Annotated in this window: 45 protein-coding genes and 2 pseudogenes (1 of these 47 only partly in view); 29 read left to right on the forward strand and 18 right to left on the reverse strand. The window is 73.0% G+C overall.

Going from position 1 to position 48,310, the window contains the following annotated elements:
* The 4 genes from ACTJK8_RS11550 to ACTJK8_RS11565 form a co-directional block, all read right to left on the reverse strand.
* A protein-coding gene (locus tag ACTJK8_RS11550; RefSeq protein ID WP_012321213.1) for an ATP phosphoribosyltransferase regulatory subunit crosses the window boundary here: on the reverse strand, nucleotides 1–623 show its 5' portion. The gene continues 520 nt to the left of window position 1, outside the view; the window shows 623 of its 1,143 coding nt (coding positions 1–623); the start codon lies at nucleotides 621–623; its stop codon lies beyond the left edge, outside the window.
* A 188-nt stretch (nucleotides 624–811) separates the two neighbouring features.
* Nucleotides 812–1,054 (reverse strand): hypothetical protein, encoded by a 243-nt coding sequence (locus tag ACTJK8_RS11555; protein ID WP_029361241.1) that lies wholly within the window; start codon nucleotides 1,052–1,054, stop codon nucleotides 812–814.
* Between the two features lie 92 nt (nucleotides 1,055–1,146).
* Nucleotides 1,147–2,694, reverse strand: coding sequence for a histidine--tRNA ligase (hisS, locus tag ACTJK8_RS11560; protein WP_012321211.1), 1,548 nt, complete (start codon nucleotides 2,692–2,694; stop codon nucleotides 1,147–1,149).
* 345 nt (nucleotides 2,695–3,039) lie between these two features.
* A complete protein-coding gene (locus ACTJK8_RS11565; RefSeq protein ID WP_012321210.1) occupies nucleotides 3,040–3,543 on the reverse strand; it encodes a DUF3429 domain-containing protein in 504 nt (167 codons plus the stop codon).
* Between the two features lie 424 nt (nucleotides 3,544–3,967).
* Here ACTJK8_RS11565 and rho point away from each other — a divergent pair, with 424 nt between their 5' ends.
* The 12 genes from rho (at nucleotide 3,968) to ACTJK8_RS11625 (ending at nucleotide 14,909) form a co-directional block, all read left to right on the forward strand.
* The gene (gene rho / locus ACTJK8_RS11570; RefSeq protein WP_024828867.1) at nucleotides 3,968–5,332 is read left to right on the forward strand and encodes a transcription termination factor Rho; all 1,365 of its coding nucleotides are present in this window, start codon (nucleotides 3,968–3,970) and stop codon (nucleotides 5,330–5,332) included.
* A gap of 413 nt (nucleotides 5,333–5,745) precedes the next feature.
* Entirely contained in the window at nucleotides 5,746–6,357 is a 612-nt protein-coding gene (locus ACTJK8_RS11575; RefSeq protein ID WP_440761944.1) for a Maf family protein, read from the forward strand.
* A gap of 11 nt (nucleotides 6,358–6,368) precedes the next feature.
* A complete protein-coding gene (locus ACTJK8_RS11580) occupies nucleotides 6,369–7,370 on the forward strand; it encodes a cation diffusion facilitator family transporter (protein ID WP_024828868.1) in 1,002 nt (333 codons plus the stop codon).
* Nucleotides 7,367–8,215 (forward strand): shikimate dehydrogenase, encoded by an 849-nt coding sequence (locus ACTJK8_RS11585; RefSeq protein ID WP_058606572.1) that lies wholly within the window; start codon nucleotides 7,367–7,369, stop codon nucleotides 8,213–8,215. Before ACTJK8_RS11580 ends, ACTJK8_RS11585 begins: the two co-directional genes overlap by 4 nt.
* Nucleotides 8,212–8,850, forward strand: coding sequence for a dephospho-CoA kinase (gene coaE, locus ACTJK8_RS11590; protein WP_012321205.1), 639 nt, complete (start codon nucleotides 8,212–8,214; stop codon nucleotides 8,848–8,850). Before ACTJK8_RS11585 ends, coaE begins: the two co-directional genes overlap by 4 nt.
* Nucleotides 8,851–8,907: 57 nt before the next feature.
* Complete coding sequence (locus ACTJK8_RS11595; RefSeq protein ID WP_440761945.1) at nucleotides 8,908–9,132, forward strand: hypothetical protein; 225 nt, start codon at nucleotides 8,908–8,910, stop codon at nucleotides 9,130–9,132.
* Nucleotides 9,133–9,238: 106 nt separating this feature from the next.
* A complete protein-coding gene (gene dnaQ / locus ACTJK8_RS11600) occupies nucleotides 9,239–9,961 on the forward strand; it encodes a DNA polymerase III subunit epsilon (protein WP_012321203.1) in 723 nt (240 codons plus the stop codon).
* A gap of 189 nt (nucleotides 9,962–10,150) precedes the next feature.
* Nucleotides 10,151–11,362 carry an extracellular catalytic domain type 1 short-chain-length polyhydroxyalkanoate depolymerase gene (locus tag ACTJK8_RS11605; protein ID WP_012321202.1) on the forward strand — a complete coding sequence of 404 codons (1,212 nt, stop codon included), beginning with the start codon at nucleotides 10,151–10,153 and terminating at the stop codon, nucleotides 11,360–11,362.
* Between the two features lie 115 nt (nucleotides 11,363–11,477).
* Nucleotides 11,478–12,368, forward strand: coding sequence for a TIGR01459 family HAD-type hydrolase (locus ACTJK8_RS11610; protein ID WP_024828871.1), 891 nt, complete (start codon nucleotides 11,478–11,480; stop codon nucleotides 12,366–12,368).
* A gap of 234 nt (nucleotides 12,369–12,602) precedes the next feature.
* Nucleotides 12,603–13,001 (forward strand): DUF350 domain-containing protein, encoded by a 399-nt coding sequence (locus ACTJK8_RS11615; RefSeq protein ID WP_012321200.1) that lies wholly within the window; start codon nucleotides 12,603–12,605, stop codon nucleotides 12,999–13,001.
* A gap of 7 nt (nucleotides 13,002–13,008) precedes the next feature.
* Complete coding sequence (locus ACTJK8_RS11620) at nucleotides 13,009–13,749, forward strand: DUF1190 domain-containing protein (protein ID WP_029360288.1); 741 nt, start codon at nucleotides 13,009–13,011, stop codon at nucleotides 13,747–13,749.
* On the forward strand, nucleotides 13,749–14,909 hold the full coding sequence (locus ACTJK8_RS11625) for a glutathionylspermidine synthase family protein (protein ID WP_234740888.1): 1,161 nt from the start codon (nucleotides 13,749–13,751) through the stop codon (nucleotides 14,907–14,909). Before ACTJK8_RS11620 ends, ACTJK8_RS11625 begins: the two co-directional genes overlap by 1 nt.
* A gap of 31 nt (nucleotides 14,910–14,940) precedes the next feature.
* On the opposite strand, the gene ACTJK8_RS11630 is transcribed toward ACTJK8_RS11625, so the two are convergent.
* Nucleotides 14,941–15,537 carry an HD domain-containing protein gene (locus ACTJK8_RS11630; RefSeq protein ID WP_012321197.1) on the reverse strand — a complete coding sequence of 199 codons (597 nt, stop codon included), beginning with the start codon at nucleotides 15,535–15,537 and terminating at the stop codon, nucleotides 14,941–14,943.
* A gap of 357 nt (nucleotides 15,538–15,894) precedes the next feature.
* Here ACTJK8_RS11630 and ACTJK8_RS11635 point away from each other — a divergent pair, with 357 nt between their 5' ends.
* Complete coding sequence (locus ACTJK8_RS11635; RefSeq protein WP_182178186.1) at nucleotides 15,895–16,848, forward strand: YiiG family protein; 954 nt, start codon at nucleotides 15,895–15,897, stop codon at nucleotides 16,846–16,848.
* A 28-nt stretch (nucleotides 16,849–16,876) separates the two neighbouring features.
* On the opposite strand, the gene ACTJK8_RS11640 is transcribed toward ACTJK8_RS11635, so the two are convergent.
* The 3 genes from ACTJK8_RS11640 to ACTJK8_RS11650 all read right to left on the reverse strand — a co-directional run bounded on the left by ACTJK8_RS11640 (nucleotide 16,877) and on the right by ACTJK8_RS11650 (nucleotide 19,406).
* Nucleotides 16,877–17,659 (reverse strand): hypothetical protein, encoded by a 783-nt coding sequence (locus tag ACTJK8_RS11640; RefSeq protein WP_165851017.1) that lies wholly within the window; start codon nucleotides 17,657–17,659, stop codon nucleotides 16,877–16,879.
* Nucleotides 17,660–17,724: 65 nt separating this feature from the next.
* Nucleotides 17,725–18,192 carry a hypothetical protein gene (locus ACTJK8_RS11645; protein WP_024828875.1) on the reverse strand — a complete coding sequence of 156 codons (468 nt, stop codon included), beginning with the start codon at nucleotides 18,190–18,192 and terminating at the stop codon, nucleotides 17,725–17,727.
* A 143-nt stretch (nucleotides 18,193–18,335) separates the two neighbouring features.
* A complete protein-coding gene (locus ACTJK8_RS11650) occupies nucleotides 18,336–19,406 on the reverse strand; it encodes a DUF4424 domain-containing protein (RefSeq protein WP_051252397.1) in 1,071 nt (356 codons plus the stop codon).
* A gap of 643 nt (nucleotides 19,407–20,049) precedes the next feature.
* On the opposite strand from ACTJK8_RS11650, the gene ACTJK8_RS11655 reads away from it, so the two are divergent.
* The 9 genes and pseudogenes from ACTJK8_RS11655 to ACTJK8_RS11695 all read left to right on the forward strand — a co-directional run bounded on the left by ACTJK8_RS11655 (nucleotide 20,050) and on the right by ACTJK8_RS11695 (nucleotide 32,903).
* Complete coding sequence (locus tag ACTJK8_RS11655) at nucleotides 20,050–20,628, forward strand: peroxidase-related enzyme (protein ID WP_012321192.1); 579 nt, start codon at nucleotides 20,050–20,052, stop codon at nucleotides 20,626–20,628.
* Between the two features lie 321 nt (nucleotides 20,629–20,949).
* Nucleotides 20,950–23,205 (forward strand): ATP-binding protein, encoded by a 2,256-nt coding sequence (locus ACTJK8_RS11660; RefSeq protein WP_440761946.1) that lies wholly within the window; start codon nucleotides 20,950–20,952, stop codon nucleotides 23,203–23,205.
* Nucleotides 23,205–23,666 carry a response regulator gene (locus ACTJK8_RS11665; protein WP_012321190.1) on the forward strand — a complete coding sequence of 154 codons (462 nt, stop codon included), beginning with the start codon at nucleotides 23,205–23,207 and terminating at the stop codon, nucleotides 23,664–23,666. Before ACTJK8_RS11660 ends, ACTJK8_RS11665 begins: the two co-directional genes overlap by 1 nt.
* The gene (locus tag ACTJK8_RS11670; RefSeq protein ID WP_440761947.1) at nucleotides 23,663–25,390 is read left to right on the forward strand and encodes a response regulator; all 1,728 of its coding nucleotides are present in this window, start codon (nucleotides 23,663–23,665) and stop codon (nucleotides 25,388–25,390) included. The genes ACTJK8_RS11665 and ACTJK8_RS11670 overlap by 4 nt, the downstream gene beginning before the upstream one ends.
* 384 nt (nucleotides 25,391–25,774) lie before the next feature.
* Nucleotides 25,775–26,221: pseudogene (locus tag ACTJK8_RS11675) on the forward strand (PAS domain-containing protein); the annotation flags it as partial.
* A 136-nt stretch (nucleotides 26,222–26,357) separates the two neighbouring features.
* Nucleotides 26,358–28,820 carry a PAS domain-containing protein gene (locus tag ACTJK8_RS11680; RefSeq protein WP_440761948.1) on the forward strand — a complete coding sequence of 821 codons (2,463 nt, stop codon included), beginning with the start codon at nucleotides 26,358–26,360 and terminating at the stop codon, nucleotides 28,818–28,820.
* 131 nt (nucleotides 28,821–28,951) lie between these two features.
* The gene (locus ACTJK8_RS11685; RefSeq protein WP_063111781.1) at nucleotides 28,952–29,569 is read left to right on the forward strand and encodes an SOUL family heme-binding protein; all 618 of its coding nucleotides are present in this window, start codon (nucleotides 28,952–28,954) and stop codon (nucleotides 29,567–29,569) included.
* 288 nt (nucleotides 29,570–29,857) lie between these two features.
* The gene (locus ACTJK8_RS11690) at nucleotides 29,858–32,464 is read left to right on the forward strand and encodes a TonB-dependent receptor (RefSeq protein ID WP_440761949.1); all 2,607 of its coding nucleotides are present in this window, start codon (nucleotides 29,858–29,860) and stop codon (nucleotides 32,462–32,464) included.
* Between the two features lie 208 nt (nucleotides 32,465–32,672).
* Nucleotides 32,673–32,903: a DUF6894 family protein gene (locus ACTJK8_RS11695; RefSeq protein ID WP_440761950.1), complete on the forward strand. Its 231-nt coding sequence runs from the start codon at nucleotides 32,673–32,675 to the stop codon at nucleotides 32,901–32,903.
* Nucleotides 32,904–32,935: 32 nt separating this feature from the next.
* Here the strand turns inward: ACTJK8_RS11695 and paoC are convergent, their stop codons facing one another.
* The 6 genes from paoC to ACTJK8_RS11725 all read right to left on the reverse strand — a co-directional run bounded on the left by paoC (nucleotide 32,936) and on the right by ACTJK8_RS11725 (nucleotide 40,412).
* Nucleotides 32,936–35,155, reverse strand: a complete 2,220-nt coding sequence (gene paoC, locus ACTJK8_RS11700) for an aldehyde oxidoreductase molybdenum-binding subunit PaoC (RefSeq protein ID WP_012321184.1) — start codon at nucleotides 35,153–35,155, stop codon at nucleotides 32,936–32,938.
* Nucleotides 35,156–35,158: 3 nt separating this feature from the next.
* Nucleotides 35,159–36,109 (reverse strand): FAD binding domain-containing protein, encoded by a 951-nt coding sequence (locus tag ACTJK8_RS11705; protein ID WP_012321183.1) that lies wholly within the window; start codon nucleotides 36,107–36,109, stop codon nucleotides 35,159–35,161.
* Nucleotides 36,106–36,681 carry an aldehyde dehydrogenase iron-sulfur subunit PaoA gene (gene paoA, locus ACTJK8_RS11710; protein ID WP_012321182.1) on the reverse strand — a complete coding sequence of 192 codons (576 nt, stop codon included), beginning with the start codon at nucleotides 36,679–36,681 and terminating at the stop codon, nucleotides 36,106–36,108. Before paoA ends, ACTJK8_RS11705 begins: the two co-directional genes overlap by 4 nt.
* A 268-nt stretch (nucleotides 36,682–36,949) precedes the next feature.
* Complete coding sequence (locus ACTJK8_RS11715) at nucleotides 36,950–37,147, reverse strand: hypothetical protein (protein WP_012321181.1); 198 nt, start codon at nucleotides 37,145–37,147, stop codon at nucleotides 36,950–36,952.
* Nucleotides 37,148–37,288: 141 nt separating this feature from the next.
* Complete coding sequence (locus tag ACTJK8_RS11720) at nucleotides 37,289–39,757, reverse strand: bifunctional diguanylate cyclase/phosphodiesterase (RefSeq protein WP_440761951.1); 2,469 nt, start codon at nucleotides 39,755–39,757, stop codon at nucleotides 37,289–37,291.
* Nucleotides 39,758–39,944: 187 nt separating this feature from the next.
* Nucleotides 39,945–40,412 carry an NUDIX hydrolase gene (locus ACTJK8_RS11725; protein ID WP_024828885.1) on the reverse strand — a complete coding sequence of 156 codons (468 nt, stop codon included), beginning with the start codon at nucleotides 40,410–40,412 and terminating at the stop codon, nucleotides 39,945–39,947.
* Nucleotides 40,413–40,657: 245 nt separating this feature from the next.
* Between ACTJK8_RS11725 and ACTJK8_RS11730 the strand changes: the two genes are divergently transcribed.
* Complete coding sequence (locus ACTJK8_RS11730) at nucleotides 40,658–41,131, forward strand: CYTH domain-containing protein (protein ID WP_024828886.1); 474 nt, start codon at nucleotides 40,658–40,660, stop codon at nucleotides 41,129–41,131.
* A 64-nt stretch (nucleotides 41,132–41,195) separates the two neighbouring features.
* On the forward strand, nucleotides 41,196–41,444 hold the full coding sequence (locus tag ACTJK8_RS11735) for a hypothetical protein (protein WP_012321177.1): 249 nt from the start codon (nucleotides 41,196–41,198) through the stop codon (nucleotides 41,442–41,444).
* A 42-nt stretch (nucleotides 41,445–41,486) separates the two neighbouring features.
* Here ACTJK8_RS11735 and ACTJK8_RS11740 read toward each other — a convergent pair whose 3' ends face one another.
* The 3 genes from ACTJK8_RS11740 to ACTJK8_RS11750 form a co-directional block, all read right to left on the reverse strand.
* Nucleotides 41,487–42,107, reverse strand: a complete 621-nt coding sequence (locus ACTJK8_RS11740; RefSeq protein ID WP_440761952.1) for a hypothetical protein — start codon at nucleotides 42,105–42,107, stop codon at nucleotides 41,487–41,489.
* 245 nt (nucleotides 42,108–42,352) lie between these two features.
* Nucleotides 42,353–42,598 carry a hypothetical protein gene (locus tag ACTJK8_RS11745; RefSeq protein WP_012321175.1) on the reverse strand — a complete coding sequence of 82 codons (246 nt, stop codon included), beginning with the start codon at nucleotides 42,596–42,598 and terminating at the stop codon, nucleotides 42,353–42,355.
* A gap of 240 nt (nucleotides 42,599–42,838) precedes the next feature.
* Nucleotides 42,839–43,447 (reverse strand): PAS domain-containing protein, encoded by a 609-nt coding sequence (locus ACTJK8_RS11750; protein WP_440761953.1) that lies wholly within the window; start codon nucleotides 43,445–43,447, stop codon nucleotides 42,839–42,841.
* Nucleotides 43,448–43,617: 170 nt separating this feature from the next.
* On the opposite strand from ACTJK8_RS11750, the gene ACTJK8_RS11755 reads away from it, so the two are divergent.
* The 5 genes from ACTJK8_RS11755 to ACTJK8_RS11775 all read left to right on the forward strand — a co-directional run bounded on the left by ACTJK8_RS11755 (nucleotide 43,618) and on the right by ACTJK8_RS11775 (nucleotide 48,060).
* Nucleotides 43,618–43,923, forward strand: coding sequence for a hypothetical protein (locus ACTJK8_RS11755; RefSeq protein WP_053622617.1), 306 nt, complete (start codon nucleotides 43,618–43,620; stop codon nucleotides 43,921–43,923).
* 95 nt (nucleotides 43,924–44,018) lie between these two features.
* A complete protein-coding gene (locus ACTJK8_RS11760; RefSeq protein WP_440761954.1) occupies nucleotides 44,019–45,590 on the forward strand; it encodes an ABC transporter substrate-binding protein in 1,572 nt (523 codons plus the stop codon).
* 398 nt (nucleotides 45,591–45,988) lie between these two features.
* A complete protein-coding gene (locus tag ACTJK8_RS11765; protein WP_012321171.1) occupies nucleotides 45,989–47,311 on the forward strand; it encodes an MFS transporter in 1,323 nt (440 codons plus the stop codon).
* A 131-nt stretch (nucleotides 47,312–47,442) separates the two neighbouring features.
* Nucleotides 47,443–47,622: a hypothetical protein gene (locus ACTJK8_RS11770; RefSeq protein ID WP_440761955.1), complete on the forward strand. Its 180-nt coding sequence runs from the start codon at nucleotides 47,443–47,445 to the stop codon at nucleotides 47,620–47,622.
* Between the two features lie 24 nt (nucleotides 47,623–47,646).
* Entirely contained in the window at nucleotides 47,647–48,060 is a 414-nt protein-coding gene (locus ACTJK8_RS11775; RefSeq protein WP_012321169.1) for a VOC family protein, read from the forward strand.
* Nucleotides 48,061–48,179: 119 nt separating this feature from the next.
* On the opposite strand, the pseudogene ACTJK8_RS11780 reads toward ACTJK8_RS11775, so the two are convergent.
* Nucleotides 48,180–48,310: pseudogene (locus ACTJK8_RS11780) on the reverse strand (porin family protein); the annotation flags it as partial.

The following is a 48,310-nucleotide window of genomic DNA, read 5'->3' on the forward strand; positions in this document are numbered from 1 at the left end:
GGGTCCTGGCCCTGGATCGCCGCCAGCAGGCCGGCGTGGGGATCCTCCGGACGGGTGCCCTCGGCGCCGTTGGTCACGGCGTCCAGCGAGCGCCCGGCGGCGAGCGCCCGGAGCGTCCGGCGCTTGGCGGCGGGCGGGACCGCGAGCCCGTCGAGGAGCGCCACGGTCAGGCCCATGTCGCCGAGCCGCACCGCCGGGTCGGTCCGGCCGAACAGCGCGAGGCCCTCCAGGGCGAGGCCCAGCACCTCGGCGTCGGCCGCCGGCGTGTCGGTCCGCCCGATCGACTCGATGCCGGCCTGGAAGAACTCGTCGGGCTCGTCGGCGGCGAGCCGGAAGACCGGGCCGCAATAGCTGTAATCGGCCGCCTGCCCGTCGGCTTCCGCCCGGTGCAGGCGGCAGACCGGAATGGTGAACTCGGGCCGCAGGCACAGCTCGGCGCCGCCCGCGTCCTGGGTGACGAAGATCCGCCGGCGGATATCCTCGCCCGACAGTTCGAGGAACGGCTCCAGCGGTTGCAGCACCGGCGGCGTCACCGGCCGGTAGCCCGCCGCCGCCAGATGCGCGGAGAGCCGCGCGCGCGCCGCGTCCCCCGCCCCCGTCTCGCCCGCCTCCGGTCGTGTCATCGCGATCCACCTCGCGGGGCAATCCACCTCGCGGGCGCTCTGTAGCAACCGCGACCGGACTTGGCGACACTCGGCGCGGCGAGACGTGCCGCGGCGCCGCGCCGGCGCGCCGCGCAGGACTGCGCAGTCCCGCGCCGGGACCCGCTATCCGCTACGGAATCAAGGACGTGACCGGCCTCAGAGCGGCCTCAGAGCGGCCGGAGGCTGCCGAGGCGCGCGCCGCGCGGGCGCCGGGTCGGCTTGCGGCGGGCGAGCACGGTCAGGGCGGGCGCCCCCGCGATCCCGGCGCTCAGGATCGGCGCGCTGCCGGTCCCGGGCGTGGCCTGCGCGACGGCGCTGGGCAGCCGGCCGAGGACCGGCCGCGCGGCCCAGACGGGTCCCGCGCCGGCGCAGATCAGGCCGGCCGACAGGACGAGGATCTTCGCGCGCATCCCGACATCTCCGCGGCACCGACCGACGACAACGCCGCCGGAGCCCCTGCGTTCGACGCGCGGTTCGGGGCGCGGTTCGAGGCGCGCGTGTCTCAGATCTCGGTTGACGGAAAATGCCGGCTCAGCACGGCGCGGACCTGCGCCACCAAGTCGGCCTCGGGACACGAGACCTGCGCGGGCCGCGCCGCCTTCCACTCGGCGTTGCTGGCGATGGACTCGGCCGCCTGGGCGCCCGCGATCAGGTCCTTGATCTGGACCTCGCCGGCCAGGCGCTCGTTCGAGCCCTGGATCACCGCCACGGGCGCGCGGCGGCGGTCGGCGTACTTCATCTGCGCCTTCATGCCGGCGGCACCGAGGTAGAGCTCGGCCCGGATGCCGTCGGCGCGCAGGAGCGCGACGAGCCGCTGGTAATCGGCCATGTTCTCCCGGTCGAGGACCAGCACCACCACCGGCCCGGGGGCCTCGGCACCGGCGATCAGGGGGCTGCCCACGAGCTGGAGCGCCGAGAACAGCCGCGAGACGCCGATCGAGAAGCCGGTGGCCGGCACCGGCTCGGCCCGGAACCGCCCGACGAGGCCGTCGTAGCGCCCGCCGCCCGCGACCGAGCCGAAGCGCACGGTCTGGCCGTCCTCGTTGGTGACGGGAAACGTCAGCTCGGCCTCGTAGACCGGCCCGGTGTAGTATTCGAGCCCGCGCACCACGCTCGGATCGGCCCGGATCACGTCGTGGCCGTAGCCGGCGGCGGCGCAGAGGCGCATGATCGCGTGCAGCTCGGCGATGCCTTCCCGGCCAGTCTCCGAGTCGCCGACCGCGTCGTGCCAGCCGGCGAAGAACTTCTCCCAGAACGCCACCTTGTCGGCGCCGTCGCCGGCATCCGCCTGGAACGACACGTAGGCGAGGATCCGGCCGATCGCCGCCGCGTCGAGGCCCGCGCCCTTGGTGAAGTCGCCGCTCTCGTCCTTGCGGCCGGACCCGAGCAGGTCGCGCACCCCGTCGACGCCGAGCCGGTCGAGCTTGTCGATCGCCCGCAGCACGGTGAGGCGCTGGCCGGCCTTGTCGGGACCGGCGAGCCCGATCGCCTCCATGACGCCGTCGAGCACCTTCCGGTTGTTGACCTTGACCACGTACTGACCGCCGAGCCCGAGCCGGTTCAGCGTGTCGGCCATCAGCATGCAGGTCTCGGCATCGGCCGCGACGCTGCCGGCGCCGACGATGTCGGCGTCGAACTGCATGAACTGGCGGAAGCGGCCCGGCCCCGGCTTCTCGTTGCGGAAGACGTAGCCGGCCCGGTAGCTCCGATAGGGCTTGGGCAGAGCGTCGTAGTTCTCGGCCACGAACCGGGCCAGTGGCGCCGTCAGGTCGTAGCGGAGCGACAGCCACGCCTCGTCGTCGTCCTGGAACGAGAACACGCCGGCGTTCGGGCGGTCGAGGTCGGGCAGGAACTTGCCCAGGGCCTCGGTGTACTCGACGAAGGGCGTCTCCAGGGCCTCGAACCCGTAGAGCTCGAAGCTCTTGCGGATCGTCTCCAGCATCCGGCCCTGCGCGGCGATCTCGCCGGCGCGGCGGTCGACGAAGCCGCGCGGCAGGCGGGGCTTCAGGGTGTCGGCCTTCTCGGCCTTCGGGGTGTCGGGCTTGGACATGGGTGCATTCGCTTCTCGCGGACCCGGAATCCGGGTCCCGCATCGAATCTTCGATCGTCTCCGGCGGGCGGAGATCCTGCGGCCGGGCTCTAGAGCATGCCGGGCGAAAGGGGAATTCGGTTTGCGGGCTCGCCCGGCACCCGACCATCCCGGGCAGGACGGCGCCGTCGCCCTCGCGAGCGGAGCCATCCAGGACCGCGCCGCGCCGGTCGAGGTCGCGCGGCCCCGGCTCACCTCGCTGCGCCGGTGGCGACGTGTGGGGCGCGTCAGCCGACGCGTCGATGCGGGAGCCGTGTCGGACGCGCGCCGCGCACCGGACCGGGGCGCGGTTCGCTCGGCGAGAACTCAGTACGGCGCGGTCAGCTTGAGCCAGAGCAGGGCCGCGAGACTCACCACGGCGATCGGCATCTGCAGCGGGCGCAGGCGGGCATGCGACAGGGGCACCTCGCCGGCGCGCGCCGCGATCGGATCGAGGATCCCGATGGCGGCGTAGCCGAGGATCAGCATCGCGAGCGCCGGCACCGCCTTGCCCATCACCGCCGCGAACAGGCTGCCCAGCCCGAGGCCGTAGAGGACCAGCATGGTGACGATCTGCGACACCTGCGGCCCGCCCTCGGTCCGGAAGCTGACGCCGCGGCGCACGCCGGCCAGGAACAGCAGGATCGAGGCGGCGTAGAGCAGGGTGAACAGCGCCACGAGGTAGTCGAGGGGCTTGCCGTTCAGCCACCACGCCACGGCGGTGCCGACGGCGATCGGCAGCATCGGGCCGAAGCCGAAGACGATCTCGAGCCAGGGAATCCGGCGCGGCTCGTGCGTGGTGAGGGTGCGTCCGGTGGCGTCGTCGCGCATGGCGGTCTGGGGGAACTCTCGATTCGGCGGTCTGCTGCGCCGCAGCACCGGGACAGGGAACGGCCGCGCGTCGGCCCGGTTCCGAGAGACGGCCCGAGCTCGGCGCGACACGTCCTGTGTAGCGCCGGCACGGCCCTCCCGCGAGGCCCTGCCGGTCGCCCGGCCCGTCGCCGCGCCGTCGGGATCCCGGTCCACCACCCCGGGCCCTTGAGTGCGGGCGAAAAAGGCGTTATCTGTGTGGGGCCCTCATCACAAGGTCTGCGCCGCAGCGCGCCCGTGAGCCGCGAGGGTCCTGCCTCATCGGTTTCGCCAACCTGACCCCGGGCCCCTCGCCGCAGCGCGGCCCGCTCTCCGGTGCCCATCCCCCGGGCACCTGGCACTGAACCGGCCCTCCCACCTACTCCGTCGGTCTCAAGATACCCCCATGACGCCAAATCCCGACGCCCTCGCCGACGACATCGAGACCGCGGAGTCGGCCGATGTGTCCGCCGATCGCCCCACCATGCCGGCCGCCCTCGAGGGCGTCCGCGAGGTCAAGCTCCAGGACCTCAAATCGAAGACGCCGACCGACCTGACGGCCTTCGCCGAGGAGGTCGAGGTCGAGAACGCCTCGACCATGCGCAAGCAGGAGCTGATGTTCGCCATCCTGAAGCAGCTCGCTGCCAAGGAGGTCGAGATCATCGGGTCGGGCACCGTCGAGGTGCTGCAGGACGGCTTCGGCTTCCTGCGCTCCTCCGACTCGAACTACCTGCCCGGCCCGGACGACATCTACATCTCGCCGACCCAGATCCGCCGCTTCGGCCTGCGGACCGGCGACACCGTCGAGGGCCCGATCCGCGGCCCCAAGGACGGCGAGCGCTACTTCGCGCTGCTCAAGGTCAACACGATCAACTTCGAGAACCCGGAGAAGATCAAGCACAAGGTCCACTTCGACAACCTGACGCCGCTCTTCCCGACGAAGCGGTTCAAGCTCGAGCTGGACAACCCGACCAAGAAGGACTTCTCGCCGCGGATCATCGACATCGTGGCGCCGATCGGCAAGGGCCAGCGCGCCCTGATCGTGGCGCCGCCGCGCACGGGTAAGACCGTGCTGATGCAGAACATCGCCCAGTCGATCACCCTCAACCACCCCGAGTGCTACCTGATCGTGCTGCTCATCGACGAGCGGCCCGAGGAGGTCACCGACATGCAGCGCTCGGTGAAGGGCGAGGTCATCGCCTCGACCTTCGACGAGCCGGCCACCCGCCACGTGCAGGTCGCCGAGATGGTGATCGAGAAGGCCAAGCGCCTCGTGGAGCACGGGCGCGACGTGGTGATCCTCTTGGACTCCATCACCCGCCTCGGACGCGCCTACAACACCGTGGTGCCGTCCTCCGGCAAGGTGCTGACCGGCGGTGTCGACGCCAACGCCCTGCAGCGGCCCAAGCGCTTCTTCGGCGCGGCCCGCAACATCGAGGAGGGCGGCTCGCTCTCGATCATCGCCACGGCGCTGATCGACACCGGCTCGCGCATGGACGAGGTGATCTTCGAGGAGTTCAAGGGCACCGGCAACTCCGAGATCATCCTGGACCGCAAGGTCTCCGACAAGCGCATCTTCCCGGCGATCGACATCACCCGCTCGGGCACCCGCAAGGAGGAGCTGCTGGTCCCGCCGGACTCGCTCAAGAAGACCTACGTGCTGCGCCGCATCCTCAACCCGATGGGCGTCACCGACGCGATCGAGTTCCTGCTCGACAAGCTGCGCCAGACCAAGAGCAACAGCGACTTCTTCGACTCGATGAACACCTGAGGCCATCCCCGGTCGCGGGCATCACCGCCGTCCCCGCGAGCGGAGCGAAGCGATCCAGGCAGCGCCACGGTGGTGAGCCGCGCGCGGCCCCGGGTCACGTCGCTGCGCTCGCCATGACGACGCGGGCGGCCTCCGCCGCGCTCCGGCACCTGAGGATTGAGGAGAGGCTTGGACGTCGGTTGCGCCCGCCGCGCGGAACGCCGCGACGCCTGTCCCGCAGCGGCACGAAACGCGATTCCGGCCCGATCGGGCCGTTGACCTTCCCCTAACCGGTCCCTGCCAGGATCATCACCGGGCGCCAGGTTGCGTATCGGCGCCGCGACAGCCCCGCCGCCCGGTCGATCCCGGCGGCGGGGCTCGTCGCAGCCCAGCGCGCGTCTTGCACAGATCCCCGGATCCGTGACACTGGCGCGATGCCCCGCTCGCCCTGGACCGGTCCGCAACCGCTCCTCCTCGCCTCGACCAGCCCGACCCGGCGCCTCCTGCTGGAGAGCGCCGCCCTGCCGGTCGAGACCGCGTCGCCCGACGTCGACGAGCGCGCCCTGGAAGCGGCGCGCCCCGGCCTGTCCCCGCCCGACCTCGCCCTTGCGCTCGCGCGCGCCAAGGCCGAGGCGGTGGCGGCACGCTTCCCGGGGCGGATCGTGCTCGGCGCGGACCAAGTGCTCGATTGCGACGGCACGGTGTTCCACAAGCCGGCCGATGCCGAGGCCGCCCGGGCGCAGCTCGCCCGTCTGTCCGGCCGGACCCACGCCCTGCATTCCGCCGTGGCGCTGGCGGGGGCGGTCGCGGACGCCTTCGTGGAGACCGCCCGGCTGACCCTGCGCCCTCTCGATGAACGGGCGATCGCGGCCTATGTGGACTGCGCTGGCGCGGAGCGCGTGCGGTCGAGCGTCGGCGGCTACCAGCTCGAAGGGCCGGGGATCCACCTGTTCGAATCGGTGGCCGGGGACCACAGCACCGTGCTGGGCCTGCCGCTGCTGACGCTCCTCGCGCGGCTCCGCGCCGCCGGCTACTTGGCCTTCTGAGGGAAAAGCTCTTGGCCGGACACGATCATTCGCACGGCGGCCACGGGCACGGGAGCCATGCCCACGGAAGTCATGCCCACGGGGGCCACGCCCATGGCGGCCTCGGCGGCCACGCGCACGCGCCGAAGGATTTCGGCACGGCCTTCGCCATCGGCATCGTGCTCAACACCGCCTTCGTGGTGATCGAGGCGGTCTACGGCTATCTCAGCAACTCGATGTCGCTGGTGGCCGATGCCGGCCACAACCTGTCGGACGTTCTGGGCCTCGCGGCCGCCTGGATCGCCGCGATCCTGGTGCGCCGCCGCGCGAGCGCGCGCTTCACCTACGGCTACCGCGGCTCCTCGATCCTGGCGGCCCTGTTCAACGCCGTGTTCCTGCTCATCGCCATGGGAGCGGTGATCTGGGAGGCGCTGGTCCGGCTGGTCCACCCGGAGCCCGTCGCGGGCACGACCGTGATGGTGGTGGCCGCGGTGGGGATCCTGGTCAACGGCCTCACCGCGTGGCTCTTCGCCAGCGGCGCCAAGGGCGACATCAACGTCCGCGGGGCGTTCCTCCACATGGTGGCCGACGCCGCCGTCTCGGCCGGGGTCGTGGTGGCGGGCCTCGTGATCCAGCTCACCGGCCTCGCCTGGCTCGACCCGGCGGTCAGCCTCGTCATCGCCGCCCTGGTGGTCTGGGCGACCTGGGGCCTGCTGCGCGACAGCGTGGCCATGTCCCTCGACGCCGTGCCGCCGGAGATCTCCCCGGACGCGGTGACCGGCTTCCTCCTCGAACGGCCGGGCGTCGCCGGCCTCCACGACCTGCATATCTGGCCCATGAGCACCACCAGCGTCGCCCTCACGGTCCATCTCGTGATGCAGGAGGGTCATCAGGCCCACCGCCTGCCCGGCAACGGCTTCCTCACCGACACCGCCGAGGGCCTGCGCGCCCGGTTCGGCATCGGCCACGCCACCCTCCAGGTCGAGGAGGCCGGCGGTCCGGCCTGCCGCCTCGCGCAGGATTGCGCGGCGTGAGCGTCGCGACCCCCCGCGCCTTCGTGGTCGGCCACCCGATCGCCCACTCGCGCTCGCCGCTGATCCACGGCCACTGGCTCGCCGTGCACGGGATCCCGGGCTCCTACGAGCGGCTCGACGTGCCGCCGGCGGCGTTCCCGGACTTCGTCCGGGGCCTGCCGGATTCGGGCTTCCGGGGCGGCAACGTCACGATCCCCCACAAGGAGGCGGCCTTCGCGCTGGCCGACACCCTGACGCCGCGGGCCCGGGCGATCGGCGCGGTCAACACCCTGGTGGTCGGGCCGGACGGCCGGATCCGCGGCGACAACACCGACGCGCCGGGCTTCTGCGCCCATCTCGACCACAGCCTGGGCGCGGCCTGGCCGGAACGCGCGGGCGGCACCGCCCTGGTGCTCGGCGCCGGCGGCGCGGCGCGGGCGGTCGTGGTCGGGCTCGCCGAGCGCGGCCTGCGGCGCGTCTGGGTCGCCAACCGCACCGCGGCCCGGGCCGAGGCGGTGGCGGCGCTCGCGCCGGGCGTCGGCGCGGCGCTCGCCTGGGACGACCTGCCGGCGGCGCTTCCCGGGACCGGCCTCCTCGTCAACACCACGTCCCTGGGCATGAAGGGCCAGCCGCCCCTCGCCGTCGACCTGTCGCCCCTCCCGGCGGACGCGGCCGTGGCCGACATCGTCTACGCGCCCCTGGAGACGGCGCTCCTGGCGGCGGCGCGCCGGCGGGGGCTCGCCGCCGTGGACGGGCTCGGCATGCTGCTGCACCAGGCGGTGCCGGGTTTCGAGGCGTGGTTCGGCCCGCGCCCCGCCGTCACCCCGGAGCTGCGCGACCGGATCGTGGCGGACCTCGCCGGATGATGCCGACGGCCGGATCCGGACCCGTCATCCTCGGGCTCACGGGCTCGATCGGCATGGGCAAGTCAGCCACGGCCCGGATGTTCGCGGAGCGCGGCGTCCCGGTCCACGACGCCGACGCCGCCGTCCACGCCCTCTACGGGCCGGGCGGCGCGGCCGCGGCGGCGATCGGCGCGGCCTTTCCCGGCGTGCTCGGCGCGGACGGCGGCGTCGACCGGGCGCGGCTGCGCGCCGCGGTGCTCGGTTCGCCGGACCGGATGGCGGCGCTGGAGGCCATCGTGCATCCCCTGGTCCGGGCGGCCAGCGCGGAATTCCTGGCGCGGCACGCGGCGGCGGCGCTGGTCGTCCTCGACGTCCCGCTCCTCTACGAGACCGGCGGCGAGGACCGCTGCGACGCGGTCGCGGTGGTGAGCGCCCCGCCCGAGATCCAGCGCGAACGGGTGCTCGCCCGACCCGGCATGACCGAGGCGGCCCTCGCGGCGATCCTCGCCAAGCAGATGCCCGACGCCGAGAAGCGCGCCCGGGCGGATTTCGTCATCGACACGGGCCGGGGTTTCCCCGCCGCCGAGGCCGAGGTGGCGCGGATCGTCGAGCGCCTGACAACGCCCCGTGCGAAGCCGCACGCCGGCAACGGATGACGCGCTGGGCGGATTGAATATCTGCGGTTGCGTTCCGGGGGGAACACGAACTGCGGGATGGACGTGATGGCGCGGCGCTGGGGCAGGATCGATCGCGTTCGGTCAGGCGGCATCCGGGCCGCAACCCTCCTCGCGCTGCTGGCGGCCGTGCCCGCGCAGGCCCAGTACGCCGCCCGCTGCCCGCCGCCGAAGAAGTTCGCGGCCGGTGCCTGCGTCACCGCCTGCCCGGGCGGCTACGAGGACCGGGGGCCGGTCTGCGTCTACCGCAACACCTCCCGCTAGGCGGGGCGGCCGACGGGCGATGGACGGGGACGGCCGTGCAGGGCGGGTTAACCGTCCGGGCTTATCCGGCTAGGGTCCGCCCCCATCCCCGCGAGCCGCGAGACCCATGCTGCGCGAGATCGTCCTCGACACCGAGACCACCGGCACGGAGGCGAAGGGAGGCGACCGGCTGATCGAGATCGGCGCGGTGGAGCTCCTCAACCACATCCCCACCGGCCGGACCTTCCACCGCTACTGCAACCCGCAGCGCCCGGTCTCCGAGGGCGCGTTCAACGTCCACGGCCTGTCCGACGCGTTCCTCGCCGACAAGCCGGTCTTCGCCGAGATCGTCGGCGAGTTGCTGGCGTTCCTGGCCGACGGGCGGCTCGTCATCCACAACGCGCCCTTTGACGTCGGCTTCCTCAACATGGAATACGCCCGGCTCGGCGCGAACGCCCCGCCGCCGATCCAGCTGGAGGACGTGGTCGACACCCTGCCGATGGCCCGGCGCAAGCACCCGGGCGCGGCCAACAACCTCGACGCCCTCTGCGCCCGCTACGGCATCGACAACACCCGGCGGACCAAGCACGGGGCGCTCCTCGACGCGCAGATCCTGGCCGAGGTCTACGTCGAGCTGCTCGGCGGCAAGCAGACCAGCCTCGGGCTCCTGGAGGCCGAGAAGGCTGCCCCGGCGGCCGGATCGACCGCCCTGGCGGCGGCCCCGGCGGCACCCCGTCCCTACCGCAGCCGCCTTACGGATGCGGAGCGCGCCCGCCACGACAGCTTCCGCGCGAGCCTCGGTCCCGCCGCGATCTGGGCCGACTACATCGGCGCGGACGATCCGGTCTGATCCGCCCGCCAGAGCCCCCGCTCCGTGCGCGGCACCGGCTGTTGCCGCATCGCACAGGGGCGTTTAGTGCAATGCACAAAACGCCGTCGGCGCACCATCTCTCGGGATGGCGGGGGCTGGTCCACGCGGTGGCACGGGCGTGCCGGGTCCGGCCGTGACGGAGATGCTGAGGCAGTGAGGCGCGCACGCATGACCGAGGATTTCGGCAGTCGCGACGGACAGCGCGACGACAGGACCGGCCCGTCACCCTTCGCCGACATGATCGAGGCCACCCGCCTGACCGGCCTGGGCCGGCTCGAGGAGGCGACCGCCCTCATCCAGCGCAGCCTCGGGGGTCAGAAGCCCCCGCCCGCCGATCCGTCGGCCGCGCCGCAGCCTGCCGCCGAGACGCGGAATCCCGCGGCGGAGTCCGGGACGCGGATGCGCGAGGTGGTGGGGCAGGTCGTGCGCGGGCTCGCGCCGGTGCTGAAGGGCCTGGGCAACCCGCTGCGGCCGCCGGCCCCGCCGCCCGCCGACCGGGCGGGCGGGACCGGGGGCCGCTTCGTGGCGCTGACCCACGCCGAGCCCGCCGGCACCCGCGAGTACAAGCTGTTCATCCCGAGCCACCCCGACCGGCCGGCGCCGCTGATCGTGATGCTGCACGGCTGCACGCAGAATCCGGACGATTTCGCCGCCGGCACCGGCATGAACACCCTCGCCGAGCGCGCCGGCGTGTTCGTGGCCTACCCGGCCCAGAGCCGCCAGGCCCACGCCCAGCGCTGCTGGAACTGGTACGAGCCCCGGGACCAGGGCCGCGGCGCGGGCGAGCCGGCCATCATCGCGGGCCTCACCCGCGCGATCATGGCGGAGCACGCGATCGACCCGGCCCGGGTCTACATCGCCGGCCTGTCGGCGGGGGGCGCCGCCGCCCTCAACATCGCCCGCGCCTACCCGGATCTCTACGCCGCCGTCGGCGTGCATTCGGGCCTCGCGGCCGGCTGCGCCCGGGATCTCGGCTCGGCGCTGATGGCCATGCAGGTCGGTGCACCGGGCCTCGGCGCTCCGACCGCCTTCGGCACCCCCGCGCCCGCCGCCCGCGTCCCGACGATCATCTTCCACGGCGAGGACGACGGCACGGTGAGCGTGCGCAACGCCGACCAGGTGCTCGCCCAGGCCAAGGTCGCCGGGCTGACGCCCCGGTCGGAGACGTTCGAGGGCCGCGGCCATCCCTTCACCCGCACCCGCTACCGGGACGAGGCGGGCCGGGTCGTGGTCGAGGATTGGCGGGTGCGCGGCGCCGGCCACGCCTGGTCGGGCGGCCGCCCCGACGGCAGCTACACGGATCCCGAGGGGCCCGACGCGTCCCGGGCGATGCTCGACTTCTTCGCCGAGCACCGGCTGGGACCGGCGCGGCGCCCGTGAGGGATTTCCGGCTGCCGCGCGCCCCGGCGGGTTGTCAGGGCGCGGCCCTGATGTATCGCAGGGCTCTGCCCTGCCCCCACAAAAGGTCCCGGACCTTTTGAATCCAGGACCGTCCATGACCAGCACCCCCGCACCGATCCCGACCCTCCAGGGTCTCGCCGAGGTCGCCGACCGGTACGACCTGATCCTCTGCGACGTCTGGGGCGTGCTGCACGACGGCCAGACGGCCCACGGGGCCGCCGGCGAGGCGCTGATCCGGTTCCGCGGCCTCCCGGGCGCGCGGCCGCGCCGGGTCGTCCTCGTCTCGAACGCGCCCCGGCCCGGCGACGGCGTCGGCCGCATCCTCGACCGGTTCGGCGTGCCGCGGGAGGCCTACGACGCGATCCTGACCTCGGGCGACCTCACCCACGACCTGATCGCCGCGCGCCCGGGCGCGCGGATCCGGCATCTCGGTCCGGAGCGCGACCTCGGCATCTTCCAGGGGCTCGACCTCAGCCTCGTCCCGGAGACGGAGGCCGACCTCGTCGTCTGCACCGGCCTGTTCGACGACCGCAGCGAGACCCCGGACGATTACCGGCCGGAGCTGGAGCGCCTGGCCGCCCGCGGGCTGACGATGATCTGCGCCAATCCCGATCTCGTCGTGGAGAGCGGCAACCGCCTGATCCCCTGCGCGGGCCTGCTCGCGGCGGCCTACGCGGAGATCGGCGGCCCCGTGGTGTACGCCGGCAAGCCGCACCGCCCGGTCTACGAGGCGGCGCTCGCCAAGGGGGCGGCGCTCACCGGGGCCGCGGTGGATCCGGCACGGGTCCTGGCGATCGGCGACGCGATCCGCACCGACATCGCCGGCGCCCGCGGCTTCGGCCTCGCGAGCCTGCTGGTGGCCCGCGGCATCCACGCGGAGGAACTCGGCGTCACGGCCGCGCATCACCGGCTGGGCGACGTGGCGGAATGGCTCGGCCGGCAGGCGGTGCATCCGGACGCGGTGATCGAGCGGCTGGTCTGGTAGCGCCCGACCCGCCGACGCGGGCCGGCCTCGCGCGTATTGCCGCCAGTCTAACCCTCTGAAATCCGCGACAAGCTTGACACCGCGCGGGAAATTGCGTGCATTCGCGCGTGTGAATCGGTCCCGCGCGCAGCAATCAGCCCCGACATCCGCTTCGCGTGCCGGGCGATTCGACCGGAAGACCTGTCCGGTCGCGGCGCGCGCGACGATCGGGGCCGGCGAGACGGCGGGTCTTGCGTGACCCTGGTCTCCGGACTGCCCGACTTCCTGCTCTATCTCGGCACCGCGGCCGGGCTGATCGGCCTCTACCTGCTGATCTACACCCTCGCCACCGCGCACAACGAGCTCGCGCTGATCCGCCGGGACGTGACGGCGGCCGCCGTCGCGCTGGGCGGGAGCCTGGTCGGCTTCACCCTGCCGCTGGCGGTGGCGATCTACAACGCGGCGTCCCTGCTCGACTGCCTGGTCTGGGGGCTGATCGCCCTCGTGATCCAGATCGCGATCTACTGGCTCGTGCGCCTCGCGGTGCCGGACCTGTCGCGGCGCATCGAGGAGGACCGCGCCGCCGCCGCGATCCTCCTCGGCGCGGCCTCGCTGGCGGGGGGCGTCGTGAACGCCGCCTCGATGACCTATTGAGGGGCCGGTGACGGAGACCGCGCCAGCTCCCGACGCGGCCCCCGATGCTGCCGGCCGCGCCGCCGGCGGGTCCGCGACCGGCTTCGCCGCCGCCCGCCGCTCCAAGCGCTCGGCCGCCGTGTCTCTGGTCCTGGTCGCGGGCGCCGGCGCGGCCGCCCTGACGCTCGGCGGCCTCGACCCGTCCCAGCGGGAGGAGGAGGCGCTCGTCTACGGGACGCTCGGCGCCTGCATCGCCCAGCAGCTGCGCGGCGCCGAGGCCTGCATCGCCGCCTACACGAGCGCGCAGGAGACCTACGCGGCGACGGCGCCGCGCTACGAGACCGAGGCCGATTGCCAGCGCCACCACGGGACCGGCGGCTGCACGCCGGGCGCGCAGGTCACGGAGGCCGCGCGCGGCCGCTACCTGCCGGTGATGGCCGCCTTCATGATGGGGCGGACGGACGCGCAGGACCTGCCGGTCCAGCCGCTCTACCCGCACGCGCCCGAGGAGGAGCGCGACGAGGCCGGGACCGCGACGGCCGGGCACGGGGGCGGCTACTGCACCGGTGCGGGCGGCCGGGTCGCCTACGCGGGCGGCGCCTCGCGGGTCCACGTCCCCGCCTCGGTCGCCCGCACCGCGAGCACGACGAGCACGACGACGAGCACGACCCCGCGCACGGTCAGCCGCGGCGGCTTCGGCGGCACCGGGCGGGCGACGGCGTTCTCCGGAGGCTCGGGCGGCCGCGCGGGCGGGTTCGGCGGCGGCTGATGCGCCGCGTGCCGATCCCGGAGCGGCCCGACTGGCGGCTCCACGCCGCGCGCGCCGGCTTCACCTTCCACACGTTCGACGGCGCCCCCTACTGGGACGAGAGCGCCTACTACGCCTTCAGCCTCGCGGAGATCGAGGACGCCATCGAGGCGCCGAGCGCCGCGCTGCACGACCTCTGCCTCGCCTTCGTGGACCGGGCGGTCCGGGACGCGGCGATCCTCCGCTCGCTGCGGATCCCGGAGCACGCCTGGGACGCGATCCGGGCGAGCTGGGCGCGGCGCGATCCCAGCCTGTACGGGCGCTTCGACTTCAGCTACGGCGGCGACGGGCCGGCCAAGCTCCTAGAGTACAACGCCGACACGCCCACCGCCCTCTACGAGAGCGCGGTTTTCCAGTGGCTGTGGCTGGAGGACGGGCTGGCGCGGGGACGCCTCCCCGCCGGCGCCGATCAGTTCAACACCCTGCACGAGGCGCTGGTGGCGCGCCTCGCCGCCGTGGCGCCCCCGGAGGGCGTCGCCTTCGCGGGCTTCCCCGACGCGCCGGAGGATCGCGGCACGCTGTCCTATCTCCAGGACTGCGCGCTGCAGGCCGGCCGCCCCGCCCCCTTCCTGCCGGTCGAGGCGATCGGGCTCGCGGAGGACGGGCGCTTCGTGGACGCGGCCGGCATCCCGATCGGCTGCCTGTTCAAGCTCTACCCGTGGGAGTGGATGTTCGCCGACCCGTTCGGCCGGGCGGTCGGCGCGGCGGCGACCCGCTTCCTGGAGCCGCCCTGGAAGGCGGTGCTCTCCAACAAGGGGCTGCTGGCCCATCTCTGGGCGATGGCGCCGGGCCATCCCAACCTGCTGCCGGCCTTCTTCGAGGAGGACCCGGCCAAGGCCGCGCTGGGCCGGAGCTTCGTGAGGAAGCCCCTCTACGGCCGCGAGGGCGCCAACGTGCTGATCGTGCGCGACGGCGCCGTCGCGGCGCGCGACGAGGGTCCCTACGGCGGCGAGGGCTACGTGCGGCAGGCCCTGGCCGCGCTGCCCGATTTCGACGGCCGCCGCGCGCTGGTCGGCAGCTGGATGGTCGGCGACCGGCCCGCCGGCCTGTGCCTGCGCGAGTCGGACGGCCTCATCACGACCGACCGGGCCCGGTTCGTGCCGCACCTCATCGCGCCGTGACCGGGTGCGGGTCGCGGGTCCGGGTCGCCTGTCACCGGTCCAGCGCCGCGAGCTCCCGCCGCATATTCGATCGCGCGGGCCCCTCCAGCTCGGCCCGGGCCCGGTCGGTGACGAACAGCGGCCGGCCGGACTCGAGGGTCCCCCGCAGGAAGGCCGCGCGCCCCCGCCGGTAGGCGGCCGCGCCCACGAACGGGACGAATTCCCGCGCCACGCCGGCGGCGTAGCCGTCGTAGGCGGCCGGCGCCGCCCCCAGGATCGCCATGTCCATGTCGAGGAAGACCGCGACGTCCGCGGCGAGCGCGGCCGGCAGGCCGTCCGGGACGGCGTGCCGCTCGGTCGCCAGGATCATCGTCTCGGCCGCCGCCAGCGCGGGCGCCGGGACCGCGCCGTCCAGCAGCGCCCGCAGGAGCGCGGCGCTGCGGCGCTCGTTGTCCGGGGCGCCCGGCCGGTAGACGGCGTCGTGGAACCAGATCGCCAGTTCCACCGCGTCGGGATCCCGGACCGTCCCGCGGCGGGCGCGGAACGCCTCCAGGAGCGCGTCGATATGCGCTTGGCCGTGATAGACGCGATGCGGCTCGGCCAGCCGGGCGCGCAGGTCAGCCAGGATGCGGGGATGGCCGTCGAGCATCGGCCGATCCTCTACCCGATCCGCCTCCGCGGGACGAGGCGGGATCGCGCCGCCGGTGCGGGGCGTCGCGGGCGCGCCGGGACGACCGGACGATGCGGCCCAGCGGCTGCCCCGGCCCGGTCCCCGGGGGCGGGCTTCCGGACGCCGCGATAGACGTTCCCGGCCTCGACCTCCGACATCGCGCGAGATCATCGTCCCGGTGGCGATGATCGGGGATGTGATCGTCGATCTCTCCGATAGACGGTCGCTGTCGATCCCGTGAGATCTATTGGGCGCGATCGACCCGATCCCGCGTCTGGTCTTCGCGCAGATCGCCGGCTACACGGGAACAACCCATCCGGAGGATCCCCCGCGCCCATGAGAGCGACGACCCTGAGAACGACGACTTGGTTGATGCTGGCGGCGCTGCTCGCGGCCGCCCCGGCCCGCGCGCAGGCCCCCGCCCCGTCGCCGGCGGGGCCGACGACCAAGCCCGAGAGCGACCCCGCGCAGGAGACGATCCGCAAGCTCAACGCCTATGTCGGCCTCCTCAACCGGACCCTGCGGGCGCAGGAATCGCTCAGCCGCTATCAGAGCTGGGTCAACATGAAGACCGGCCCGACCGGCCGCGAGCGGACCATCTACGGCCTCTACGGGCTCTACGACGTGCGCGGCGAGATCGCGAAGGCGGAGGCCGCGACGGCGCAGCCGCCCGCGATGCCGGACCTCGACGGCGCCGTGAAGAGCTACATCGCCGCCTATCAGGCGCTCGCCCCGACGGTCACCGAGGCGGAGGGCTACTACGAGCGGCAGGATTACCGCGCGGACAAGATGGAGCAGGGCAAGGCGCTCCACGCCAAGCTCGCCGTCGCGGGGCCGGCCTTCCTGGCGGCGCGCGCCAGGGTCGAGGCCGCGCTGCGGGTCGAGAAGGAGAAGAGCGACGCGCTGGAACTCGCCGCCCTCGAGGCGCGGGAGGGTCGCAAGGCGCGCTGGCACGTCGCGAACGTGATGACCGCGTGCCGCAAGGTCATGGACCTGCTGCCCACCGACGCCGAGCCGGTCGTCGAGATGGCGGCCTTCGAGGCCGCGCTCGGGCGCTACGCCGCCGCCGTGAAGGACATGGACGGGTACAGCGCCGCCAACCCGAACTCCTTCCACGTGTTCGAGAGCCGGCCGCGCGCGCTCCTGGGCAAGCTGCGCGAGTTCGACGCCAAGCTCGCCAAGGCCAAGGGCGACGCCCGGCGCGGCGCCGGGCGCGACGTGACCTGGATCGTGAACGACTACAACATAATGGTGTCGACCGCGCAGACGGCCACGACCTTCTCGCGGTGACCGGAGGCGCCCGGGACCCGGGGCGCCGTCAGCGGGTGCTCCGGGCCGGTTCCGTCGGGCGCAGCGAGGTCGCGGCCGCCGTGACGGCCGCCCGCCACCGCGCCTGCTCGGCCGCGGGGTAGCGGACGCGCAGGGTGACGAAGGCGCCGCCGCGCCCGCCCGCAAGGAGGGTCTTCCGGTACAGGATTCCGGCCGCCGTCGTGCAGGAGAACACGATCCAGCCGGGCTTGCGCGCCGCGTATTCGGGCGGCTGCCGCAGGCAGGTCTGCCGATCCGCGGCCACGACGGCGTCGAGATCCTGGTCGCGCGCGGCGTTCAGGCCCGACACCGTCAGCTGCAGGTGGCCGTCGGCCGAGTGGAAGGCCTGCCCGTCGCCGTTGTCCGGCGGCGGCTCCGCGACGAGGTCGGCGGGCACGTCGACGGAGAAGCCGAAACGGGCGTTGACCACGTGCCGCAGCGCGGGCGTGTCCGACAAGGCCCGGCTCCAGTCGCGCCGGACCCGCGCGATCCGCGCGGTGTAGGCGCGCGTCAGGCAGGCCGTGTCCGGGCAGGCGTCGCGGACCCGCGCGCGCCAGCGCGCGTGGTCCTCGCCGAAGGTGTCGATCGCCTGGCCGGTCTCCCCGTCGACCCCGCGTGTCTCGCCCACGATCCTGTCGAACAGGCGCCTGAGTTCGTCGTCCAGCCGCGTCAGGGCGGGGTCGGCACAGATCAGCGTCTCGACCCTGCCCCGATTCCCGGCGCAATCCGGGGCCGCCCGGGCGGAGGGGACGCCCGCGCCCGCGCCGAGGCCGAGCGCCAGCACGCGCAGCACGGCCGGCCATCGAGGCGGCCGCGCGGTCGCGCGATGCGCGCGCGGGGTGCTCGGCACGGCCGCGCTCACAGGCTGTCATCCTCGATCCTGACGAGCGTCCAGCAGGCCGCCCGGCGAAACGTGTAGGTGATCTGCAGGCCCGTATCGGGCTTGAACAGCTTGACGCGCATCGCGTCGGCCCCCGCGGCGCTCAGCGCCTGTTTCAGGCCGTCGGTCTTCTGCGTCCGGAGGCTCGGCATCAGCGGGAAGCGCAGCGCGTCGGCGCCGAGCATCGTCGTCACCGGCTTCGGTTCGGGCTCGGCCTCGGGATCGATCGTGTCGCTGCGCAGGGGCACGGCGACGAACGCCTTCTGGACCGCGACGTCGTCGGCGAAGGCGGCCAGGAAACCCGGGAAGTCCCGCGCGGGACAGGCCGGCGCCGCCTGGGCGCCCACGGTGCCGAGCGCGGCGAGCGCGCCGACGAGGCCCGGTCGGAGGATCGATCGGACGCCTGATCGCGCGCTCGGGCGCGCCGGACGAGCTTGGATACGCACGGAATCCCTCCTGTGGCGGTCTGGACGTGATCGGCAGTACAATCTCGGCCGGCACGGGCCGTCGGGTCTGCGCGGCGCGGGATCCGGGTCGTCGCGGCCGGCCGCCGGGCCCGCCGGATCCGGGCAGCGTGGCGCGCCGCCGCTCATCGGCCCGCCGTGGTCTTGAGCAGCAGGACGTCGATGTCGCGCCGGGGCACGTAATCCGTCGCGACGCTCTCGAAGGTCGTCGGGCCCGTCTTGCGGACGCCGGTGCCGCAGAACGACACGAGCGTCGCGGGATCGCCCTTGTCCACGGTCAGCTTGAACGTGCCGATCGGCCCGGCCCAGTTGCCGCCGGAGGTGATCACGTAGGACAGGTACTGCTCGAAGGCCTGGATTCCCCGCCCGCCCGCCGCCTCGACTCTGCGGGCGAGCGCCTGGGCCGCCTTCAGGAAGGCCGCGTCCGTGCAGTATTTCCGCGCGTACTCGGCCCTCTCGTCGGCGCCCTCGGTCGCGGTACCGAACGACAGGCTGGACAGGCCGCCGAGGCCCGGAACGTAGCTCTGCCGGACGACGACGTCGCGTCCCGCCGGGAAGACCTGCCGGCGCCAGAACTTCGACCGCAGGGTCCAGACCGGGAACAGGCTCGTCGTGCCGTTGCCCATCTCCTGGGCCTCCAGGAGGCCGTCGGCCACGAGGCGGCGGCGCTGATCCTCGCCCAGGGCCGCCAGAGCGGCCTCGGTGGCCTCGACCGTCGGGACGAGGGGGATGCCGAGGCTCCTCAGCCGCCCGGTCACCTCGACCTCCGGCTTGCCGGCCGGCGTGACGAAGGCGCGCTGCTCGACCTGCGAGTCGACCGGCCGGCCGTCGACCTCGGTGGTGAAGCGGAGGAAGTTGTCGTGCTTCGGGTCGGCGATGTTGAGCATCGCGTCGGGACCGCCGGATATGTCGGGCATCGGGAACGCGATCGTCGTCTCGACGTCCCGGTCGGTCAGGTTGTGGAAGCGGTAGGCGATCCGCACCGCCTTCTCGGACAGGAAGAGGTCCTCGGAGACGAGGGCGATCCGGTCCGTCTTCTCCAGGACGAGGCCGCCGGCCGCGAGGGCCGCGACGCTGTCGTCGGCCCGGACCGGACGCGGCAGGGCCGTCGACAGGATCGCCGACAGGAGCGCCGGCAGGAGCGCCGGCAGCAGCAGGGCGAGGCGCGGGGTGCGGGGCGTGGCTGGGGTTCGCACGGCTGTCGGGCTCGCTGGTTGGATCCGTCGGTGCGGGGGCGGCGCGGGCTTCGGAAGGTCCGGAGGCCTACGCGGCCCAGGGTGGGGCCCGGCGCGGACACCGCTCACCCGGGAGCGACACGGGCTTCGATCCGCCGCCCCGCGGCAGCGACAGCTTCGTCCAGACCGTCTTCCGTCGCGGCACACCGTCCTCCCCGCGGCGCGCCGTCGCGCGCCATCGAATCCCGGCCGGACCGGACGGAAGCTTTCGGGCAGAGTTGAGGCCGATCGCGAGGACCGTGTCAGGTCGAGGCCGCGAGAAAGCACCGCCGTCAGCGAGACGCGTGGATCCCTATGCTCCGCGTCGCGGGCTTCGTCCCCGCCGTGACGGGGCGATACAGGCCCGCGCGGCGCCACGAGCGGCAACGGTTACTCTCGAAGATCGTCGTTCATGAGCGATCGAAGGTATTCACGTCCCGGTTCTGCTGCTGAAATAGACCGGCGCCTCGCGCTGTTCCGGTCGGAAGCGCGCGGTCCGGTCCGCGGTCCGGCCCGCGGCCCCGCTCGATTGCGTCGGCGGGACCGTTCGGTCTATCGGCTGACCGGGACGGCCGGCGGCCTCGGGCGCCGGCTCGATCTGCGACGATCTGCGAGGAGCGCGCCCGTGTCAGCCGAAGACGCCCCGATCGGCCGCTTCCCGATCCCCCGCCTGGAGACCTTGCCGGACGACATCCGCGCGCGGATCGAGGCGGTGCAGGAGAAGTCCGGCTTCGTCCCGAACGTGTTCCTGGTGCTCGCCCACCGCCCGGACGAGTTCCGGGCCTTCTTCGCCTACCACGACGCCCTCATGGACAGGCCGGGCAACCTGACCAAGGCCGAGCGCGAGATGATCGTCGTGGCGACCTCGGCCATCAACCAGTGCCAGTACTGCGTGATCGCCCACGGGGCGATCCTCCGGATCCGCGCCAAGGATCCGCTGATCGCCGATCAGGTGGCGATCAACTACCGCAAGGCCGATATCACCGACCGGCAGAAGGCGATGCTCGACTTCGCCATGCTGGTCAGCCAGTCCGCGCACCAGGTCGGGGAGGCCGCGTTCGCGGCGCTCAGGGCTCACGGATTCGACGACGCGGATGCCTGGGACATCGCCGCCATCGCGGCCTTCTTCGGCCTGTCGAACCGGCTGGCGAACGTCACCAGCCTGCGCCCCAACCCGGAATTCTACGCGCTGGGGCGCGGCTGACGGCGCGGCGTCCCCGGCCGCCGGCGAGCCGAGCGCGGGTCCCGATCGTCCGCGCGGCCCGGATCTCGCGATCCAGACCCCAGGGGTGCCGCTCCCCGCAGGCTCGGCGCCCTGCGGCATCGCCGGAGCCCCGCCGTGCGACCTGGCGTCGCGCGCGCGAGGCGGATGAGACGGCTCCCGCCTTCTGGGCCCGGCCCGGACGACGCGCGCGGACGGGGCGGGCCGTCCCGACCCGTGCTTTAAGCCTATAGGAGCGGCCCGGTTCGGCTGTTAACACGCGTTAAACTCTGCGACTGACCCGGTGAGGAGGCGAATCCCGGCTTGAACCTTCGAAGCGGCGCGGCCCCGCGTCTCGACCTGAGCGCGTGCGATCGCGAGCCCATCCACATCGTCGGCAGCGTCCAGCCGCACGGGTTCCTGCTCGGCCTCGAGGCCCGGTCCCTCACCATCGTCCAGGCGAGCGCCAACGCCCCCGCGGCGGCTACGGTCGGAACCGTGCTCGACGCGGCCCTGCCCGACCTCGCGGCCGTCGTCCGCCACCATCTCACGGCGGCCGAGCCCCAGGACGGCGCCCTCTATCTCCGGACCGTGACGCTGGAGACCGGCGGCGGCCGTCAGGCCTACGAGGTCGCGGCTCACCGGGTCGACGATCTCGTCGTGCTGGAACTGGAGGAGATCGACGCGGCCGCGGCCGAGATCGGCGTCGACGTGCTCACCCCGCGCCTGCGGGCCTTCGTCGAGCGCCTGCAGACCGCCCGCACCGTCGAGGACCTCTGCCGGTTCGTCGCCGAGGACATCCGCCAGATCACCGGCCTCGACCGCGCCCTGGTCTACCGGTTCGACCGCGACTGGCACGGCACGGTGCTGGCGGAGGCCGGCAACGGCGTCCTGCCCTCCTACCTCGACCTGCGCTTCCCCGCCTCCGACATCCCCGTCCAGGCGCGCGAGCTCTACCGCCGGAACCGCCTGCGCATCATCCCCGATGCCGGCTACGTCCCCGTGCCGATCCGGCCGGCCACCACGCCCTCCGGCAAGCCGCTGGACCTCAGCCAGTCGGTGCTGCGCTCGGTCTCGCCGGTCCATGTCGAGTACATGCGCAACATGGGCACGATGGCGTCCATGTCGGTGTCGATCCTCGTGGACGGCGGCCTCTGGGGCCTGATCTCCTGCCACAACCGCACGCCCAAGCGCGTGCCCCTGCAGGCGCGCAACGCCTGCGACGTGCTCACCCAGATCTTCGCCCTGCAGCTCTCGGCCCGCGAGCGCGGCGCCCAGTCCGAGAAGCGGCTGGCGCTCGGCGCCGTGCAGGCGCGCCTCCTGGCGTTCATGGCCGAGGAGGACAGCTTCGTCGACGGCCTGCTCAACCACCCCGACGACGTCCTGGCCCTGGTGGACGCGACCGGCGCCGCGGTGGTGACGGCGGACCGCTGCCGGCTGCTCGGGGCGACGCCGGCGGAGCGGGAGGTCCGCGCCCTCTACCGGTGGCTGTCCGAGCGCGACGACGCCGAGGAGGTCTTCGTCTCCGAGGCCCTGTCGGAGGCGTTCCCGGCCGCCGCCGCCTTCGCCGAGCGGGCGAGCGGCCTCCTGGCGATCTCGGTCTCGAAGAAGTACGCGAGCTACATCCTCTGGTTCAGGCCCGAGGTCGTGCGGACGGTGAAGTGGGGCGGCAATCCCGTGAAGGCCGTCCGGCCCGATCCGGAGGGCGGACCGGACCGGCTGCACCCGCGCAAGTCGTTCGAGATCTGGAAGGAGACCGTGCAGGGCCGCTCCCTGCCCTGGTCCGACCCGGAGGTGGAGGCCGCCAAGGACCTGCGCGCCTCGGTGCTCGGCATCGTGCTCCGCCGGGCCGAGGAGCTCGCCGCCATGAGCGAGGAGCTGCAGCGCTCGAACAAGGAGCTGGAGGCGTTCTCGTACTCGGTCAGCCACGACCTGCGCGCGCCGTTCCGCCACATCGTCGGCTACGCGAACCTGCTCAAGACCCGCGAGGGCGCCCAGCTCTCCGACAAGGGCCGGCACTACGTGGAGACGATCATCGAGGCGGCCTTCTCGGCCGGCACCCTGGTCGACAGCCTCCTGAGCTTCTCGCAGATGGGCCGGCACGCCCTCAACAAGGTCTGGGGCGACATGAACGCCCTGGTCGAGGAGGTCCGCCGGAAGGTTCTGCGCGACGTCACCCCCGACCGGACCCTCCGCTGGGAGATCGCGCCGCTGGGCCGCGCCTATGCCGACCCCGTCATGCTGCGGCTCGTCATCGAGAACCTGCTGTCGAACGCCGTGAAGTACACCCGCGGCACCCCGGAGGCGGTGATCGCGATGGGCAGCCTCCCGCCCCGGGAGGGCGAGGCGGTCTACTTCGTGCGCGACAACGGCGCCGGGTTCGACATGGCCTACGTCGACAAGCTGTTCGGCGTCTTCCAGCGGCTGCACCGGGTCGAGGAGTTCGAGGGCACCGGCATCGGCCTCGCCAATGTCCGGCGCATCGTCGAGCGCCACGGCGGGCGGACCTGGGCCGAGGGCAAGCTCGGCGAGGGCGCCACCTTCTACTTCACCCTGCCCATCCGGGAGGAGGCGCACTGATGGCGGGACTGAAGCCCATCCTCCTGGTCGAGGACAATCCGAACGACATCGAGCTGACGCTGGCGGCGCTCGAATCGAGCCAGCTCGCCAACGAGATCGTCATCTGCCGCGACGGCGCCGAGGCCCTCGACTTCATCTACCGGCGGGGCGTGCACGAGAAGCGGCAGGCCCAGGATCCCGCGGTGGTCCTGCTCGACCTCAAGCTGCCGAAGGTCGACGGCCTGGAGGTGCTCGCCAAGATCAAGGGAGACCCGGTCACCCGCCAGGTGCCGGTGGTGATGCTGACCTCGTCCCGCGAGGAGACCGACCTGGTGCGCTCCTACGATCTCGGGGTGAACGCCTTCGTGGTGAAGCCGGTCGCCTTCGAGGAGTTCTTCGCGGCGATCAAGGAGATCGGCGTCTTCTGGGCCCTCCTCAACGAGCCGCCGCCGTACCGGGGAGGCTGGCCATCGAACGCGTGATCGGACCTTCCGCGGGGCCGCTGCGCATCCTCCACCTGGAGGACAGCGACCTCGACGCCGAGCTGATCGAGGCCGAGCTGGAGAGCCTCGGGCACCCGGTCGCGATCGAGCGGGTGATGACCCGCGACGCCTTCGCCCGCGCGGCGGTCGCCGGCCGGCACGACCTCATCCTGGCGGACTACGTCCTGCCGACCTTCGACGGCGTGAGTGCCCTCGGCATCGCCCGGGCGCAGTGCCCCGACACGCCGTTCATCTTCTGCTCGGGCACGCTCGGCGAGGATGTCGCGGTCGAGGCCCTGAAGAACGGCGCCACCGACTACGTCGTCAAGCAGCGCCTCGACCGCATGCCGCGCACGATCGTCCGCGCGCTCGCCGAGGCGCGGGCGCGCGCCGACAAGCGCGAGGCCGAGGCCGCCCTGCAGGCGCTCAACGAGACGCTGGAGGTGCGCATCGCCGAGCGGACCCGGGAACTCGCCGCGGCGAACGAGGCCCTCCAGGCCCAGATCGTCGAGCGGGAGCGGGCTGAGGACGCCCTGCGGCTCGCCCAGCGCCTGGACGCGGTCGGCCAGCTCACGAGCGGCGTCGCGCACGACTTCAACAACCTGCTGACGGTGATCGCCGGCAACATCGAGTTCCTGGAGAAGGCCGTCTCCGACGCGCGCTCGAAGCGCCGCCTCGCCATGATGCGCGGGGCCGCCGAGCGCGGCGCCCGGCTCACCGCGCAGCTCCTCGCCTTCTCCCGCCGCCAGCGCCTGGAGCCGACGCCGGTCAGCCTCAACCAGACGGTCGCGTCGATGCGCGACCTGCTGCAGAGCTCGATCGGCGGCGCGGTCCGCATCGAGACGACCCTTCAGCCCGACCTGTGGCCGGCCCTGGTCGACGCCACCCAGATCGAGCTCGTGATCCTGAACCTCGCCATCAACGCCCGCGACGCGATGGCGGTGGGCGGCCGGCTCGCCATCGAGACCGCCAATGTCAGCGTCACCGGGGCGCCGACGCGGCCCGAGCAGCCGGCGCCCGGCGCCTACGTCATGGTCGCGGTGAGCGACACCGGCACCGGGATGACGCCGGACGTGCTGGCGCGGGTGTTCGAGCCGTTCTTCACCACCAAGGAGGTCGGCAAGGGGTCGGGTCTCGGGCTCGCCCAGGTCTACGGCTTCGTCAAGCAGTCCGGCGGCGGCATCCGCATCGACACGGTCGCGGGCGAGGGCACCTCGATCAAGGTCTACCTGCCCCGGGCCGCGGAGCCCGAGGGCGCCGTGCCCCGCCTGCCGGTCGCGGCCGAGGCCGCGCGGGCGCACTCGCCCGGAGGCGGCCCCCGGCTCCTGGTGGTCGACGACGACGCCGAGGTGCGCGAGGTGACGACGACCCGCCTGATCGAGGCCGGCTACGCGGTGCGCGAGGCGGCCTCCGGCCTCCAGGCGCTGGCCGCCCTGGAGGCGGATCCGGGCGTCGACCTCGTCGTGATGGACTTCGCCATGCCGGGAATGAACGGGGCCGAGACGGCCCTGGAGGTCCGGAAGCGCTGGCCGGCGCTGCCGGTCCTGTTCGTCACCGGCTTCGCCGACACCAGCGCCCTGACCAAGGCCGGCGCCGTCGGCACCGACGCGATCGTGCTGAAGCCGTTCCGCGTCGGGGAACTTGAGGGCAAGGTCGCCGCCGCCCTGGCGGCCCGCCCACCGGCGCAGCTCCGGCTGATCTCGGGCCGCGACAAGAGCGCCTGAGGCGTCCTGAGGGCGTCCTCCACACGGGTCGCGGCGTTCGACGGGCCCGACTTGATCGATGCAGTTGCACAGGCCCGCGCGCTGGGGCACCGATGGCACTGCGGGCACCGTACGGCCCCTCCGCGCCGGCGCGAGGCCGCCCTGTCAGCCGGGCCCCGCGGCCGGAACGGTGGCGCCAGGCGGAGCGATGCCCATCGCGGAGCCTGTCCCTGTCCCATGTCCGAGACCGTCAGGACCGCGGATCTGCCCTTCCTCGCGGAGGGCGGCGCGATGGGCGCGCGGATGCGCGCCCACGACTGGTCCGGCTCGCCGCTCGGGCGGCCGGAGCGCTGGGCGCCGTGCCTGCGGGCGACGCTGAGCCTGATCCTGGGCTCGCGCTTCCCGATGTTCGTGGCGTTCGGGCCCGACCTCGTCTTCCTCTACAACGACGCCTACGCGGAGATCCTGGGCGACAAGCATCCCGCGGCGCTCGGCGCGCGCTTCCGCGACGTCTGGCCGGAGATCTGGCCCGAGATCGGGCCCCTGATCGACCGGGCGCTCGCCGGCGCGGCGACCTGGTCCGAGAACATGCCCCTCACCATGAACCGGCACGGCTACGACGAGCCGACCTGGTTCACCTTCTCGTACGCGCCGGTGCGCGACGAGGCCGGCCGGGTCGCCGGCCTGTACTGCGCCTGCACGGAGACGACCGGCCGCGTCCTGGCCGAGGCGCGGCTGCGGGAGACGGAGGCGCGGATCCGCGCGCTCGCCGACCACCTCCCGGGCGGCTACGTCTACCAGCTCGCCATGGCCCCCGACGGCGCGGACCGGCGCTTCCTCTACGTGTCGCAGGGGTTCGAGCGCATGACCGGCGTGGCGGCCGAGGCGGTCCTCGCCGACCCGGCCGTCGCCTACGACCTGATCCTGCCGGAGTACCGNCGAGGCCGGCGCGATCCGCGACCTCGCGCATTTCGACGTCGAGGCGCCGATGCGCCGGCCGGACGGCACCCGCGTCTGGACGCGCATCATCTCGGCGCCCCGCCGCGTCGGCGACGGCCTGGTCTGGGACGGGCTGCACCTCGACGACACGGTGCGCCACCGGACCGAGGAGCAGCTGCGGGAGAGCGAGCGGCGCCTGCGGCTCGCGACCGAGTCGGCCGAGATCGGCCTCTGGGACGTCGACGTCGTCGCCGACACCCTGTTCTGGCCGGCGCGGGTCAAGGCGATGTTCGGGATCTCGGCCGACGTGCCGGTCACGATGGCCGATTACTACGCCGGCCTGCATCCCGAGGACCGGGAGGCCACGAGCGCGGCCTTCGCCTCCGCCCTCGATCCCGACCGGCGCGCCCTCTACGACGTCGAGTACCGCACCGTCGGCAAGGAGGACGGCGTCGTGCGCTGGGTCGCCGCCAAGGGGCGCGGGATCTTCGAGGGCGGGCGCTGCGTGCGGGTGATCGGCACGGCGATCGACGTCACCGCCCGCAAGCAGGCCGAGGAGGCCCTGCGCGCCAGCGAGGCGCAGTTCCGCGTCCTGTCGCAGGTGCTGCCGAACTTCGTCTGGGCGACCGACGCCGGCGGGGCGGCGGACTGGTTCAACGAGCGCGTCTACGCCTACGCGGGCCGGGAGCCCGGCACCCTCGACGGGGCGGGCTGGCGGGGGATCATCCACCCCGACGACCGGGACCGGGTCGACGAGGAATGGCGGGCGGCCGTCCGGTCGCGGGCCGACTACCAGTCCGAGTACCGCCTGCGCCGCGCCGACGGCGCTTATCGCTGGTTCCTGGCCCGGGCGCAGCCGGTCCGGGCGGCCGACGGCGCGGTCACCCGCTGGGTCGGCACCAGCACCGACATCGACGACCAGAAGCGGCTCATGGCCGAGCTCGTGCGCTTCAACGTGACCCTCGAGCAGCGCGTGGCCGAGCGCACCGCCGAGCACGACCGGGTCTGGCGCAACTCGCGCGACCTCCTGGTCGTGGTCGGGGCCGACGGCATCTTCCGCGCGGTCAACCCGGCCTGGCAGACGATCCTGGGGCACGAGCCGGCCGAGGTGGTGGGCCGCAGCTTCCTGGACTTCGTCTGGCCGGAGGATGCGGGCCCGACCCGGGAGGCCCTCGACGCCGCCGCGGCCGCGCGCGACCTGACCGATTTCGAGAACCGCTACCGGCACAAAGACGGCACCCCGCGGCTGATCTCGTGGCGCACCTCCGTCGAGGGCGCGCACGTCTACGCCTACGGCCGCGACGTCACCGCCGAGAAGGCCCAGGCCGAGGCGCTCCGGCACGCCGAGGAGGCCCTGCGGCAGTCGCAGAAGCTGGAGGCGGTGGGGCAGCTCACCGGCGGCGTCGCCCACGACTTCAACAACCTCCTGACGATCATCCGCTCGTCGGTGGACTTCCTGCGCCGTCCCGATCTGGCGGAGGAGCGCCGGTCCCGCTACCTCAACGCCGTCTCGGAGACGGTCGACCGGGCGGCCAAGCTCACCGGCCAGCTCCTCGCCTTCGCGCGGCGGCAGGCGCTGAAGCCCGAGATCCTCGACGTCGGCGCGCGGCTGCGCGGCGTGGCCGACCTGCTCGACACGGTCACGGGCGCCCGCATCGCGGTCGTGACCGAGCTGCCGGACCAGCCCTGCTTCATCCGGGTCGACCTCAGCCAGTTCGAGACCGCGCTGGTCAACATGGCGGTGAACGCCCGGGACGCCATGGACGGCGCCGGCACGCTGACCCTGCGCCTGCATTGCGGCGCGGCGCTGCCGCCGATCCGTGGCCATGCCGGCGCCCCCGGCCCGTTCGCGGCGATCGCCCTCACCGACACCGGCACCGGCATCGCGCCGGACGTCCTGGCACGGGTGTTCGAGCCGTTCTTCACCACCAAGGAGGTCGGGAAGGGCACGGGCCTCGGCCTGTCCCAGGTCTTCGGCTTCGCCAAGCAGTCCGGCGGCGACGTCGCGGTCGAGAGCGCGCCCGGCCGCGGCGCCACCTTCACGCTCTACCTGCCGCAGGTCGAGCCCGAGGCGTCCTGCGCGGCCGCCGCCGCGGAGGCGGCCGCGCTCGATCCCGGCGGCGCGGGGCAGCGCGTGCTGGTGGTGGAGGACAACATCGAGGTCGGCCGCTTCGCCACGCAGATCCTGGAGGATCTCGGCTACGCGACGACCTGGGCGGCCAATGCCGAGGAGGCGCTGGATCAGCTCGGGGCCGACGGCGCGGCCTTCGACGTCGTGTTCTCCGACGTGGTCATGCCCGGGATGGGCGGGATCGCGCTGGCCCGGCTCCTCCGGCGGCGGATGCCGCACCTGCCGGTGGTGCTGGCCTCCGGCTACAGCCACGTCCTCGCCCAGGAGGGGATCCGCGACTTCGAGCTGCTGCACAAGCCCTACTCCGCCGACCAGGTCTCGCGCGTGCTGCGCAAGGTCGTCGGCGCGCGGCGGAGGCGGCCGAGGGGCGGGCAGCCCTGATGAGGCTGGGCGCTGCCGGGACAAGCGGAGACCTGACGCCGCAGCCGGGCGGCGACGGGCGGTCCCGGCGCCATGTTCCCGCGGGAGGTTCCGCGCGCGGGGGAGACGCCGCGCCCGCCCCCGGAGGTCCCATGGACAGGGTCATGTACGCGCTCGTCACCCTGGCGGAGGCGGTGCTCGGGATCTTCGGCGTGCGGGCGCTCTACGAGCAGCCCGCCTACGCGGTCGTCGCGCGCCTCGACCGCGGGGTCGAGATCCGGTCCTACGCGCCGCGCCTCGCGGTCGAGACCGACGCGCGCGGACAGGGCGACGGCGACGCCTTCGGGCGGCTGTTCCGCTACATCACCGGCGCCAACCGGGCCGGGGACCGCATCGCCATGACGGCGCCGGTGGAGAGCGGCGGCCAGCGCATCGCCCAGCGCATCGCCATGACGGTCCCGGTGGAGCGAGACGGCACCGGCACGATGCGGTTCTTCCTGCCCCGCGCGGTGGCGGCGGCCGGGGCGCCGGCGCCGAACGAGCCGGGGGTCCGGCTGGTCGAGGTCCCGGCCGAGCTGGTCGCGGCCCTGCGCTTCTCCGGCCGCCTCACCCCGGAGGCGCGGGCCGCGCAGGCGGGCATCCTCGCCGCCGTCCTGGCGGCGGCCGGCCGCGCACCGGCGGGCGCGCCCTTCGTCATGGGCTACGACCCGCCCTTCGCGATCCCGTTCCTGCGCCGGAACGAGGTCGCCGTCCGCCTGCCGCCGCCGTGAGAGCCGGGACCAGTCCCGACGGCCGGGCGCGGCCTCGGACGCCGCCCCTGAGGACCGGCCCGATTGCGCAATTATCCCGCGATGTCCTTCATAATAATCCCGAAGACTTGCCGCGATCTTCCGCTCTTGTTGTCTTTGCGCCACAGGCCCGATCATTCGAGCCCTCAGGTCGTCCCCGACAGGGATTAAACAGAATGTGAATTGAGATCTGGACCCGACCCGAGATCAGTGAGCCTCTCGCAGCCGACGAGAAGCGGCGCGTGCCTTAAATCCAGGTTGGGGGAAGATATGCGTGCCCTACGAGGCAGCTTGATCGCGTCCGTGGCGCTGTTGCCGGGTGTCGCGCAGGCTCAACAAGCCGTCACCCTCGGCGAGATCAGCGTCGTCTCGACGTCGCCGGTGGGTGCGGGCGGCGGCAATTCCAGCGGCGCCCAGAATCTCGATACGCTCGCCCAGGCCGCCCCGACCTTGCCGGCCCCGGCCGGCGGGGTGCGGCTGCGGGGCTCCGAGCAGCCGCTCAACAAGATCCCCAGCACCGTCGAGACCGTCACGGCGCGGCAGATCGAGGTCGATCAGGGCTCCGACAACGTGATCGCCACGCTGGCGCGGCGCACGCCCGGGGTGAACCTCAACGACTCGCAGGGCAACGCGAACCGGGTCGATCTCAGCTACCGCGGCTTCACGGCCTCGTCGGTGCAGGGCGTGCCGCAGGGGCTCGCCGTCTACCAGAACGGCGTGCGCATCAACGAGGCCTTCGGCGACGTCGTCAATTTCGACCTGATCCCGCCGCAGGCGATCCAGCGCATCGACGTGGTCACCGGCAACCCGGTCTTCGGCCTCAACGCCATCGGCGGCGCGGTCAACATCCAGATGAAGAACGGTTTCACCTGGCAGGGCACCGAGATCTCGGCCTGGGGCGGCTCGGACGCGCGCACCGCCGGCTACCTGGAGTACGGCAAGATCTCCGGTCCCTGGAGCTTCTACTTCACCGGCGACGGCCTGAACGACCGCGGCTGGCGCTACCAGAACCCGAGCACGATCGGCCGCCTCTACGCGGATCTCGGCTACCGCTCGCAGGATTCGGAATTCCACCTGATCGGGCTCGCCGCCCGCAGCTTCTACGGCGCCGCCGCCGCCACGCCGGTGGACTTCACCCATCTCGACCCGCGGGCGATCTTCACCTACCCGCAGACCCAGACGACGCAGGTCGGAACGCTCCAGCTGACCGGCCGGGTCGACATCTCACCGACCTGGGACCTCGCCGGCAACGCCTATTACCGGCGCTTCAGCGAGTTCTACGTCGACGGCAACCAGGGCAACTTCGAGAACTGCAGCAGCCGCAGCAGCTTCCGGGGCTCGCTCTGCTACCAGGACGACGCGTTCAACGTGAACGCGCCGCCCACCAGCCAGGTGGCGGCCCGCCGCGCCTACGCCAACCAGTTCGCGATCCTCGGCCTGAACAACCGGACGATCCCGTTCCTGCGGAACATCCCGTACGGCACGATCGACACGACCCTCACCGAGGCCGAATCCTACGGCGGCTCGCTCCAGGCCGCCAACCGCGACCGGATCTTCGGCCTGAACAACGCCTTCGTGGTCGGCGGCAGCGTCGACGCCTCCACCTTCGCGTTCAAATCGTCCAGCCAGCTGGGCGTCATCAACCCGAACCTGTCGATCACCGTCGACCCGAACAACCCGTACTACGGCACGATCCCGGGCCTCGGCACGCCGGACATCCGCACCCTCGGGGCGATCGGCCTCGCGCCGAGCAACGTCAGCGGCTCGACCCTGTATCTCGGCCTCTACGCCACCGACACACTGGACGTGACCGACCGGCTGTCGCTGACCGGCGGCTTCCGGCTCAACTACGCGCGCATCCAGACCCGGGACCAGACCGGCTTCGCGCCGGACGTGACCGGCGCCCACGAGTACACCAAGGTCAACCCGCTCGCGGGCCTGACCTACCAGTTCGACCCGGCGCTCAACCTCTACGGCGGCTACTCGGAGTCGAACCGCGCCCCGACCCCGCTGGAACTGTCCTGCTCCAGCCCGACCCAGCCGTGCCTGCTGCCGAACTCGCTGGTGGCGGACCCGCCGCTCAAGCAGGTCACCGGCCGGACCTACGAGGCCGGCTTCCGCGGCGTGATCCCGGCCTTCCTGTCGGGCGGCGCCCTCACCTACAAGGCCGGCGTCTACCGCACCGACCTGAGCAACGACCTCTACCAGGTCGCCGTCGCCGGCAACGCCGCCCGCGCCTACTACATCAACGTGCCCGCGACCCGGCGCCAGGGCATCGAGGTCGGCGCCGAGTACGCGGTCACGCCCGACCTGCTGGTCTACGCCAACTACGCCCTGGTCGACGCGACCTTCCAGTTCAACGCGACCCTCTCGTCGCCCAACAACCCGCTGGCGAGCACCGGCGCGGCCGGCGGCGCCGCGGGCGGCGACGTGATCCCGAACGGCGGCATCCGCGTCCGGCCGGGCGACAAGATCCCGCTGATCCCCGACCACCAGATCAAGGCGGGCTTCGAGTACAGCATCACCCCGAACTGGCGCTTCGGCCTCAACGTCTCGGCCTTCTCGTCGTCCTACTACCGGGGCGACGAGTCGAACCTCAACCGCAAGCTGCCGGCCTACTACGTGATGAACCTGACGACGAAGTATCAGGTCAGCAAGAACCTGGAGATCTTCGGGCTGATCACCAACCTGACCAACAACCGCTACGCCACGTTCGGCACCTTCGCGGAAACGGGCGCGGTCGCCGGCAACCTGTCGATCAACGACCCGCGGACCACGACCCTGGCGCAGCCGCTCTCGATCTACGCCGGCCTGACCTACCGGTTCGGGGCGGATCCGGTCCCGATGGCGCCGGAGCCGATCATCCGGAAGTACTGAGCCCGTCCGAGGGGGGAACGACGGAGCGAGGGGCTGCGGGATCCGCGGCCCCTCTTCCGTTTGAGGCATCGCGTCTTCGCGCCCGGACGATGAGCCCGGACTTTCAAACCCAGATGAGTGCGGCGGCCGACCCGATCTGTATCCCTGATCGGCCATCGGCGAGGCTTGCGGGCGCTCCCGTCCCCGTCATCCGATCCCGGAGACACCCATGCCGCGCTACTTCATCGACACCGCCGACCACGTCGCCGTCCGGGACGACGAGGGCACGGTCCTCCCGGACCGGGCCGCCCTGCGGGACCTGCTGCGCCGGACCCTGACGGCGCTCCTGCACGAGGAGGGCGAGGAGACCGGGGTGAACGACTTCACCGCCCGCGCCTACGACGAGGACGGTCGCCTCGTGATGCGGGCCCGGGCCAGCTTCCACGTCGTGGACCCGTAGGGGACGCCCGGCAGGACGTCCCCGCGCCCCGGTCAGGCCGCGTCCGGCATGCGGTCGAGGAGCTTGTCGAGGGTGATCGGGTAGTCGCGCACGCGGATGCCGGTGGCGTTGTAGATCGCGTTCGCGACCGCGGCGCCGACCCCCGAGATGCCGAGCTCACCCACGCCCTTGGCCTTCATGGGTGAGGACATCGGGTCGACCTCGTCGAGGAAGATCACCTCCTGGTGCGGGATGTCGGCGTGGACCGGCACCTCGTAGCCGGCGAGGTCGTGGTTGGCGAAGAAGCCGCGCTTGGTGTCGACGGCGAGCTCCTCCATCAGGGCCGCGCCGGTGCCCATGACCATCCCGCCGATCACCTGGCTGCGGGCGGATTTGGGGTTGAGGATGCGCCCCGCCGCGCAGACCGCCAGCATCCGCCGCACCCGGACCTCGGCGGTGTCGGCATCCACCGCGACCTCGACGAAGTGGGCCCCGAAGGTCGAGACCTGCTGCGTCTTCGAGAACTTGCCGAACTCGATCGCGTCCTCGGCCACCAGTTCGCCGTCGGCGGCGGCCTGGGCCAGCGGGATGGCGCGGTTGCCGGCGCGGACCTCGCCGTCCTCGAACACCGCGTCGGTGGCGTTGAAGCCGAGCTTCTGCGCGACCGCCTCCCGCAGTTTCACGCAGGCCGCGTAGACGCCCGCGGTCGACGAGTTGGCGCCGAACTGGCCGCCCGAGCCCGACGAGACCGGGAAGTCCGAGTCGCCGAGCCGCGCCACGACCCGGTCGAGGGGCACGCCCATCATCTCGGCGGCGGTCTGCGCGATGATCGTGTAGCTGCCGGTGCCGATATCGGTCATGTCGGTCTCGACCGTGACCGTGCCGTCGGCCGAGAGCCGCACCCGGGCGCCCGACTTCAGCACCATGTTGTCGCGGAAGGCCGCCGCCATGCCGTGCCCGACGAGCCACTGCCCCTCCCGGACCTGGCCGGGCTTCGGGTTGCGCCTGGCCCAGCCGAACCGCTCGGCGCCGAGCTTGAGGCAGCCGACGAGGTCGCGGTGTGAGAAGCGCAGGTCCGGCTGGGTCGGGACGACCTGCGTGTCGTTGCGGATGCGGAACTCCACCGGGTCGAGGCCGAGCTTCTCCGCCATCTCGTCCATGGCGACCTCGAGCACCGCCAGCCCCGGGGCCTCGCCCGGCGCCCGCATGGCGTTGCCCTCGGGCAGGTCGAGACGGGCGAGCTTCATGGCGGTCAGGCGGTTCGCCCCCGCGTAGAGGTACTTGGTCTGGTTCACCGCCGTCTCGGGGTCGCCGTCCGGCAGGTTGCCCGACGTGCTCTCGTGCGCGATCGCCGTGATGGTGCCGTCCTGGGTCGCGCCGATCCGCACCCGCTGGATCGTGGCCGGCCGGTGCGTGGTGTTGTTGGCGATGAGCGGGCGCGTCAGCGCCACCTTCACGGGCCGCCCCGCCGCCTTCGCGGCGAGCGCCGCCAGCACCGCGTCGGCGCGCACGAACAGCTTGCCGCCGAAGCCGCCGCCGACGTAGGGCGCGTCGAGCCGGACCTTGTCCTTCGGCAGGCCGAGCATCTTGGCGAGGCTGCCGTGGCCCCAGCCGATCATCTGGTTGGCGGTCCAGAGCGTGACCCGGTCGCCGTCCCAGGCCGCCGTCGTGGCGTGCGGCTCCATCATGGCGTGGCTCTCGTCGGACGTCGTGTAGGTCGCGTCGAGCGTCACGGGCGCCTGCGCGAAGGCGCCCTCGAAATCGCCGACCCGCTCCTCGCCGTCGCCGCCGCTGCCCTCGCCGCTGTCGGCCGGGACCGGCTCGGCGGTCTTCGCCGCGGCGGCGAGGTCGAACGCACCGGCCTCGGGGGCGTAATCGACCGTCACCAGGAAGGCGGCCGCGCGGGCCTGCTCGAAGGTCTCGGCCACCACCACGGCGATCGCCTGGTGGTAGTGCTGGATCACGTCGCCGCCGAACAGGTAGGCGACGTTCATCACGCCGCGCTCGATCCGCGGCGTGTCGAGGGTGGTGACGACGGCGACGACGCCGGGCGCCTGCCGGGCCGAGGCCGTGTCGATGCTGCGCACCCGGCCCTTGGCGATGGCGGAGCCCAGCACGTAGCCGTAGGCGGCGTCGGGGGCCGCGTCGTGGCGCTCGTACGCGTAGGGCGCGGTGCCGGTGGTCTTGTACTTGCCGTCGATGCGGTCGGTGGGCCGGCCGACGACCTTGAGGCGGTCGATCGGGTTCGGGCCCGCGGCGGTGTCGAACTTCATGGCTCAGGCCCTCGCTTGGTTGAGCGCGGCGCCGAGGGTCCGCTCGGCGAGCTTCAGCTTGTAGGCGTTCTCGTGGGTGGGCGCGGCGTCGGCGAAGACCCGGTCGGTCACGGCCCGGGCGCCCTTCGGGAGATCGGCCTCGGCCGCCTCGACCCGCCAGGGCTTGTGGGCGACGCCCCCGAAGGCGACGTGGCCCGTGCCGTCCTTGCCCAGGATCGCCGCCACCGAGACCAGCGCGTAGGCGTAGGAGGCGCGGTCGCGGACCTTTCGGTAGATGTGCGTGCCGGCGACCGGCTTCGGCAGCGTCACGGCGGTGATCAGCTCGCCGGGCCCGAGGTTCGTGTCGCGCTGCGGTTCGTCGCCAGGCAGGCGGTGGAACTCGGCGATCGGGATCTTGCGCGCGGCGCCCCCGGCGTCGATCGTCTCCACGGTGGCGTCGAGGACGCGCATGGCCACCGCCATGTCGCCCGGATGCGTGGCGATGCAGGCCTCGCTGGCGCCGATCACCGCGAGTTGCCGGCTCACACCGTCGAGCGCCGAACAGCCGGAGCCCGGCTGGCGCTTATTGCAGGGCTGCGCGGTGTCGTAGAAGTACGGGCAGCGGGTCCGCTGCAGCAGGTTGCCGGCGGTGGTCGCCTTGTTGCGCAGCTGTCCCGAGGCGCCGGCGAGCAGCGCGCGGGCGAGGACCCCGTAATCCTTGCGCACCCGCGGATGGGCCGCGAGGTCGGTGTTGCGCACCAGGGCGCCGATGCGCAGGCCGCCCTCTTCGGTCGGCTCGACCGCGTCGAGGCCGAGCCCGTTCACGTCGACGAGGTGGCGCGGCGTCTCGATCTGCAGCTTCATCAGGTCGAGCAGGTTGGTGCCGCCGGCGATGAATTTGGCGCCGGGCGTGGCGGCGACGGCGGCGGCCGCCTCGGCGGGCGTGCCCGGGCGCTCGTACGTGAAGGACTTCATGCGCGGCTCCCGGCGACTTCGGTGATCGCCTCGACGATGTTGGAATAGGCGCCGCAGCGGCAGAGGTTGCCGCTCATCCGCTCGCGGATCTCCGTCTCGGTCACCTGCGGGGCGGCGCCGAGATCCGCCGTGACGTGGCTCGGGATGCCGGCCCTGATCTCCTCCAAGACCGCGACGCCCGAGCAGATCTGGCCCGGCGTGCAGTAGCCGCACTGGTAGCCGTCGTGCTTGACGAAGGCCGCCTGCATCGGGTGCAGGTGGTCCGGCTGCCCGAGGCCCTCGACGGTCACAATCTCGGCGCCCTGGTGCATGATCGCCAGCGTCAGGCAGGCATTGATGCGCCGCCCGTCGACGATCATCGTGCAGGCGCCGCACTGGCCGTGATCGCAGCCCTTCTTGGACCCGGTGAGGTGCAGGTGCTCGCGCGCGGCGTCGAGCAGGCTGGTGCGGGTGTCGAGTTCGAGCGTGCGCCGCTCGCCGTTCACCGTGAACGTGACGGTGGCGAGGACCGGTGCGTCGGTCCGCGCGGGTCTGGCGCCCGGGTCCTGGGGCGCGGCTTCAACTCCCAGCATCAAGTCTCTCCGGTTCAGATTACAGAGGCGCGGACGGGATCCCGGTTTCCGGGCCCGGTGCCGACGGGCACCCCGCTCCGGCGGGACACCCGGCGGGCTCGTCCGGGACACACCAGCACCCTGGATTGGCTCCAAGGTAGAGCCCGCGCCGGCGATCGTCAGGGGGGCCGCGCGGCCGGGGCACGAATAAGGGGGCAGGCCGCGCCGGGGCGCCCAAACGAAAGGGCCGACCCGAAGGCCGGCCCCGATCGTCGCGCTGAGGCCCTGCCTACTCGGCCGCGGTCATCTCGGCGGTGTAGTGGCCGCACCAGTCCTGGGCGGCGACCACCGGCCACAGGCCCTTCGACTCGGGCGCGGGCTGGCTGACCGGCGGGTTGAAGCGGCACAGGCCGGCATCGTTCTGCGCGACGGCGCCGTTGCCCTTGTGCTCGTCGAAGAACCGGCAGGTCTCGCACTTGGCGTTCATGGTCAGGCTCCTGTGAGGCCGGCGGCCCGGGGGCCGTCCCGGCGAGGGACGAGAGCTTGGACCTTAGAAGTGATCCAATCTGCGGGGCCAACGTCGGAGGGTTCCGGCGGGTTCCCGGTCGCGGCGGCGGGGCGCTCCCGCTCAGCCGGCGGCCGCGAAGGCCGGCTCGGCCGGGGCGGAGGCCCCGGAGGCCCCGGAGGCCCCGGCGGGACCGCCGACCGCGGCGGCGTAATCGGTGATCGGGCGCGGCCTGCCGAACAGGTAGCCCTGCATCTCGCCGCAGGCCTCCTCGGTCAGGAACTTCATCTGCGCGTGGGTCTCGACGCCCTCCGCGACGACGCCCATGCCGAGGCTGCGGCCGAGGCTGAGCACGGCCCGCACGATCACGGCGGCCTGCGGCCCGGTCCCGAGCTGCGCCACGAAGGAGCGGTCGATCTTGAGCTTGTCGAACGGGAAGGCCTGGAGGGTCGCGAGCGACGCGTAGCCTGTCCCGAAATCGTCCATGCTGATCCGGATGCCGTAGCTCTTCAGGCGGCGGAGGATGCCCACGGCCCGCGCCATGTCGTTGATGATGATGCTCTCGGTGACCTCCAGCTCCAGGCGGTCCGGCGACAGGCCGGTCTCCGCCAGGATCGCCAGGACGGTCTCGGGCAGGTCCGGCTTCTGGAACTGGCGGGGCGAGAGGTTGACGGCGACCTTCAGGGGTTGCGCCCACTGCGCCGCCTCGCGGCAGGCCTCGCGCAGCACCCAGTCGCCGAGCGCCACGATCAGGCCGGTCTCCTCGGCGAGGGGCACGAACAGGTTCGGCGAGACGCTGCCGCGCACCGGGTGGGTCCAGCGCAGCAGCGCCTCGAACCCGACGAGCGCCCCCGTGTGGCCGTCGACCTGCGGCTGGTAGTGCAGGCCCAGGGTGTTGTCGTCGAGGGCCTGGCGCAGGTCGCGCTCGAGCACCCGCCGCTCCTCGGCCTCCTCGTCCATGGCGGGGGTGAAGATCCGGTACGTGCCGCGGCCCTCGGCCTTGGCCCGGTAGAGGGCGAGGTCGGCGCGGCGGTACAGGGGCTCGGCGTCGGTCCCGTGCTCGGGCGCCAGCGCGATGCCGACGCTCAGGCCGACGCCGACGCGGTGCCCGCCCACGCTGAACGGGCTGTCGAACAGCGCGATGAGGCGCTCGGCCAGGGCGCCGGCCTCGGCCGCGCCGCCGGCGGAGAGCACGGCGAACTCGTCGCCCCCGAGCCGGGCCACGGCCCCGTCCCCGGCGATTCCCCGCAGGCCGGCCGCCACGCGCCGGAGGAGCTCGTCCCCGGCCTGGTGGCCGAGGCTGTCGTTCACGCTCTTGAAGCCGTCGAGGTCGAGGTACAGGACCGCGCAGGCGCCGCCGCGCTGGACGATGTCGGCGAGGCTGCGTTCGAGGGTCTCGTGGAACAGCGCCCGGTTCGGCAGGCCGGTGAGCACGTCGTGGCGGGCGAGGCGCGCCACCTCCGCCTCCGCGGCCTTCCGCTTGGTGATGTCGGTGAAGGTCCGCACGAAGCCGCCATCCGCCAGGGGCACGGTGCGGACCTCCAGCACGAGGCCGTTCGGCCGCGCCCGCTCGTGAACCTGCGTCTGCCCGGCCTCGCCGCGCTCGATCCAGGTCCGGATCGAGCGGTCCGGGCGCCGGCGCTCGCGGCGGCTCGCCTCGTGGCGCAGCACCGCCCGGTAGCTCGGCCGCGCCTGCATCATCGCCCGCGGCAGGTCGAGGAGCGCCAGTGCCCGCTCGTTGCACACCCGCACCACGCCGCCCGCGTCGACCATGATGAGGCCCTGGTCCATGCTGTCGAGGGTGGCGTCGAGCAGCAGGGTCTTCTCGCGCAGCATGCGGCCCTGCCGGGCCAGGGCGACGTTGATCCGGCGCAGATGGTCCAGCATCAGCGTCAGCGCCGCGAAGGCCAGGATCACCGCCATCATGCCGGCGATGCCGGCGGCCAGGACGCCGCGGGCGAGGCCGAGCTGCGGGACCGCCAGGGCCGGGTCCGGCACCACGCGGGCGGCCGCCATGGCCAGGAAGTGCAGGACCGCGATGGCGAGGGTCAGGACGGTCGCGGCCGCGAGCCGGGCCCGCGCGCCCGCGCGCCCGACATGGATGGCCATGCCGGCGGCCGCGAGCCCGCAGCCCGCCGCGATCGCCGTGGCGGCCAGGGCCGGGTCCCAGGTGAAGTGCCCCGGCAGCCGCACGCCGGCGATGCCGAGGAAGTGCATGCAGGCGATGCCGATCCCGAGCGCGAGCCCGGCCCCCGCCCCGGCCCAGCGCGACGGCATGGCCCGGGCGAACAGGAACGCCACGGTGGCGGCCGCGATCGCGACGATCAGCGAGAGCAGGGTCGTGCGCGGCTCGTAGCCCAGCACCACGCCGGGATCGTAGCCCAGCATGCCGATGAAGTGCGTGCTCCAGATCCCGGCCCCGATCGAGAAGCCCGACGCCAGGAGCCAGACCGGCCCGTACCCGTCGGCGCGGACCTGGACGCGCTGCTCGAGCTTGAGGGCGACCGCGCAGGAGATCCAGCACACGCAGGCGGCCAGGGCGACCACCCAACCGGTATGTTCCTCGGTCAGGCAAGCGAACGCGCGATACATCGAGGTGCCCCGCCCATCTTCGACGGCGGGAACCTTAACCTGCGGATACTAATCAGAAGTTGCATCGCGCCCGGGCGCCGATCGGCCTCGCGATGCTGGCCCGGCTCTCACGGGCGCCGCGACGGGCCGGTCCGGCCGCAGATCGGGAGTCGCATCTCCCGGCGCCGCGACGGGCCGCCCGCGCCGGTCAGCCGCGCTCGCCGCGAATCTCGACCGGCCGCGTCGCGAAATCCGTCAGGAGTTCTTGGAGCTCGTCCTCGTGGACGAGGCGCGCCGCCTCCTCGGGCGGGAACCATCGCAGCGTGCGCTGGGCCTGTTCCGGCCAGCGCTCGTGCTGGGCCTCGACCCGAAGCGGGTAGACGCGCACCATGCAGGGGAAGGCGCGGCCGTGATCGAAGCGCTTCTGGTAGTGATACCGGCCGACCGGGTTGGCGGCGATCTGCCCCTCGAGCCCCGCCTCCTCGTAGGCCTCCCGCTCGGCGGCCTGATGGGCCTTGCGGCCAGCCATCGGCCAGCCCTTCGGGATGATCCAGCGCCCCGTGTCCCGCGAGGTGATCAGCAGAACCTCGATCCGTCCGTCCGCGCCGACGCGAAACGGCAGGGCCGCCACCTGCTTGAGCGGTTTGACCTGCGCCTTCCGGAGCAGCTTCTTCAAATTCGGCCGCTTGGATGCCGTCTTCAGCGGTGACCTCGGGGATGGAGGGGGGCGGGATTTCTGATGATGCTTGTGCAAGCGACGGACTCCTCACGCTTTTACATAAGTTTAACAGGATCGCATTGCAGCCCACGCGCATTGGCACCGAGCCATGCCTGTAACGCTGTGCTCATCCCCGCCTGCCGGCTTGTCTCGGGCCGGCTTGTCGGCGAAGGCTGACGCGGCAACCGTCCACGAGGCGCGGCATGGCTGTCGAGATCGAGCGCAAGTTCATCGCGAACCCGTCGGTTCTGGCGCTGTGCCGGGCGGGGACGCCCCTGGTTCAGGGCTATCTCTTCACCGACGCGGCCAACACAATCCGGATCCGCCGGGCCGGTGAGCGCGCGCTCATCACGTGGAAGAGCCCGCGCCGCGGCGCCAGCCGGGACGAGATCGAGTTCGCCATCGCGCCGGAGGACGGCGCGGCGCTCCTCGCTACGGTGCCGCCGGACCGGCGGCTCGAGAAGACCCGCTACCGGGTCGCGCATGCCGGGGCGATGTGGGACGTCGACGTGTTCGGCGGGGAACTCGCGGGCCTGATCCTGGCCGAGATCGAACTGGAGCGCGAGGACCAGCCGGTGGTGCTCCCCCCGTGGGTCGAGCGCGAGGTCACCGACGACGCGCGCTACCGCAACTCGCGGCTGGCCGCCGGACCGATGCCGGAGCGGCAGGCAGCCTAGATCCGCGCCGCGTCCGGCGGGTCCGCCCGGTTGAACATCCGGGGACACCCGCCGTTCTAACGGGATGCCCCGGACCCTGATCACCTGGACGCAGGACGAGACTGCCGGCGTGCCGCTCCCGCGCTTCGTCGGCCGGGTCGGGGCGGTCGTCGTGGGGATCTGCGCCTACGACGGATCGAGCCGGTTCTGGACTTGGTGGAGCCCGCTGGCCGAGGACATCTGGGGCCACGGCCAGGACGCCGAGGGCGCCCGGCAGGGCTGCGAGGCCTGGCTGCGCGGATGGCTCGAGAACTTCAGGCCGTTCTTCACCTGACGATTCGGGCCGCGGCGGGCCGCGGCGGACGCGACCGGGCCGTCAGCGCATGAACTGCGGAAGGCGCCGCTTCCAGCGCTCGCCGAGCCGCAGCTCGTTCGTCCGCCGTCCTGCCGTCGACCGCGGCGACGGCCCCTGACCGGTCGCTTGGCCCGTCGCCTGGCCCGTCGCCTGGCCCGTCGCCTGGCCCGTCGCGGCCGGCGGGATGCCGGCGGGCGCCTCGTCCACGGGCGGAGCCGGCAGTGGGGCGGGCGGCGCGGCCGGGCGCGGCGGCGGTGCCGTCGGCCCCTGCGGGAGCGCGTCCCGCGCGGCCGCGCGCGGCCGTCCGCGCCGCGCCCGCGGCGCCGGGACGGTCTCGGCGGCGGGTTCCGTCACGGCATCGCCGGCGACTTCGACGACCGGCTCGACCGGGACATCGAACATCGGCATGAGGCTCGGCAGGACGCGGCGCACCGGTGCGTCCGGCACCTTCCGCTCCGGGCGCGGCGCCGGCGCCGCCTGGGGGGCGGGCGCGGGCGCGGGCGGCTCGAGGGCAGCCTGCGCCAGTTCCGGCCACAGGATCTTGTCCGGGCGCGGTCGCGCCTCGGTGGCAGTCAGCGTTGTGCGGGCCGAACGAGTCTGCTTGACTTCGACCATGAACGGTCGCGCGCTGCGGCGCTTCATGTAAGATGATCCTCGGAAGCATTCGAGCCCGCACTTCGGCGGCACGAACACACCGAGGTTAAGCCTGATCTCGGCCGTTGTCCAGAAAGACGACGTCGTACTGGTCAAATTTCTCTTTAGTCGAGATCGGCCGCGGTCCTTTCCAGGCCTCGGGTCGTGAAACGGAAGTCGTGTACGCCCGAGCACCGCCCGGGCACGGGGTGATCTGTTGCGGGACGGGCGCCGCGCGATCAGGTCTCTCGCGATCAGGCGGCCCGCGCCTGCCCGTGTGCCTGCCCGTGTGCCGGGTGGCGCCGCAGGGGACCGGGCGCCCCGAACAGGGACTGGTACAGCGCGGCCGGCGTCCGGGCCTCGCCGCTGCCGTCCGTGATCGTCACCTCGGCCATGCCGGCCGCGATCAGGCTCATGCCCTGATCCAGGGCGGTCAGGACCGAGGCGTGCTGGTAGGCGAACCGGCGCGCGGACAGGCGTGCGGTGACGGTGAAATGCATGACGACGATCCCGGAAATCCGAATCCCGCCGGGGTTCGGACGGCAACGGCGCGCGCGCGGCACGCTCGGGTGAGGACGGGGCTCCGGCAACGCCGCTGCCGGCATCCGGTCCCGCACCTGCTCGCCGCCAATAAAGTCGTTATCTTGACGAAAGCTTGTTCGTCCCCGCTTTGCACGGAAAAAGGCCGATCACTGTCGGTGCGGATCCAGTGTTTGCCGCCGCTTCGCCGCGGCCAAGCTTCAGTTCAGGAGCCGGCGCCGCTCGGCGACCTGCCGCCGGGCCAGCCGCCGCCCCAGCGCCATCAGCAGCGCGTCCGCCTCGGCCTTCAGGGCCGGATCGCCCAGCGCCGCGAGGGCCCGCTGCGCGGCGAGGGCGTACTCGACCGCCCGGTCCAGGGGCGTCTCGCCGGTGCCGGGCGCGGCCGCGCCGCCGGTCTCCTCGCCCGCGCGCAACGCCGTGATGTCCACGAGGATCCCGCGCCCGCCCGTCGGCCGGCCGTCACGGTCGCTGGTGAAGCGGCCGCGCGCCAGGACCCAGCGCGTCCGGCCGTCGACGGAGATCACCCGGTACTCGGCGACGTAGGAGCTCCCCGCCGCGACGCTGCGGCGGACCAGGCCGACGACGCGGTCGCGGTCGTCGGCGTGGATGGCCGCCTCGTAGTGTGCCATCGGGATCCCGGCTTCCGCCTCGGTCGGGTCGACCTTGAACAGGAGCGCCACCAGGGCGTCGACCCGCACGCGGTCCGTCGCGGGATCCCACGCCCAGTGCCCGATCATGTCGGCGGAATCGAGCGCGATCTGGAAGGCTTCGATGCAGGTCTGACCGACGGGCGCGCGGGTCTTGGGCATGGCGATGGGCGTGTGCGGTTCCGAGCCGGTCGGTCTACGGGGACGGTAGCTGCAACCTCAAGAGTTCTTTGACGCATTTATGCAACTGTTGCGTGCTGGCCACTCGCGTGCCGATGGTCTTCTGTATTATGAATGCTCAAGCCAGCCCGCGCGCCAGAGCCTGACCGCCGATGGGATCGAAATCACCTGTCCGGGGCAGATCCTCCGGGGACGCGGCGCCGGAGGACGACCTGTTCCAGCGCTCCGCCCTGCCGCACGCGCCGGGGGCCGGGCGGCTGCTGCGGCGGATCGCCGAGGCGCTGCAGGTTCCGGCCGCCTCCCTGTACGGCCCGCAGGGTGCGGAGCGCGGCGCCGCCGTCGCCGGCGGGCGTGCCGACGAGGCCGACGCCCTGCTGCACGCCTACAGGCGCATCGACGATCCCGAGATTCGCCGCCGCGTCCTGACCCTCGTGCAGGATCTGGCGGCGGCACGCTGACCGGCACGCCCGTGATACGCCCGTGACGCGCCCGTGACGCGCTTGGCCCGCCACGTGCTAACCTCCGCGGGACTGCAACGCTTGGGCGAGTCGGCATGCTGAACAGACGATCCTTCATGGCCCTGTCGGGCGCCGCCCTCGCGGCACCGGCCCTGGCGCAGGGCAGCGCCGCCCGGACGCTCAAGTTCATCCCGCAGGCCGACCTGACGGTGCTCGATCCGATCTGGACGACCGCCTACGTCACCCGGAACCACGGGCTCGCCGTCTTCGACACGCTCTACGGCACCGATGCCGGCTACGCCGCCCAGCCGCAGATGGTGGCGGGCCACACGGTGGAGAACGACGGCAAGCTGTGGCGCCTCACCCTGCGGCCCGGGCTGACCTTCCACGACGGCAGCCCGGTGCTGGCCCGCGACTGCGTGGCGAGCGTCGCGCGCTGGGGCAAGCGCGACGCGATGGGCCAGACCCTCATGGCCTACACGGACGAGCTCTCGGCCCCGGACGACCGGACGATCCAGTTCCGGCTGAAGAAGCCCTTCGCGCTCCTGCCGGACGCGCTGGGCAAGGTCGGCTCCTCGATCTGCGCCATCATGCCGGAGCGTCTCGCCAGGACCGACCCGTTCACGCAGGTGACCGAGATGGTCGGCAGCGGCCCGTTCCGCTTCAAGGCGGACGAGCGCGTGGTCGGCGCCCGGGTGGTCTACGAGCGCTTTGCCGGCTACGTCCCCCGCGAGGGCGGCGAGCCGCAATGGACCTCGGGCCCGAAGCGCGCCTTCGTCGACCGGGTCGAGTGGCACGTCATCCCCGATCAGGCCACCGCCGCCTCGGCCATGCAGACGGGCGAGATGGACTGGTGGGAGCAGCCGCCGGCCGATCTCGTCCCGACCCTCGGCGGCCTGACGACGCGGATCACCGATCCGACCGGCCTGATCGGCTGCCTGCGGATGAACCAGCTCCAGCCGCCCTTCGACAATCCGGCGATCCGGCAGGTGCTGCTGAAGGTCGTCGACCAGACCGACTTCATGCAGGCGGTGACCGGGACCGATCCCAAGCTGATCCACGTGCCGACCGGCTTCTTCTGCCCGGGCCTGCCCATGGCGAGCGATGTCGGCCTCGACGTCCTGACGCGCAAGCGCGACTACGCGGGCGCCAAGGCGGCGCTGGCGGCGGCGGGCTACAAGGGCGAGAAGGTGGTGCTGATGGGCGCCTCGGACTTCCCGAGCCTGAAGGCGCTCGCCGACGTGGCGGCCGACATGCTCACCCGCGCCGGCTTCAACGTCGACTACCAAGTCATGGACTGGGGGTCGGTGGTGCAGCGGCGCGCCAAGAAGGAGCCGGTCGCCCAGGGCGGCTGGAGCGCCTTCTGCACCTTCTGGGCCGGGCTCGACCAGGCGAATCCGGCGGTCAGCGCCTTCCTGCGCGGGACGGGCCAGAGCGCCGCGATCGGCTGGCCCACCAGCGAGAAGATCGAGGCCCTGCGGGACCAGTGGCTGGACGCCCCGGACACCGCCGCGCGCAAGCGGCTCGCGGGTGAGCTCCAGCAGCAGGCCTTCGTCGACCTGCCCTACCTGCCCCTCGGGCAGTACTTCAACCAGACCTCGTACAAGCCGTCCCTGACCGGTGTCCTCGACGGCGTGCCGGTGTTCTGGAACGTCAAGAAGGCCTGAGGGCGAGGTCTGTAGGCGGTGCGAGCGGTCGAGAGACGCCCGCGCCGCCCGTCGTTGCGGGCGCAGCGAAGCAGTCCAGCGGCACCGCGCCCGCGGATGCCGGGCTGCCCCGGGTCGCTTCGCCGCCCCCTCGACAGATCCGCGCCGTTGAAGCCCGGCGGCGCTTCCCAGCCGCGGCGGCCGCGGGTTAAGCAGGGTCGGCACAGGTCACGACCAGAGATGACCGGCCCGCGAGGAAGCCCGAGACGCCGCGCCTGCCCGCCGCCCGCCCGCGCGGCGGCGCCCGGCGCCGTCCCGCCCCGCGCGGGCCCGGCCCTGACCCGGAGACGTGACCTGGATCGACCCGGACCCCCGCGGGGGCCGGCCTGACCCCGAGACACGCCGCGAGGATAGGCCCGATGACAGGCTCCTTGGACGAGGCCGCCCTGGAACGCTCGGCGATGCGCAGGATCGGCTGGCGGCTCGTGCCGTTCCTGATCCTCGCCTACTTCGTCTCCTTCCTGGACCGCGTGAATGTCGGCTTCGCGGCGATCCAGATGAACCACGATGTCGGCCTGTCGGCGACCGTGTTCGGCTGGGGCGCCGGCATCTTCTTCCTCGGCTACTTCCTGATGGAGATCCCCAGCAACCTGATGCTGGAGCGCTTCGGGGCGCGGCTGTGGATCGCCCGGATCATGGCGACCTGGGGGCTGATCTCCGCCGCCATGGCGCTGGTGCAGGGGCCGTGGTCGTTCATCGGCCTGCGCTTCCTGCTGGGGCTCGCCGAGGCCGGCTTCTTCCCCGGCGTCATCCTCTACCTCACCTACTGGTTCCCCTCCGCCTACCGGGCGCGGATCATCGGGATCTTCATGATCTCGATCCCGATCTCGTCGTTCCTCGGCTCGCCGATCTCCGGCGCGCTGCTCAACGTGACGGGGCTCGGCCTCGCCGGCTGGCAGTGGCTGTTCATCCTCGAGGGCCTGCCGGCGGTGTTCCTGGCCGTGGCGGTGCTGTGGTTCCTGCCGGACGGGCCGCGGGACGCGGCGTGGCTGCCGGCGGCCGAGCGGGACTGGCTGGAGCGGCAGCTCCGGGCCGAGGCCGCGCGCAACACCCGCCGCGGCCAGCCCGCGAAGCCGCCGCTCTGGGACATCCTGCGCGACCGGCGGCTCGCCCTCTTCGCCGCCATCTACTTCGGCTCGACGGCGAGCAGCTACGGGCTGTCGTTCTGGACGCCGCAGATCGTCAAGAGCTTCGGCCTCGGCAACGTCGAGACCGGGCTCCTGAACAGCATCCCGTACGGGTTCGCGTCCCTCGCGATGGTCCTCTGGGGCCGGCACAGCGACCGGACCGCCGAGCGGCGCTGGCACCTCGCGCTCTCGTTCCTGATCCTCGCGCTGGGGCTCGCGGGCGGCACGGTCCTCTCGGGGCTCGGCCCGGTCGTGGCGGCGCTGACGATCGCCGCCATGGGCGTCTACATGCTCAAGGGCCCGTTCTGGGCGCTCGCGACCGAGCAGATGCCGCCCGCCACGGCGGCGGCGAGCATCGCGGCCATCAACGCGGTCGGCAATCTCGGCGGCTTCCTCGGGCCCTACCTGATCGGCGCGATCAAGGACGGGACCGGCAGCTTCACCTTGAGCCTTCTGCCCCTGGTGATCTTCGCCCTGCTCTCGGCCGCCCTGTCGCTGGTGCCGGGCCGCGCCCCGCGTCCGGACCAGGGCACGCCGCGGCCGTCGACCGTCTGAGCCCGGCCGGGCGGCGAACCGAGGCCGGGACCGGCCGGTTGGCTCCGGTACAGCCGTCGCCCGGCGCGGGGCCGATCCGGACCGGATCGGGGCCCGCGGGCCGGGCGCGGCGATGAGCGGGAGCCGGACCCATGAAGCTCGACGACGCCTTGCGGGACGCCATCCTGGCGGAACTGACGCGCCAGGCCGAGGCGGAGGATCCCGCGCCGCAGGTCGACCTGTCGGAGCCGGGCTACGCGCAGATCTCGGGGCGGATCGACCTCGAGGCCCTGCTGATGGTGATCGCCGGCGCGGTCGCCGGCGGGCCGTGACCGAGTCGCCGCCGGGAGATCGCCGTGCCCCAGCTCAACGCCATCTTGGAGACGGCGCTGTACGTCGCGGACCTCGACCGCGCCGAGGCCTTCTACCGCGACACGATGGGATTGCGCTGCCTCTTCACCGACTTCCGCATGCGCGCCTTCGACGTCGGCGGCCGCGGCGTCCTCCTGCTCTTCCCGGAAGGCGGGTCCCTGCAGCCGATCGAGACGCCGGGCGGTCTCATCCCGCCCCATGACGGCCGCGGCCCGGCCCATATCGCGTTCTCGATCGACGCGGACGCCCTCGCGTCCTGGGAGGATCATCTCGCGGCCGCCGGCGTGGCCGTCGAGGGCCGTACCCGCTGGCCGCGGGGCGGCGTCAGCGTCTACTTCCGCGACCCGGACGGGCACCTGCTCGAGCTGGCCACTCCCGGCCTCTGGAAGGGCTACTGAGGCGGCGCCGGGCCGCGATCCGGCCGCCCGAACGGCGACGGGGCCGCCTCCTCTCGGAAGCGGCCCCGCGCGTGTTCGGTCCGGCGCGACGGTCGCGATGCGACCGTCGCGGTGTGGTCTCAGTACGAGCCGAACTTGTAGTTCAGGCCGGCGCGGACGACGGCGAACTCGTCGGAGCGGCGGCCGATGCCGCTGTAGACGACCGGGAAGTTGTTGGCGGCGTTGATGACGAACGCGCCCTGGTTGCGGG

Source organism: Methylobacterium sp. 22177 (assembly GCF_052045615.1).
GTDB lineage: Bacteria > Pseudomonadota > Alphaproteobacteria > Rhizobiales > Beijerinckiaceae > Methylobacterium > Methylobacterium radiotolerans.

Coding starts and splice junctions, on each gene's coding strand:
- ACTJK8_RS11555 (WP_029361241.1), bottom strand. CDS start 1,054: ATGCGCGCGAAGATCCTCGTCCTGTCGGCCGGCCTGATCTGCGCCGGC.
- hisS (WP_012321211.1), bottom strand. CDS start 2,694: ATGTCCAAGCCCGACACCCCGAAGGCCGAGAAGGCCGACACCCTGAAG.
- ACTJK8_RS11565 (WP_012321210.1), bottom strand. CDS start 3,543: ATGCGCGACGACGCCACCGGACGCACCCTCACCACGCACGAGCCGCGC.
- rho (WP_024828867.1), top strand. CDS start 3,968: ATGACGCCAAATCCCGACGCCCTCGCCGACGACATCGAGACCGCGGAG.
- ACTJK8_RS11575 (WP_440761944.1), top strand. CDS start 5,746: ATGCCCCGCTCGCCCTGGACCGGTCCGCAACCGCTCCTCCTCGCCTCG.
- coaE (WP_012321205.1), top strand. CDS start 8,212: ATGATGCCGACGGCCGGATCCGGACCCGTCATCCTCGGGCTCACGGGC.
- ACTJK8_RS11595 (WP_440761945.1), top strand. CDS start 8,908: ATGGACGTGATGGCGCGGCGCTGGGGCAGGATCGATCGCGTTCGGTCA.
- dnaQ (WP_012321203.1), top strand. CDS start 9,239: ATGCTGCGCGAGATCGTCCTCGACACCGAGACCACCGGCACGGAGGCG.
- ACTJK8_RS11605 (WP_012321202.1), top strand. CDS start 10,151: ATGACCGAGGATTTCGGCAGTCGCGACGGACAGCGCGACGACAGGACC.
- ACTJK8_RS11610 (WP_024828871.1), top strand. CDS start 11,478: ATGACCAGCACCCCCGCACCGATCCCGACCCTCCAGGGTCTCGCCGAG.
- ACTJK8_RS11625 (WP_234740888.1), top strand. CDS start 13,749: ATGCGCCGCGTGCCGATCCCGGAGCGGCCCGACTGGCGGCTCCACGCC.
- ACTJK8_RS11630 (WP_012321197.1), bottom strand. CDS start 15,537: ATGCTCGACGGCCATCCCCGCATCCTGGCTGACCTGCGCGCCCGGCTG.
- ACTJK8_RS11635 (WP_182178186.1), top strand. CDS start 15,895: ATGAGAGCGACGACCCTGAGAACGACGACTTGGTTGATGCTGGCGGCG.
- ACTJK8_RS11665 (WP_012321190.1), top strand. CDS start 23,205: ATGGCGGGACTGAAGCCCATCCTCCTGGTCGAGGACAATCCGAACGAC.
- ACTJK8_RS11680 (WP_440761948.1), top strand. CDS start 26,358: ATGCGCCGGCCGGACGGCACCCGCGTCTGGACGCGCATCATCTCGGCG.
- ACTJK8_RS11685 (WP_063111781.1), top strand. CDS start 28,952: ATGGACAGGGTCATGTACGCGCTCGTCACCCTGGCGGAGGCGGTGCTC.
- ACTJK8_RS11690 (WP_440761949.1), top strand. CDS start 29,858: ATGCGTGCCCTACGAGGCAGCTTGATCGCGTCCGTGGCGCTGTTGCCG.
- ACTJK8_RS11695 (WP_440761950.1), top strand. CDS start 32,673: ATGCCGCGCTACTTCATCGACACCGCCGACCACGTCGCCGTCCGGGAC.
- paoC (WP_012321184.1), bottom strand. CDS start 35,155: ATGAAGTTCGACACCGCCGCGGGCCCGAACCCGATCGACCGCCTCAAG.
- ACTJK8_RS11705 (WP_012321183.1), bottom strand. CDS start 36,109: ATGAAGTCCTTCACGTACGAGCGCCCGGGCACGCCCGCCGAGGCGGCC.
- paoA (WP_012321182.1), bottom strand. CDS start 36,681: ATGCTGGGAGTTGAAGCCGCGCCCCAGGACCCGGGCGCCAGACCCGCG.
- ACTJK8_RS11715 (WP_012321181.1), bottom strand. CDS start 37,147: ATGAACGCCAAGTGCGAGACCTGCCGGTTCTTCGACGAGCACAAGGGC.
- ACTJK8_RS11720 (WP_440761951.1), bottom strand. CDS start 39,757: ATGTATCGCGCGTTCGCTTGCCTGACCGAGGAACATACCGGTTGGGTG.
- ACTJK8_RS11730 (WP_024828886.1), top strand. CDS start 40,658: ATGGCTGTCGAGATCGAGCGCAAGTTCATCGCGAACCCGTCGGTTCTG.
- ACTJK8_RS11735 (WP_012321177.1), top strand. CDS start 41,196: ATGCCCCGGACCCTGATCACCTGGACGCAGGACGAGACTGCCGGCGTG.
- ACTJK8_RS11740 (WP_440761952.1), bottom strand. CDS start 42,107: ATGAAGCGCCGCAGCGCGCGACCGTTCATGGTCGAAGTCAAGCAGACT.
- ACTJK8_RS11745 (WP_012321175.1), bottom strand. CDS start 42,598: ATGCATTTCACCGTCACCGCACGCCTGTCCGCGCGCCGGTTCGCCTAC.
- ACTJK8_RS11750 (WP_440761953.1), bottom strand. CDS start 43,447: ATGCCCAAGACCCGCGCGCCCGTCGGTCAGACCTGCATCGAAGCCTTC.
- ACTJK8_RS11755 (WP_053622617.1), top strand. CDS start 43,618: ATGGGATCGAAATCACCTGTCCGGGGCAGATCCTCCGGGGACGCGGCG.
- ACTJK8_RS11760 (WP_440761954.1), top strand. CDS start 44,019: ATGCTGAACAGACGATCCTTCATGGCCCTGTCGGGCGCCGCCCTCGCG.
- ACTJK8_RS11765 (WP_012321171.1), top strand. CDS start 45,989: ATGACAGGCTCCTTGGACGAGGCCGCCCTGGAACGCTCGGCGATGCGC.
- ACTJK8_RS11770 (WP_440761955.1), top strand. CDS start 47,443: ATGAAGCTCGACGACGCCTTGCGGGACGCCATCCTGGCGGAACTGACG.